Here is a 57,671-nt window from a genome sequence, read left to right as displayed (position 1 = left end):
GTTTGATCTTGTTCTGCAGCTGGATGATGCCGTACAGCAGCGCCTCGGCCGTCGGAGGACAGCCTGGCACATAGACATCGACCGGCACGATGCGGTCGCAGCCGCGAACTACAGAATAGGAATAATGGTAATACCCGCCGCCGTTGGCACAGGACCCCATGGAAATCACCCAGCGCGGCTCGGCCATCTGGTCGTAGACCTTGCGCAGCGCCGGCGCCATCTTGTTGCACAGCGTGCCGGCGACGATCATCAGGTCGGACTGGCGGGGGCTGGGTCTGAACACGACGCCGAAGCGGTCCAGGTCATAACGCGCCGCGCCGGCGTGCATCATTTCGACCGCACAACAGGCCAGACCGAAGGTCATCGGCCACAGCGAACCGGTTCGGGTATAGTTGATAAGTTTGTCGGCCGTCGTCGTGACGAAGCCTTTCTCCAGAATCCCTTCTACTCCCATTCCAGAGCTCCCTTCTTCCACATGTAGACGAAGCCGAGCGTCAGCACGGCCAGAAACTCGATCATCACGCCAAGACCATAAACGCCCAAGTCCTTCAGCACCACGGCCCAAGGAAACAGGAAGGCAATTTCCAGGTCGAACAGGATGAAGAGAATGGCAATCAGGTAATAGCGGACGTCAAACTTCATGCGGGCATCTTCGAAGGCCTCGAAGCCGCATTCGTATGGAGAAAGTTTCTCAGAGTCGGGACGATTTGGCGCCAGCAGCTTGCCCAGAAAGATAGGGCCCACGCCGACCAAAAGTCCGACAATGACAAACATCAGAATGGGAAAGTAGTTTTGCAGCATTTCCCGTACACCCCCAAAAAAAGAGGGGTCACCCCCCCTAGGCTCCAAATAAAACAGGCCACCGGAGTCCCGGTGGCCTGTTTTTGAATGGTGGTGCCGACAGTGAGACTCGAACTCACACAGCTTTCGCCACTACCCCCTCAAGATAGCGTGTCTACCAATTTCACCATGTCGGCACAGCAAAGCTATAAATTGTCACTCCGGGATTTTGGAAGCTGTGCCCGAAGCTTTGTTATTAGGCGCGCCTGCCGGGATTTGCGGCGCAACCTGTTCAATCTTTCCCGCCATGACGCCGAGATTATCCTTCCCACCCCCGGAAAGGAAAGCCAGCGCCATGGAGGCGGAGAAGAACACCACCGCAGCTACAGCGGTCGTTCTACTCAGAAAATTCGCGGAACCAGACGCGCCGAACAGACTGCCGGATGATCCGCTACCAAACGCCGCACCCATATCGGCACCCTTGCCGTGCTGCATCAGAACAAGGACGATGATACTCACTGCGGACAGGAGGTTTACAATCCAAATAAGCGTCTTGAGAAGTTCCATACTATATCATTTTTCCTGCGGCTTGGCAAATCACTCTGAATGAACGGGCGTCCAGAGAGGCCCCTCCGACCAATGCTCCGTCGACGTGTTTCGTCGCCAGAATGGACTCGGCGTTCTCTGCTTTGACACTGCCGCCGTAGAGGACGCGAATCTTAGCCGAGCCCCCGGCCTTTTGCAAGCACCAATTTTTGATGAATGCATGGATTTCGGCGATCTGCTCCAGAGTGGCAACCTTGCCGGTGCCTATGGCCCATACCGGCTCATAAGCGACGACGTATTCATCACCATGGTCGATGTCGGCCAGAAGCGCAAGCTGCCGGCGCACCACTTCCATATAATCGCCCGCCTCGCGCTGCTCCAGCGTCTCGCCGACGCACAATACCGGTACCAGGCCGGCGGCGATGGCATGGCGCATCTTCTTCAGCAGCGCCTCGTTGCTCTCGGCGAAATACTGGCGGCGTTCGGAATGGCCGACCAGCGCGTAGCGGCAGCCGGCATCCGCCAGCATCGCGGCGCTCACCTCGCCGGTGAAGGCGCCGTCGGCGTCGAAGCGGCTGACGTCCTGCGCCGACAGCGCGATGCCGCTGCCCTTCAGCTGCTCGGCCAGCTCAGCCAGATAGACCGCCGGCGCGGCGATGGCCACCCCCTCGCGATTGGTGTCCCGATCCGCCAGCAGCTCGGCCGCCAGCTGGCGGGCGCTGTCGCCGCGGGTGTTCATCTTCCAGTTGCCAATCACCAGCTTGCCGGACATCTGTCTCTCCACCGTATGTGTTGTTGCGACGGATTATACCCTGCCCACCGGACCGCACCAACGTCTTCAGGTCAAGCATTTACGACTTGTAATATTACTGCAAGATTTCAGCTATACGATGGCGGCAATCACAACAGCAGTCTCATTACATCGTTCGGGAGTTAAGCATGAAACAATCTGTACGTCTGGCAGCGGCTCTTGGTTCCGTGCTGATCGCAGGTTCGGTCTACGCAGCCGACATCACCGGCGCCGGCGCGACCTTTCCCTATCCGCTGTACGCCAAGTGGGCCGCCACCTACAAGGGCAACACCGGCAACAACATGAACTACCAGTCCATCGGTTCCGGCGGCGGCATCAAGCAGATCCAGTCCAAGACTGTCGATTTCGGCGCCTCCGACATGCCGCTGAAGCCCGAAGAGCTGGAAAAGTCCGGCCTGACCCAATTCCCGACCGTAATGGGCGGCGTGGTGCCGGTGTACAACATCCCGGGCATCGCCGCCGGCCAGATCAAGTTCACCGGCCCGCTGCTGGCCGACATCTACATGGGCAAGATCGCCAAGTGGAACGACGCCGCAATCGCCAAGCTGAATCCTGGCGTCAAGCTGCCTGACCAGCGCATTTCCGTGGTGCGCCGCTCCGACGGCTCCGGCACCACTTTCATCTTCACCAACTACCTGTCCAAGGTTTCGCCGGAATGGGCGAAGGACGTCGGCTCCAACACCGCCGTCAGCTGGAAGGGCAGCTCGGTCGGCGGCAAGGGCAACGAAGGCGTGGCCAACTACGTGTCGCGCATCAAGGGCTCGATCGGCTACGTCGAGTACGCCTACGCCAAGCAGAACAAGCTGAGCTACGGCCTGCTGCAGAACCAGGCCGGTGCCTTCGTCAAGCCGGAAGAAGCCTCGTTCAAGGCCGCCGCCGCCAACGCCGACTGGAAAAAGGCCCAGGGTTTCTACCTGCTGCTGACCAACCAGCCCGGCAAGCAGAGCTGGCCGATCGCCGGCGCCACCTTCATCCTGATGCACAAGAAGCAGGACAAGCCGGCTCAGGCCACCGAAGTGCTGAAGTACTTCGACTGGGCTTACAAGAACGGCGACAAGACCGCGCAGGAGTTGGACTACATCCCGATGCCGGACAACGTCAAGACCATCATTCGCTCCAGCTGGAAGCAGATCACCGACGGCAGCGGCAAGACTGTCTGGAACTGACAAGCTGAAGTTATACTGATCGTCACCCAGGCCGGGGAGAGTGAGCTCTCTCCGGCCTTGTGTCTGAACCATCAAGAATCGACACATGCAAAAACTGAGCAATGAGCAGCAGCTGACCTACCAGATGTTGCTGGACAAGCTGTTCCGCATCACCACCCGCTGCTTCGCCTTCCTGGTGCTGGCGCTGTTGGTGGCTATCCTCATTTCGCTGCTGATCGGCGCGATGCCCAGCATCAAGGGCTTCGGCTGGGGCTTCCTGTTCAATACCGACTGGGATCCCGTACAGAACAAATTCGGCGCGGTGGTGCCCATCTTCGGCACCCTGGCCACCTCCGTCATCGCCCTGCTGATCGGCGTGCCGGTCAGCTTCGGCATCGCGCTGTTCCTGACCGAACTGTGCCCCACCTGGTTGAAGCGCCCGCTGGGCATCGCCATCGAGCTGTTGGCCGGCATCCCGTCCATCATCTACGGCATGTGGGGCTTGTTCGTGTTCGCGCCCTTCTTCTCCGACCACATCCAGCCCTGGCTGATCGAAAATCTGGGCGATCTGCCGCTGCTGGGTTTCTTGTTTCAGGGCGCGCCGATGGGCATTGGCATGTTCACTGCCGGCCTGATCCTGGCCATCATGGTGATTCCCTTCATCGCCTCGGTGATGCGCGATGTGTTCGAGGTGGTGCCTGTGATGCTCAAGGAATCGGCCTATGGCCTGGGCTCCACCACCTGGGAGGTGGTGCGCTACATCGTGCTGCCCTACACCAAGACCGGCGTGGTCGGCGGCATCATGCTGGGCCTCGGCCGCGCGCTGGGCGAAACCATGGCGGTGACCTTCGTCATCGGCAACTCCACCCGTTTCACCACCAGCCTGTTCGAGCCGGGCAATTCCATCGCCTCGTCGCTGGCCAACGAGTTCGCCGAAGCCAACGGCGACCTATACATGGGCTCGCTGATCGAACTGGGCCTGATCCTGTTCTTCATCACCTTTGTCGTGCTGTCCTGCTCCAAGCTGTTGCTGCTGCGCCTGAAGAAGCAGGAAGGCCAGCCTTCCTGATATGAAAGACGCCTCCTCCATGAGCCAAAGTTCCATGAGCCAAGCCCTCCAGCGCGCGCCTGTCAGCCTGAAACAGGACAGTCTCACCTACCGCCGCCGCCGCGTGGTCAACCGCCTGACCATGGCCGGCTCGATGTTCACCATGGTGTTCGGCCTATTCTGGCTGTTCTGGATTCTGGCCACCCTGCTGCAATACGGCTTGTCCGGCATAGACTGGCGCGTGTTCACCGAAAGCACCCCGCCGCCGGGCAGCACCGGCGGCCTGGCCAACGCCATCTACGGCAGCCTGGTGATGACCGGCTTCGGCACGCTGTTCGGCACGCCGATCGGCATCCTGGCCGGCATCTACCTGGCCGAATACGGCCAGCGCGGCTGGCTGGCGCCGGCCACCCGCTTCATCAACGACATCCTGCTGTCGGCGCCGTCCATCGTGATCGGCCTGTTCGTCTACGAAGTGTACGTGGTGTCGGTAGGGCATTTCTCCGGCTGGGCCGGCTCGGTGGCGCTGGCCATCCTGGTGATCCCGGTGGTGGTGCGTACCACCGAGAACATGCTGCGCCTGGTGCCCAACAGCCTGCGCGAGGCGGCCATCGCGCTGGGCGCGCCGCAATGGAAGGTGATTCTCACCGTCACGCTGCGCTCGGCCAAGGCCGGCGTGCTGACCGGCATCCTGCTGGCGGTGGCGCGCATCTCCGGCGAAACCGCGCCGCTGCTGTTCACCGCGCTGAACAACCAGTTCTTCAACAGCAATATGAACCAGCCGATGGCCAACCTGCCGATCGTGATCTTCCAGTTCGCCATGAGCCCCTACGAGGACTGGCACAAACTGGCGTGGGCGGGTTCGCTGCTGATCACCTTCAGCGTGCTGACCCTGAACATCGTCGCCCGCTGGATGGGCGGCAGCAAAAATCAATCGAATTAAGGCATGACAACCATGGCTAGCCCCTCTACCAAGCTCGAGGTCCGCAACCTCAATTTCTTCTACGGCAACTTCCACGCGCTGAAAAACATCCAGCTGGAAATCGCCCCGCACAAGGTCACCGCCTTCATCGGCCCGTCCGGCTGCGGCAAGTCCACGCTGCTGCGCACCTTCAACCGCATGTACGAGCTCTACCCCGGCCTGCGCGCCGAGGGCGACATCATGCTGGACGGCCAGAACATCCTGGCGCGCGACATCGACGTCAACTTGCTGCGCGCCAAGGTGGGCATGGTGTTCCAGAAGCCCACCCCGTTTCCGATGTCGATCTACGACAACATCACCTTCGGCGTGAAGCTGTACGAGAAACTATCCAAGGGCGAGATGGAAGACCGAGTGGAATGGGCGCTGCGCAAGGCCGCGCTGTGGGACGAGGTGAAGGACAAGCTCAAGCAGTCCGGCCACTCGCTGTCCGGCGGCCAGCAACAGCGCTTGTGCATCGCCCGCGCGGTGGCCTCCAAGCCGGAAGTGCTGCTGCTGGACGAACCGACTTCGGCGCTGGACCCGATTTCCACCGCCCACATCGAAGAGCTGATTCATGAACTGAAGGAGGACTACACCATCGCCATCGTCACGCACAATATGCAGCAGGCGGCGCGGGTGTCCGACTTCACCGCCTATATGTATCTGGGCGAGCTGGTGGAGTTCGGCAAGACCGACACCATCTTCACCACCCCGCAGCAGAAGGCGACCGAAGACTACATCACCGGCAAGTTCGGCTGACCCCTTCCCGCCGCCGCGGCTGGCGCGCATGACAAATATCGATGCCGCCAGCCGCGCACCATATATCAAAGCCAGCACGCGATGCCGATGACATGATGAAAAATCATGGACTTAACTGGCTTGCCCGCCGATGCTGTCAAGCTGATTTTGCCGTTTTCGCAGGCAAAACCACAGGGTTTATTTTTTTTTTATAAACACTTGACGCCATTGGCCTGGAACCCAACAATCCCGCCTTTACGATTATCGCAGACTCGCCATGCTGGACCTGTTCTCCGGGCTCGACACCCATGTAGCCATCACTTTGATGCTTTCGCTGGGCTTCGTGCTCGCATTTGAGTTCATCAACGGTTTTCACGATACCGCCAACGCCGTCGCCACCGTCATCTACACCCAGTCGATGAAGCCGCGCCTTGCCGTGTTCTATTCCGGCATCTGCAACTTCCTCGGCGTGATGAGCGGCGGACTGGCCGTGGCCTACGCCATCGTCCACCTGCTGCCGGTTGACTTGCTGATCTCGGTCAACACCACCCGCGGCATGTCGATGGTGTTCGCGCTGTTGGCCGCCGCCATCATCTGGAACCTGGGCACCTGGTATCTGGGCCTGCCGGCATCCAGCAGCCACACGCTGATCGGCGCCATCCTGGGCGTCGGCGTGGCCAACAGCCTGATCAACCACACTTCGCTGTCCCATGGCATCAACTGGGGCAAGGCGGTGGATGTCGGCGCCTCGCTGCTGGTTTCGCCGGTGGTCGGCGCGGTGGTCGCGGGCCTGATCGTCATCCTGCTGCGACGCTTCCGTCCGCACAGCAATGTGCACAAGACGCCATACCAGCGCCAGCAGGTCGAAGGCCGCAAGCATCCGCCGTTCTGGACCCGCTTCATGCTGATCGTGTCGGCGATGGGCGTCAGCTTCGCCCACGGCTCCAACGACGGCCAGAAGGGCGTCGGCCTGATCATGCTGGTGCTGATCGGAATCGTGCCGGCGAAGTTCGTGCTGAACCTGGACAGCACGCCCTACCAGCTGGAGCGCACCCGCGACGCGGCGCAGCACCTGCAGCAGTTCTACCAGCGCCATGAGGCGGACCTGTCGCACATCATCGTCAAGTCCACCAGCACCAGCCAGTACGAGTGCCACCCGCAGCAGACCGTCGCCACCGCTCAGAAACTGCTGGCCCTGATGGGCGATGGCTCCGACTACCACCAGATCAGCGCTTCGCAGCGCTGGGACGTGCGCACCCAACTGTTGTGCCTGGACGACGCCGCCAAGAAGGCGTCCACCCTGCCCAACCTCACTTCCGACGACAGGCAGCTGCTGGACAATCTGCGCAAGGATCTGACCACCACCACCGAATACGCGCCGACCTGGGTGATCGTCGCCGTCGCCCTGTCGCTGGGCATCGGCACCATGATAGGCTGGAAGCGCGTAGTGAAGACCGTCGGCGAAGGCATAGGCAAGAAGGACATGACCTACGCCCAGGGCGTGGCGGCGCAGACCACCGCGGCCGTCTCCATCGGCCTGGCCAGCTGGTTCGGCTTCCCGGTGTCCACCACCCACGTGCTGTCCAGCGGCGTGGCCGGCACCATGGTGGCCGACAAGGCCGGCCTGCAGATGGGCACCGTGCGCTCGATCGCGCTGGCCTGGCTGTTCACCCTGCCCGCCTCGATGGCGCTGGCCGGCGGCCTGTACTACCTGTCGGCGCAGTGGTTCTGATACCTGCTGCCCGCAATGAAAAAAGCCACCGCTCGCGGTGGCTTTTTTCATGCTTGATCTGGGTCAAGGGAAAGGCTGGCTGCGCTTGAGCCTTTAATTCACACATTGCTAATATGTGCTGGCTTCATTAATGGTTTCTTTTGTTTGCAGCAATCCTCCCTCACCGCCGCGATTTCCCCCAATCGCGGCGGATTTTTTACGCTTTGAGAAACTGCTCCTTGCCGGCCAGCCAGCGCTCCAGGTGCGCGTCGGCCGCCTGCGGCCAGCGCTCCAGCAATTGCGGCGCCAAGTCCCGCGCCGCCTCCAGCAGCTGCTGGTCCTGCTCCAGGTCGGCGAAGCGCAGCATCGGCAAGCCGCTCTGGCGCGCGCCCAGGAATTCGCCCGGACCGCGGATCTGCAAATCCTGGCGGGCGATCTCGAAACCGTCGACATTCTCGTAGATCACCTTCAACCTGGCTTTGGCCAGATCGGACAGCGGGCTGTCGAACAGCAGCACGCATACGCTCCTGGCGCTGCCGCGCCCTACCCGGCCGCGCAACTGGTGCAGCTGGGCCAGGCCCATCCTCTCCGCGTGCTCGATCACCATCAGGCTGGCGTTGGGCACGTCCACCCCTACCTCTATCACCGTGGTGGCCACCAGCACGTCCAGCTCGCCACCGGCGAAAGCCGCCATCACCACCGCCTTTTCCGCCGCCTTCATCCTGCCGTGCACCAGGCCGATGCGGCGGCCTGGCAGGTCCTGCTGCAGCTGCTGGTGGCTATCCACCGCGGTCTGCAGTTGCAGGGCTTCAGATTCCTCGATCAACGGACACACCCAGTAGGCCTGCTGTCCCTCGGCACAGGTGCGCTCCACCAGGCCCACCACCTCGGGACGGCGCGGGTTGCCTATCAGCTTGGTGACGATAGGGGTGCGCCCGGGCGGCAGCTCGTCTATCACCGACACGTCCAGATCGGCGTAGAAGCTCATCGCCAGCGTGCGCGGGATGGGCGTGGCCGACATCATCAGCTGGTGCGGCTCCTCGCCCTTGCCTTGCAGCGCCAGCCGCTGGCCGACGCCGAAGCGGTGCTGCTCGTCGACGATCGCCAGCCCCAGCCTCTCGAAGCGCACATCGTCCTGGAACAGCGCATGGGTACCCACTGCCAGCCGGCAACGACCGGCGGCGATCTCCTCCAGCGCCTGCGCCTTGGCCTTTTTCCTCAGGCTGCCGGACAGCCAGGCCACGCCGATTCCCAGCGGCGCCAGCCAGCCGGACAATTTGAGATAATGCTGCTCGGCCAGGATTTCGGTCGGCGCCATCAGCGCCACCTGATAGCCCGCCTCGATGGCGGACAAGGCCGCTAGCGCGGCGACTATGGTCTTGCCGCTGCCCACATCGCCCTGCAGCAGCCGGTGCATCGGATGCGGCAGTGCCAGATCGGCGCGGATATCCTCCAGCACCCGGCGCTGCGCGGCGGTGAGCTGGAACGGCAGGTTCTGCAGCAGGCGGGCGCTCAGACTGCCATCGCCGACGATGCGCGGCGCGCTGCCCTGCCGGCGCGCGCGGTAGGCCAGCCGCATAGACAGCTGCTGCGCCAGCAGCTCGTCGAACTTCAGCCGCTGCCAGGCCGGCAGCCGCGGATCGGCCAATTGCTGCGCCGACCATTCCGGCGGCGGCTGGTGTAGCAGGCGGATCGCCTCGGCGAACGGCTGCAAGGCCAGCGGCTCCAGGAGCGGCGGTGGCAACACCTCGCCCAATTGCTGCAAACGCAGCTCGCCATGCACCAGCTTGCGCAGCATCGGCTGGGTCAGGCCGTTCACCGTGGGATAGACCGGGGTGAGGCTTTCCGCCAGCGGCGCGCCTTCGCGCACTTCGCGCGTTTTGGGGTGGACCATCTCGTCGCCCAGGAAACCGCGGCGGATTTCCCCCAGCGCGCGCACGCGGCTGCCTTCGGCGAACTGCTTGATCTGGCTGGGATAGAAATGGATGAAGCGCAGCAACAGCACGCCGCTGCCGTCCTCGATCTGCACCCGCAGCTGCTTGCGCGGCTTGAAGCTGACCTCGTGCGAGACGACGGCGCCCTCCACCAGCACCGGCTGGCCATAGGGCGCGTCGGCGATAGGATAAAGATGGGTTTCGTCCTCGTAGCGCAGCGGCAGGTGCAGCACCAGGTCGAAGCGGCGGCGTATGCCCAGCTTCTCCAGCTTTTTGGCCAGCGCAGCCGGCACCGTGGGCGGCTGGTTGGCAAGATCGGTCGGCGGAGTCATGAGGGCAGATTGTACTCAAGAATGCAAAAGGCGGAAGCGGCTTGACGCCGGCTTCCGCCCAGTCCGTTCAGACAGAGCGCTGCCGCTTACTGCTGACGTTCCCAAACCTGACTGCGGAAAAAGGGACCGATATAGCCGCGCACGCGCAGCTTCTTGCCGTCTTCCATCAGCTTGGCGCCGGAGGTGTAGATTTTGCCGGACTTGGGATCGAGGATCTGGCCGTCGCTCCACTCGTCGCCCTGCTTCTTCAGGCCCCACAGGATCTGCATGCCATTGACCGGCTTGCCCTTGTTGGCGCCGTCGCACTTGTCGCATACCGCTTCCGGATGCAGGTAGAGCTTGATCACCTTGCCGGTCAGCTCGCCGTTGGGGCCTTCGTTGATCTGCACCAGCGCCTTGGCCTGGTGGGTTTCGTCGTCTATGGTCTTCCACAGGCCGGCGGCGCTGCCAGCCAGAGCCAATTGGCTGGCCAGGCCCAGCGCGGTAGCCAGGCAAGCGGCTTTGGCGATTCGAATCATGATGTTTTCCTCGTTCATTTGTTATGAAACAACAGTTTGGAGCAGCGGCTCTAGGATGCCAACAGCAGGCCGCATCGTCAAGCCGCCGCGCCGTCACAATTTGAACTCGCCCCGCCCCATAGGCCATGTCCGGCCGCCCACCCGCACCTGCCCGGCGGCGTCGATATCCAGGTAAAGCCTGTTTGGCCGGTCTATCGCCTCCCCCTGCTCCAGTCGCCAGGACAAGGGCGCAAGGCCGTTCAGCACGCACCAGCCGCCCAGGTTGGCGCAGGCGCTGCCGGTGCCCGGGTCCTCGATCACCGCACCCTGCTGCTCAAAAAACAGCCGCACGGCGGCGACGCCGTCCTGCTGATGCCAGACGTAGGCGACGCTGCGTCCCGGGCGCAGGGTGGCGTGGCGGCGGAACAAGGCCGGATCGGGCTGCGCGCGCAATACCGCCTCGCGGCTGGCCAGGCCGATCAACAGTTGCTCGCTGCCGGCGTTCAGCCATTGCGGATCCTGCGCGATGTCGCTCGGCGACAGGCCCAGCATCACGGCCGCCTGTTCACGGCCACAATCCGCCGGCCGCGCAGTGGCGGCCGGCGCGCTCAGGCGGAACAGGCCGTCCCGATACAGGATGGGGATCAGGCCGGAACGGGTGCGCAGCGCGAAGCTGTCGCCGACCTCGCCGCGCGCGTGCAGCACCGCCGCGCTGCCCAGCGTGGGGTGGCCGGCGAACGGCAATTCATAATTTGGCGTGAAAATACGCAGGCTGGCCGCGGCTTCGCTATCGCCGGGGAGCAGGAACACGGTTTCCGACAGGTTGAACTGGCGGGCGATCAGTTGCATGTCCGCGTCGGACAGGCCGGCAGCATCCGGGAACACCGCCAGCGGATTGCCGCCGAAACGTTGTTCGGCAAATACATTGACAAGCTCGAAACGGTAAGTCGGCATCAATCGTCCTTATATAAATGGCATGCCCGATCCTGCATCTGATCCTCCACCTTGGCAAGTCTGAGCTTCAAGCGATCCAACTCCTTGACTGCCTGTCCCTGATACAGGCTTTGCCGCAGTGATGCCTGCTTGTCCGCCAGCCTCTGGCAATGTTGCCGTTCCACCAGCCATTTCTTGCGGCCCGCCTGCCGTTCGCGCTGCGCCGCCTTTTCCTCAGCCTGGCGCGCCTTGTCGCGCTTGCCGGCCCAATCTTGCAACTCTTTGCCATACTGCTGCCGCGACGCGCGCTGCCTCGCCTCCTGTTCGATCACACTCAATGACTGGCGCCCATCCATCTCCAGCCTGCTGCTGCCGACTGGGCATGGTTGCTGGCTATAGCTGGTCCGTCCGTCGCCATCGCGGCATTTGAAAATCTGCGCCTGGCAGACGGCGGCGGACAACAACAGACAAACCGGCAGTAAACCCTTCATTGCGCACTCCCCGTCGATTCATTTGCCGCAACATGCCAAATCCGGCCGGATCCGGCCACTGTCAACAAGATCACCGACTCGCGGCGCCCGCATGCCGCCCCCCCATACCCGCAAAAAAGCCCCGGGCGCAAACCCGGGGCTTTTTCATTCGATGCGGTTGAAACTTACAGCACCATCACCGCTTCGGCCTCCACCAGCACGCCCTTGGGCAAGCTGGCCACGCCGACGGCGGCCCGCGCCGGGTAAGGCTGGCTGAAGTACTGCGCCATGATTTCGTTGAAAGTGGCGAAGTTGGACAGGTCGGTCAGGTAGGCGTTGAGCTTGACGATCTGGTCCAGGCTGCCGCCGGCGGCTTCGCACACCGCTTTCATGTTCTTGAATACCTGGTGGGTTTCGGCAGCGAAGCCGCCTTCCACCACGGCCATGCTGGCCGGGTCCAGCGGGATCTGGCCGGACAGGTAAACGGTGTTGCCTGCCTTGACGGCCTGCGAGTAAGCGCCGATGGCGGCCGGAGCCTTGTCGGTGTGGATGATTTCCTTAGCCATTATTCATCTCCTTCTTTCAGGAACAGGGTGAGCAGATCGTTGAGAAAACGTTGGCCCTTCAACGTGGGCCGGATGATGGCCGCGTCGCGCAGCAGCAGGCCTTGCGCCTCGGCTTCGGCCAACTGGCGCTGGATCGACAGCAGCGGCAGGGCAGTGCGCTCCTGGAACAGCCGGCTCTCGAAGCCGCCGGTCAGGCGCAGCAGGTTCATCATGAATTCGAACGGCAGGTCGGCGCGGGCGACGCGCTGCTCGCTCTGCAGCGGCATGCCCTCCGCCACCGCGCGGATATAGGCCGCCGGCTGCTTGTGCCGCATCTGGCGCGCGATGCCCTGGTGGCTGCTGATCTTGCCGTGGGCCCCGGCGCCGATGCCGACGTAGTCGCCGAACTGCCAGTAGTTGAGGTTGTGGCGGCTGTGGCGGCCGGGCTTGGCGAAAGCCGAGGTTTCGTAGTGCTCGAAGCCGGCCACTGCCAGTCGCGACTCCAGCGCCTCCTGCATGTCGGCCGACGTCTCGTCGTCCGGCAGGTTCTTCGGCGTCTGCGCCGCGAACAGGGTATTGGGCTCTATCGTCAGGTGGTAGGCCGACAGGTGGGTAATGCCGTAGGACAGCGCGATATCGAGGTCGGACAGCGCCTCATCCAGTGTCTGGCCCGGCAGCGCGTACATCAGGTCCAGGTTGACGTTGTCAAAGTGGGTCAGCGCGATTTCCACCGCGCGCTTCGCCTCGTCGCCGTCATGAATGCGGCCCAGCGATTTGAGATGCCGGGGGTTGAAGCTTTGGATGCCGATGGACAAGCGGTTGATGCCGGCCTCGCGGTAGCCGCGGAAGCGGTCTATCTCGAAGGTGCCGGGATTGGCCTCCATCGTGATCTCGGCATCCGGATGCAGCTTCATCCGCGCGCGGACGCCGGCCAGCAATACATCCATCGCCTGCGGACTGAACAGGCTGGGCGTGCCGCCGCCCATGAAGATGCTGGTCAAGGGCCGGCCCCATACCGCCGGCAGGCTGAATTCCAGATCGCGCAACAACGTATCCACGTACGCCATCTCGTCGAAGCCGCTCTTGGGCTCGTGCGAGTTGAAGTCGCAGTACGGGCACTTGCGTATGCACCATGGGAAATGGATATACAGCGCCAGCGGCGGCAGTTCGCGCAGGCCGCCCTTCAGCGCCGACAGGTCCACCACGCTCATGCCAGCGCCTTCAGCTTGGCCAGCAGCGCCGCCAGCGCCTGGCCGCGGTGGCTGACGCGGTTCTTCTCCGCCGCGTCGAGCTCGGCCACGCTGCAGCCGTGGCTGGGCAGATGGAAATAGGGATCGTAGCCGAAGCCGCCGTCGCCGGCCGGCCGCTCGCTCACCTCGCCCAGCCAGATGCCGTCCGCCACCAATGGCTGCGGATCGTCGGCGTGGCGCACCAACACCAGCACGCAGTAATACCAGGCGCGGCGGTTGGCCTCGCCCTCGAGCTTCTCCACCAAGAGCGCGTTGTTGCGCGCGTCGGACTTCGGTTCGCCGGCGAAGCGGGCGGAAAACACCCCGGGCGCGCCGCCCAGCGCTTCCACGCAGATGCCGGAATCGTCGGCCAGCGCCGGCAGGCCGGTGAGGCGGCTGGCATGGCGCGCCTTCTCCAGCGCGTTCTCCAGGAAGGTGTGGTAGGGCTCCGGGCATTCCGGCACATCGAAATCGCGCTGCGGTCGCACCGTGATGCCAAGCTCGGCGAACAGCGCGCCGAACTCCTTCAGCTTGCCTGCATTGTTGCTGGCGAGAACCAGTTGATCGAACATTGTATTCATCTTTCCTGACTAGGCCGCCAGCTTAGCGGCTGACCTTCACTTCCGTCCACATCCGCGCCATCAAGCGGCGCTCCTGCGGCGTCAATTCGCGCAATACCGTCCACTTTTTCGCCTGTTCCGGGCTGGGATTGATCACTGGATGGCTTTTCAGGTCGGCGCGGAAGTAAGGGCTGGCCGTGGCCACCGGGTTGGTGGCGCCGTTGAGGTTGGTGAGCTGGGCGGCGTTTTTGCCGTCCAGCATGAAATTGATGAACTGGTGAGCCAGGTCCGGCCGCCTGGCGCCGGCCAGTATCGCCATTGTATCCACGCCCAGCTCGTTGCCTTCGCGCTGCGGCACATTGCCGATATGAAACGGCCGCCTGGCCAGGCGCGCGTCTTCGCCGGCCTGGAAGAATTCGCTGGAGTAGCCCAGCGCCACCCAGATATTGCCCACCGCCAGCTGTTTCAGGTAGCTGGCGTTGGAGAAGGCCGCCCAGTACGGCTTGGCCTTGCGGATCACGTCGCGCGCGGCGCGCATGTCGGCTTCGCTGGCCCGGTTCGGGTCTTTGCCCAGATAGAACAGCGCGGCGGCGAACACCTCGCGCGAGCTGTCCAGCACCGTCACCTTGCCCTTGATCTTCCGCAGCGCCGCGGGATCGAAGATCACCGACCAGCTGCCGGGATCGACGCCCAGCTGCTTGAGCTTTTCCACGTTGTAGCCGACCGAGGTCAGCGTCAGCACGGTGGGAACGGTGTAGCGGTTGCCCGGATCATAGGCCTGCAAGCGGTAGGCCGGCGCGACGTTCTGCAGATTGGGAATCTTGCCGTGATCGAGAGCTTGCAGCAGCTTCTGTTTGGTCATCGCCTGGATCACGAAGCTGGACGGGAACACCATGTCGTAGCCCTTGGCGCCGGCGGCCAGCTTGGCCAGCATTTCCTCGTTGTCACCGTAGTAGTCCTGCACCACGCGGCAGCCGCAACGCTTCTCGAACTGGCGCACGATGTTGTCGGACAGCGAGCCGCTCCAATTGTAGATGTGCAGCACGTCATCGGGACCCGCCTGGGCCAGGCCGGACGACAGAGACAAAGCCAGCATCAACTTCTGCAATTTCTTCACTTGGGATTCACCTCCAGACAGTCATGCCGGGCATGACAACAAAGACAAAGGGCGGCCCGGGCCGCCCAAAACGGCCGCAGGACGCTCCGGCGGCTCGCGATGGCAACGCGGGCTAAGCGCGGCGGCCCTGCAGCGTCGCCTGCAGCGCCTGGCTAAGCAGGCCGGCGTCGGCGCCGTCCAGCAGCTTGGCGTCGGACAGCATGCGGCGCCAGTTGCGCGCGCCCGGCATGCCCTGGAACAGGCCCAGGATGTGGCGGGCGATGTGGCGCAGATGGCTGCCGTCGCCCAGGCGGGCGCTGACATAGGGCAGCATGGCATCCACCACCCGCTCGCGTTCCGGCGCCGCCGCCTGCTCGCCGTAGAACAGCGCGTCCCAATCGGCCATCAGCCACGGGTTGTGATAGGCCTCGCGCCCCACCATCACCCCGTCGACGTGCTTCAGATGCTCGGCGATTTCGGCATTGGTCTTCACTCCGCCGTTGAGCAGGATTTCCAGCTCCGGCCGCTCACGCTTCAGCCGGTAGACGTAGTCGTACTTCAAGGGCGGGATTTCGCGGTTTTCCTTGGGGCTGAGGCCCTTCAGGATGGCGTTGCGGGCATGGACGATGAAGGTGCGGCAACCGGCGTCGGCCACCACATCGACGAATTCGCGCAAGTAGTCGTAATGCTCGACCTGGTCGATGCCGATGCGGTGCTTGACGGTGACGTCGATGTCCACCGCGTCGCGCATCGCCTTGACGCAGTCCGCCACCAATTGCGGCTCGGCCATCAGGCAGGCGCCGAAAGCGCCTTTCTGCACTCTTTCAGACGGGCAGCCGACGTTGAGGTTCACTTCGTCGTAGCCCCATTGCTGCGCCAGGCGCGCGCAGCGCGCCAGCTCGGCCGGCTCGCTGCCGCCCAGTTGCAGCGCGACCGGGTGCTCGGCGTCGTCGAAGCGCAGGTGGCGCGCCACGTCGCCGTGCAGCAGCGCGCCGGTGGTCACCATCTCGGTGTACAGCCAGGCGTTGCGAGTGATCTGGCGGGCGAAGTAGCGGTAGTGGCGGTCGGTCCAGTCCAGCATCGGCGCCACGCTCATGCGTCGGGACGGTCTATTCCCGTGAGATTCTTGACTGGCGCGGGTTTCAGCGCCATTTGGTGCAGTCTTGTTTACGTTCATTCCGGCTGATTTCCGCCTATTTCCGTCACGCCGGTGCTACACAAAGTGCGACTTTCAGGAGCTATGGCACCACTCGCTCTCATTGCGTAGTGCCTGCCTTCCCGTCTTCAAGGCGGCGTTGACTAAGCATTTGAATAAACGAAGAATTATCCCCCTTACCCCACGCCGGGGTCAAGTTTGGCAAGCAGACATCTGTCAATCATGCAGTGGCGGATCACCCCGCTTGCGGGACATCCGCTGTGGCGCGAAATATACAGGGAAAGCCGAGAGTGCCCCGGCAATGTCAACGCAGCGTAGATATCAGCCTACAGAGTCCAGCCCATTAATCTTCGGTCTCCACGAGGACACCGCAAAAATCTACGCATGTCCGTCGTCAGTAAAATCACACGGCCCTGAATCTTACAGAACTTAAGTCCGATAAGACCACGATTTATCCAGACCTCCCTATGCATTCATACTAGCATCTTTGAAAAATGGGTCATGCCCGTCAAGACGTTGACACTGTGCCTCGATCTCAGCTGGCCATCGAGGGATTTTGCTGAAATGCATGGCAATCATACGGCCTGGATAGAATATATAGTAAAAAAGAATGAATGCATTGAGATAGCTACCTAGAGAGGCAGCGATGCGCTCAAAACTGAATGCTAGCGTTTCTTTCTTGTCTTTGATCGGCAGGCAGCCGCTAATCACATCCGAGACGCTGGCAGGGCCTTCTTCCATGTAGCGGCGGATAAACTCCCAATACCCCTTCGCTCTCTCCCGTCCCCAGCTCCCCATTGCGCATGCCGGCAGCCCAAACGTTTCGCGCACTGTTACGCCATCCTCATCCAGAACATGGCCAACCATATCCCACATCCCGTAGGTGACGGGAATCTGGGTAAAAAATATTTTCTCCCACTTCGCACTCAGCACAGTGCCATCCTGACGAAAAACATGAACCATGCGTGTTTTGCGATTAAATCGGATGGGATAGTGGGTGTAGTTGATTTCTTTCTTTGTTACTCTCCAAGTGTACCACGCAAAAAGTATTAGTATTGGATTCACTATAAAGACATACCAACCCTCAGCATTTCCTGATGCTATCGCGGATAGGCCATAATAAAACCCAGTTAACAATCCGAACATAGTAAACGCAGCCTGAGTTATCCAGGCTGTAGTCAAGGCCCCCTTGTCAAAAAAATACTTATCAACCACCTCTAGCCAGTTAGAGTTAATCTCGATAACCGAAAGCTGATGATAAAGCTCAGTATTTAGGTTCTCTTTTTGCTTTAATTGACGATCGCGCTCATCAATCGAAAGTGGCCTACTAACTGCGTACGGAGTGGCCTGTCCAGTAAATTCCATATTATCCCGCCACGGCTAATTCTAATTGCTTTTGCTCTTCGTCTGGTGTTTTATACGTTCGCCCACCCCAATACCCATTTTCCAGCCAGGCTTGAACTTTATTGTCCTTGAATAGTTCAATCAGCAAAGCAACTCCAATCAGTGCAATAATGGCGACCCAGCCAATAAATGGAAATACACTAGCGAGTGCCATATATGCAACTATCACTCCCAGCCCCATTGACATTAGGTATAAAAAACCCATCCCAATCTTTCCCGACCTAAATGAGTTAAGCGCATTCTTCCCATCCCAAAATGCCATGATGGCTCCGCCAATGAATCCACCTAATCGTCCAAGGCCGCTAAGTAGACTTCCAAACTTACCCAAACCCTCGGCAAATTTTGGCACCCAGGTCGCGGATTTTTTCAGACCTTGTCCAGCCATATCGACGATGGTCCCAGCAAGTGCAGTTGTGCCTGCACGCAAACGCCAGCCAGCCTCTTTTGCCTCGTGGCTCATCGCACCTTGTTCATCTTGTCCCAGCTTGTCCAAAGCGGCCCACTGCCAAATGGCTGCCAGCAGTCCGCCGGCGAAAGGTATCGCTCCCTTGGCGCTGGAGAGTGCCGCGCGCCACTCGCCCATGACGATATTATCCAGCTGAGCCGAAGTATGGATACTGCCTGCCAGCCATTTAGCCTGCTGTGAAGGGGTCAGACCGTTGGGCATCCCTCTGACTTGCTTGGGATCGAGCAAGAGAGTAAACATCTTCTTTTCGGTTCCTTCCAACGGCACGCCGGCTGCTTGCAGATTGCGCAGCTGTGCGCTGACAGCGCGTTCCATCTCGCGCGGATTCATCGCCTTGCCGCTTTGCTTGACCAATTCCTTGATCAGCCGAGTACGGAAAGCTTTTTTACTACCGGTGACTTCAATCTGCACAAAAAACTTACGGCTGTGCATTGCCATTGCGGTCCAGAGCGGCCGCGCCACTTTGTTGGATATGCCATCGAACAGTTTGATCAAGGGCGCGCTGATTGTCAGCAGATAGGCATTCAGGCTGGTATCGCCGTGCGCAATTTTCTCGGCCACGCCGCCCTGGAAGCCGATGTAGGCGTCTGCGGGGAAGATGCGCGGATCAATGCTTTGTGCCCCGACGGCCTTTTTAACTTGGTCTTTCAGCGATTTTTGATTGAGCACAGCGGCGTTAAGCAGGAAGTTTTCCGGTTCAAAGCTGCCTGATAGCAATTGCGAAAGGTAGTCCAGGCAAAGCTTCTTGTCTTGCGCGCCGGAAACGACCAGATTGGCTGCCCGCGTGTAGGCCTCTCCGCTATCCAGATCGTCTTCATCATAATTGCACTGGAAGGATTGTTTGATGTCCTGACAAGCTAGCCAACCAAGATAAGCCTTGGCCAGCGGCTGGATGGTGTTCTGATCGAACTTTTGGCTTTCCGCTTCAAACTTCTCCTGCCAGGCCTGCATAGCGGGCTCGTTGAACTTGGCCCGGTATTTGTCCCAGGCCAGCTTTTGGGCACACTTGGCTTCGGCTGGCGTGACGGTACGCAGGGCATCGTACTGGGCATCTCTGCGCTTTCTGGCGCTGGATGAGAACAGCACAGAGAGGTCGGGCTGCGAGAGGTAGTCATTGGATAGTTCTTCTGCCGCCTGATGCTCGGCTTCCAGCGCCTGATCTTCCACAGCCGTCTTGATCTGGCTGATGGCCATGCTGGCCATCAGCGGGTGCTTGTTTTCCTTCTTGTTGGCGAAAGCGCTAGCGTGATGAATCATCAGGGCGGAAAGCTCCGCGGCGATGCCGACCGGATCGCTCAGCACGACGATGAAGCCTTTGCCGGGGGCGAGTTTTTCTGCCTCCGCAATCAGCCGCTCGGCGCGGCCTTTTCTGCTGGCGAGCGGGATGGGAGAGAAGCCCACTACCTTGTCCAGAGCCGCTTTATCCAGCGCATATTCCGCGATTTTGCTGCCTGCATCCTTGATGGGCAGGCGATGCTTGGCATCGACACTGGCGCTGTATGCTTTGACGTCTACGCAGCGCATGTGTTTCTTGCGATAGTCTGCGCTGTCATGACGCTTGCGCACGGCTTCCGTCCATTGGCCGTCCGAAAACGCCAGCCAGACCTTGGTGGCGCGCTTGGCATCGGGGATGGTGATGCAACTGGCGATGGCGCGGTGCCCTTCATCCGTACAACTGAACGGTTTTTTCGGTAGAACCAGCGGCTGCCCCTTGGCTTGGGTGCTGGTCTTGAAGAAATAGCCATCCTCGGTGACAAAATAGTCATCCCAGCGTTTGCGTGCCTCATCGTAAACATAGAGGTAGCCACTGCGGAGCGTTCTCAGCGTGTATTGACTGCTCGCATCGGGCAGCGCCACCATGGGTTTGTTGGCTACCGCCGGCGCGTTGGCATTCGGAAGGGCAACCGCATACCGGGCCGGGAAAATCGGTACGCCGCGCTTATCGCAGTATTCGCAACTGGGGTTGGTGCTCATGTTTTCTCGTTTGGGTATGCGTTATTCAATAGCGGAAGCTTGGATTACGGCCCACTGCTCGTCTGTGAGCAGCGCAAGGCAATCCACCACCGTGCTGTCTTCACGCTCTTCCGGGCTTTGCGCCATCCAGCCGGCGATCTCGCGCTGGATCAACGGGTGTGAATCAAACGGATCACCGTAACGAATGCCGTAACAGGCAAAGGCCACTTGGTCCTCAAGCCGGCCCAGTTGGTACAAGTGTTGCCCCCGTTGAACCAGGCTATCCACTCGCGCCGCGCGGCTGATGGCGCTTTCCCAGTCCAGGCAGTCAGTTTGCGCGAATGCGCGATTCACTGCGCCGATTCTCAACAGCCGCTCCCAATCGATGGCTGGCGCGGTAGGTTGGGCTGAGTTGAACGCGGGGGGCGTCATCAAGGCCCAGCGGCCATACAGATTGCTTGCCCATAGGTTGACCGGACCATACAAACCGATCATGGCCGGGGCATTGAGTACGCGCGGCAGTTGCGACCAGACTCTGCCGTCAAAAATTCTCAGCCAGGATTTCTGCCCTTGATGGACCAACACCTGGGCCTGACATAGATGGCGAGCCATTGCGACCGGGGCAACGGCTGCCGACAGGAGCGCGCTGAGCGGCGCTGGTTCATCGTCTTGCTGGGCGTTTTCCAGTTGGGTGAACAAGGCGCTTCGGTCATCGGGCTTGAGCGCCGATAGATTCAACAAGGAAGGCATCAGCCCTTCGTTGTCTTCGAAGCCCCTGGGCGTAAGCAAGATCCACGGCCAGTCATCAGGCAGTTCGACCCTTTGCTCTGCAGAGGCAATGGCAAAATTGAATGGACCCAATTGGCCTTGAGTCAGAAATGCGCCAGACAGCGGTTGCCAGTTTTGTTGATGCATTGCGCTCTCCCCTAGACCTTACGCTGCCGGGACAACGGCGTCGCCGCCAGCGGCTGCCGCTCGGGCACGCATCTCGCACATTTTGACTTTCAGCTCGGGCATCGGGGCGTTCAGGCTGGCAGGGCCGGACAAGTCATGGCTTGCGCCTTTCACGCTGACTGTGCCCGGCGCATGCACCTCGATATTGCCATCGGCAATCCGGAAATAGGCGCCGCCGGCCGTCAGCAGGATTTCCTTCTGGGCCTTGACCTCAATCCGATCTTTGCAGGAGGTGATAGTCACATCCTTGTCCGCCGTGATTTCTATCGCATCGCTCTGCGCCTGAACCTGCACTTTGCCCTTGGCAGCAATCAGCTTCACTGCCACCTTGTCTTTCACCCCGGCCACGAACAGGCTGATGTGCTGGCCGACATTGTGCAGCCAGCGTCGTCCCGTGCTGTGGTTGGCATCGCGCTGAGCGACCAAGTTGAGATTAGTGCCGGCTGAGACGGTTTGGCTTTGCTCGGTGACGCTGGCGATGCCGGCCGGGCCGGACAGAATGAGTAGCGACTGTTGGCCGGCTTGTTCCTTGGCGGTTTTGCCGTCTTTGTCGGTGTTGCTGCCGGCTTCCCAAGCCTTGAGGGCATCCAGATGATGCATCAGATGACCATCAGGCTGCTTGCTGCCTTTGGCGTTGTGGCTGATCTCTTCAGGACCCGTTTCCATTGTGTCGGCGAGCTGGCCGGTAGCGGTTTCCGCCAGCGCCTGACTCAGCGCGACGGCGGACTGCAACTGGCTTTGCGCATGCTCGCGCGCCAGCTGTTTGCCGCCGGCGCCGTTCTGCGCTTCGGTCGACAAGAGCAGACCATGCGCGGCGCGGATGGCGCCGTGCTGGTCGGTGCGCAATTCGAAGCCTTCGCCGCGCGGCTGGGCCTTGCCGTTGCTGCGCGGGTGGGTGAGGAAGCCTTGGTTCAGCTGGGTCTTGCCGGATTCGGAGCTGAGTTTGGCGCGCACTTCGCCGGGTGTGTCGTCAAACAGCAGCTCGTTGTAGCCACCGCCCTGGTGTTCTTTCGATTTAATGCCGGACAGCTTTTTGTTGGCGGGGAGCGCGCCAGCACCGCTGAAGTCGGGCGTCGGGTGGCTGCCGTTGTAGAACACGCCGGTCACCAGCGGGCGGTCGATGTCGCCTTCGATGAAGTCGACCAGCACTTCCTGGCCGATGCGCGGGATGAACTGGTGGCCGAAACCAGCCCCGGCGCTAGGCATGGCTACGCGCAGCCAGCAGCTGGATTTGTCGTCGAGGTTGGCGCCGAAGGTTGTATGCTCCTCTGGCCGTTGCCAGTGGAATTGCACCTTGATGCGGCCCTGGCCGTCGGTGTAGATCTCGTCAGCGGCTTGGTCCGTCGGTTCTGCCGAGCCGACCACGGTGGCGGTCTGCACGCCGCGCGATTTGGGCTTGGCCAGCGCGGTGCCGGCATAGGCCGGGGTCAACGGAATGCCGCGGCGCTGAGTCTGCAGGGCGGTGGTGAACGGGGCGGCGTCGGTTTGGGCGCCGACGTGCTGGGCCAGATCCTTCGGCAGGTTGTTGCGCACCTGGAAGCGCTGGCCGGTGACCACGAATTCGCGGTGTTGCGGGCTATCAGTTTCATGTGCCGGATGGTCGTCCAGGTGGAACCATTGGCCCGGCTGCAGGCCGCGCACGGTGCCGCTAGCGCTGAAGGACTTGGCCTGCTGATCATGCGCCTGCTGGCGCAGCTGGGCGTAGCGGCCCAGCTGTTCATCGTCGCCGGCGTAATACAGGCCCGGCGCGTCGTATTGGGTCAGGCTGCTCTGCAGCGACTGGCCGGCCTGGCCTTGTTCGATGCGGCTGCCGTCTTCGCTGTGCTGGGTGGAGACGGGCTTGTAGTCGTAGCTGGCCAGCGCCACGCTGCTGGGCACGATCTGACGGGCGGCTTGCCATTCGGTCAGGCCGTCTTCGTCTTCGGTGGCGTCGGCGCGGTGGAAGCGCACGCGGCTCAAGGGAGCGGCCGGCAGGCTGTGCGGGTCATCGAACACCGCCAGCTGCACCTGCGGGCCATCGTCGTCTTGATGGAGGAAGCGCCAGGCGTAGCCTTCCTCGTGCATCAGGCGCACGATGAACTCGTAATCGCTCTCGCGGTATTGCAGGCAATAGCTGCGCGGCTGGGCTGGCTGTACCTGGATGGACAAGGTCTGCACGCGAGCGAAGGCCGGGTTGCTCTGCTGATGTTCGCTCAGGATCTGCTGGATGATGTCCGGCACCGTCAGGTCCTGGAACACGCGCGAAGTGCGACGGTGACGCAGCAGCGCGAACGGCGGCTCGATGGTCAGCTCGTACTTGGCGAAGCCGCCATCGGCGCCGGCCAGTCTAGCCTCGCTCACCACGCCGCAACGGATGGATTCGCCGCCCACCGCATCCTCGATGCCGATGCGCGCCGGCTGGCCCAGCAGCGACTTCAGTTCGATATGAGTATCCGACGACAGGCAAGTCAGCGTGTAGCGGTAAGGTTGGGACAGACCCTCTTCGGCCTGCAGGCTAAGCGGCAGCAGCTGCTCGGCGGCGATCTGCCCGGTACCCAGCTGCAAAGTCAATACCCGTCGATCTTGGCCAAAGGCGGAGGCGAAACTGGCCAGCAGTGCGTTCAAATCCATCCGATTCCCAAATAAAAATACCCTCCAAAGAGGGTATGTCATTGAACTAAAAGGGGATAAGGATTTTATGATGCCCTGCAAGCATCAACAAGCTGGTCTCGTCAGAAAGTCGACAAACCTACACTAAAGTACAGGTGAAAACTCATTTAATGTCACTTCCTTGAAAGAGAACATGCTGCACCTGCCTACCTGCCAGGACAGGCCAAAGTAGCGTACTCAAGCGTACCGGAAGCTGGCGCCAACCGTTGAAGCATACCAGTGTTACCATCCAAGCCATGCCTAACCCATGAGCAGGTCCTACTATGTACGACGAAAATGACTTGATTGAATCCCCGTTGCAACAGCAATACACCGTCGAGGGCAAGACCGTAGAAGTGTGTATTTACCGCTTGCCTGACACGGGATGGACGCTCGAAATTGTGGATGAGTACAACAATTCCATCGTCTTCGACGGCGAGTTTGAGTCCGACCAAAAAGCATTCGATCTTTTCCTGAAAGAAGTGGAACAGGAAGGAATCGAATCGATGATAGGCCCACGACCGGGCGCATCATTGCACTAACACAGCATCTGTATCCGATGGCGAACGACTGCATTGGGCGATAACGCGTTTCATTGCGCAACAAGCATGATAATCCGGAATGACAAAGCCGCCTTGGTGTCCCAGGCGGCTTTGTCATTCGGTGCATTCGACAGTGCTACAGCGCAAAAACAACAACGCCAATCAATTGAAATTTATTGGATTTTACGACCAGTAGCGCCGATCCAGCATAGGCGTCACGCTCATGCGCCGGGACGGTCTATTCCCGTGAGATTCTTGACTGGCGCGGGTTTCAGCGCCATTTTGTGCAGTCTTGTTTACGTTCATTCCGGCTGATTTCCGCCTATTTCCGTCCCGCCGGTGCTACACCAAGTGCGACTTTCAGGAGCTATGGCACCATTCGCTCTCATTGTGTAGCGCCTGCTTTTTACCCCCAAGGCGGCGTTGACTAAGCATTTGAATAAACGAAGAATTATCCCCCTTACACCGCGCGGGGGTCAAGTTTGGCAAGCAGACGGCTTTGTTGCATAACCCTGCCGCCAGCTGCGGTATGCTAAGTCAATGAACACCGCAGCACCCCAGAGCAAGAAGCCCAAGCAACGCTACGCAACCACCAACTGGCATGAGTACGACGCGGCCCTGACCGCACGCGGATCGCTGCTGGTCTGGCTCGATAAAGACATGCAATGGCTGACCCTCCCTGCCAACCGGCAACAACGGCCGATCAGCCACATACACCGACGCTGCCATCCAGTTCTGTCTCAGCATTAAATGCCTGTTCAATCTGCCGTTGCGGCAGGCTCTGGGTATGGTGCAAAGTCTGCTGCAATTAGCTGGGCTCGACTGGCTGGTGCCGGATCACTCCACCGCATGCCGTCGCCAGCGCACCTTGCAGGTCCGGATCGGCTATCGCCGCAGCTAAGGGTCCGCTGCATCTGCTGATCGATAGCACCGGCATCCCGTTTCTCGGCGAAGGCGAGTGGGAAACGCAAAAAGCACGGTGCCGAATATCGTCGTCAGTGGCGCAAGGCACACCTGGGCATTGACGCCGAAACATTGGAAATCCGAGCTATCGAGGTGACTGGCAAGGGTGTGGGAGACGCATCGATACTGCCGGAGTTGTGAATGCAGCTGGCGGATGAGCCCGTTGCCACGGCGACGCTGGATGGCGCTTATGACACTCAGGGTTGTTGCGCAGCGCTGTTTGGCCTAGGAATCATGCCGGTGATCCCGCCGCGCAAAAACGCCAAGCCGTGGAAGTCGAAAATCACTGGCAGCGAGGTGGGCAATGCAGCGATCGCGGCATGCAAGCGCTTGGGATGTCGAATCTGGAAACGCTGGAGCGGATATCACCGCCGCAGTCTGGCGGAAACGAAGATGCACTGTTTCACGCGACTGGGTAGCCGAGTGATGGCGCGCACCTTTGATCGACAGGTGACGGAACTTCAAGTGCGTGCGGCGCTATTGAACCGCTTTACCGCCCTGGGCTGCCCGAAGACCGTGGCCGTGGCAGCGATGGGCTAAAGAAAGGGAAGGCTCGCTCTTAGCTGGGGTTATGCAACAAAGCCACTGCTGGGTGAAAGGGTGACAGCCCGGCGCTTCGATGGCCAAGTGGCAGAGCTGCAAGTGCGTGCCGCCATCTTGAACCGCTTCAGCATGCTGGGCCGTCCGCGCACGGTGGCTGTGGCATAAATCTGTTTGGGGAAAGGGGAAGCTCGCCCTGTCCAGGATTTATGCAACAGCGCCGTCAAACACCCGTCCTCTCCAATGAAGTGGCAGGTTCTGGATGCCCGTTTCGCTTGCCGTTCGACCGCAAGACACGGCGCATGGATAAATAGCAAGCATGAACAACGCCGCCATCCGACCAAGTCAGACTCAATGCCTGCGAGCCAGGAAAGCATCAGATTTTATTCTGTATGAATATTTTGTGCGGTGCAGTATTATTCAGCGGTTCTTCGGCCTACCTCGACAAACCCAAGAAAGCAGCAGCATGGCAACAGAATCTAGCGATGCACACCTAGCGGACGTTTTCGCGTGGACCATGTCCAAGGACTTCCCCAGCGGGCATCAGGTCGGCAAACACAGCCATTGCGAAGGACAATTGATTTTCGCCGCCACCGGCGTGATGGAATTGTCTACCAGTACCGGCCTGTGGCTGGTGCCGCCCCAGCGCGGCATCTGGATGCCGCCAAACGTGGAACACAGCATGCGGGCGCGCGGCCTAGTGTCTTTGCGCACATTGTATATCCAATCTGCCCACTATCTGGAGCAGTTGCCTCGCACGCCCAAAGCTGTCGCCATCTCGCCGCTTATGCGAGAGATCATCATCCGCCTGATGCGCACCCGCAGCATTCTGCATTCCAATCAGCGGGAGGAGCGTTTGCTGGATTTACTGCTCAGCGAGATCGAATGGTCTACGGAGGCGGCCCTGCCTTTGCCGCCGCTAAACGACCACCGCTTGCAACGCATATGTTCGACGATACTGAACAATCCGGGCGACCGCCGCAACCTGAATGAATGGGCCGAGTTAGTGGGCGCATCCAGCCGTACCCTGGCGCGGCTGTTCCAACAAGAGCTGGGCGTGTCCTATCTATACTGGCGCCAACAAGTCTGCGCGATATCCGCTTTGCCGCGGCTGAGCGCCGGCGAACCGATCACCCTGATCGCGTCCGATATGGGTTATGACACTCCGAGCGCATTCTCCTCGATGTTCCGCCGCATCATGAATAGGGCTCCCAGCCAGTATTTCTCCTGAGCGGTACCGCCAACTCTCCGCTGCCAAAGCATTTCCTCGTCATCGCGGCAGAGCCCCTGCGCGCTCTGCCTACCGCGCCGCCGACTCCCATCCTGTCTTATTTGAAGCAATGATTGTCTGCTTTCAAGAAGCACGGTGCAAACTATTCGAATATGATATATGAATAAATAAACTTTTTATGCTAGGCCTAATACATGTCTAACGCTATGTATAATCACAAGAAGTACTGGCTGCTCATCTTGGCGGCAACCTTCTTGTTCGGCTCAACGTTCCCCTCTTCCAAAATCGTGCTCTCGGAAATGCCGCCGCTATGGGCCGCCGTATTCCGCTTTCTTGCCGCCTCCGCCGGCATCATCCCCATCCTGCTATGGCAGCGCATCCGCTACCGGCATACCTTTGTCCGCCATCGCCCCTGGGGCGTTCTGGCTCTGATCGGCTTGCTGCAGACGGCCGGCTCAATGGGCTTTCTCAATCTTGGCCTGAGAATCACCACACCGGCCAAAGCCGCCATTCTAATGGCGTGCACACCGCTGATCGTGGCCCTGATGTCCCGGCTGGTATTGAAAGAAAAAATCCACCCGCTGGCAGCCGTCGGTCTGATCATTGCTTTTTTCGGCGTAGCCATGTGCATCGGACTCAACAAACTGGACGGCTTTGGCGCCGGCGACGCGCTGGTATTGTGCGGCGCGGCCTGCTGGGCGGCCTCCACCTTGGTGATCAAGCGCAGCCGCATCGCCGTTAACGTCTGGGTGCTGACTTACTGGCAAATGCTGGTGGGCTCCGCCTGCCTGGCGCTATTGGCTTACGCCAGCGGCGAAGCCCTGGCCTTCCCTCATACCGACAAGACACTCATGGCTTTCCTGTGGCTGGCGCTGCCTGCCACTACCGGAGCCATGGCCTTGTGGTTCATGGCCTTGGAGCTGGGCGGCGCGGTGCGCACCAGCGGTTTCCTGTTTCTATCGCCATTATTCGCCACGCTAATTTCCTTTGCCGCTTTCGGTTATTCACTGTCGCTGCACGAACTGGCGGGCGGGGTGCTGATCGGCATCGGGATTTATCTGGTGTCCAAGCGCCCGGACTCCGCGGGACAGCCACGAGCGGTCCCCGCCCACAACAAGACCTGACCCCTCGCTCATAACCATTCCCCTATTTTTTAACCGAGCTTTCCCACCATGCAAAAACTCATCATCATCGCCGCCATCAATGGCGGCATCACCAGCCGGCAAAAAAATCCGGCGGTGCCGTTCTCGCCGGAGGAAATCGCCCAGGCGGCTTACGACTGCTGGAACGCCGGCGCATCGGTAGCTCACATCCACGCCCGCAATCCGGACGGCACACCCAGCTATGACGCGGAAATCTACGGCGAGATCGTCCACCGCATCCGCGAGCGCTGCGACATCCTGATCAATCTGAGCACTTCCGGCCTGAATCTGCCGCCGCACCTGGAGAAGAAAGAGGCCTGGAATCATCTGCAATTCCGTCCAGACATCGCCTCCTTCAACTGCGGCTCGGTCAACCATGGCAGCAAACCCTTTATCAATCCGCCAGAACTGGCCCGGGCGCTGGCGCTGGATATCCGCGAATACCACGCCAAGCCGGAAATCGAGGTCTACCACCAGGGCATCATCGGCGAGGCGCTGAAATTGCAAGAAGATGGCTATTTGACTGGTCCGCTGTGCTTCAGCTTCGCAATGGGCATACAAGGCGGCGCGGCCGCCACTTGCAAGAACCTGTTGCATTTCGTGGAGAGCATCCCCCAGGACAGCGTGTGGTCGGCGCTAGGCATCGGCAAACACCAACTGGCGATCAATCTCCACACCATGCTGCTGGGCGGCCATGTGCGCACCGGCCTGGAAGACAACGTTTATTACCGCTATGGCGAACTGGCCCGCGACAACGCTCAGTTGGTGGAACGCTTGGCGCGGCTGGCCGGAGAAGTCGGCCGCGACGTCGCCTCTCCTGCTGAAGCCAAACAGATCTTGGGCATCCGGTAATACCTCATCATCAAGGACTGACTTCCATGAACGCAACCGCTCAAACCCCGCATAAAGAGCACGACCTGGAAATCTACGGCGCGCCGCTGAACCAGGCCAAGCTTGCCGTAGTGCTGCTGCATGGCCGCCGCCAGAGCGCCCAGGAGGCCTACAAGAACGGTGAGGCCATCGGCTTGGCCGATGTCGCCTACATCCTGCCGATCGCCAAGGGCTTAACCTGGTATCCCCACAGCTTCATGGCGCCGCTGGACAGCAATCAGCCTTCGCTGGACCAGGCGCTGGACTGCGTCAGCGCCACCATCGAGGAGTTGCGCAGCTACGGCTTCGCCGACCGCCAGATCGTACTGATGGGCTTTTCCCAGGGCGCCTGCTTGGCGACCGAGTACATCTACCGCCGCCCGGCCTCGTTTGGCGGACTGATAGCCTTCTCCGGCGGTCTGTTCGGCCCCGAGGGCGTGGAGTGGGGAACGCCACCCGACAACTGGATTTCCCGGCGTTCTTCGGCACCAGCGATTGCGACAGCTGGATGCCGCTGGAGCGCATCGAGCACACCGCACAAGCCTTCCGCCGCGCCGGCGCCGAGGTGGATTTCCGCGTGTATCCGGGCATGCCGCACCATGTTTGCGCCGACGAGATTGACGCCGCTCGCGGCTTGCTGTCCACCCTGTTGCAACCGCAAGTCAGCCTGAGCTGAAAGGAAACCATGATGACCGACGCTTTCATCTGCGACGCTGTGCGCACTCCCATTGGCCGCTTTGGCGGCGCGTTGTCCGGAGTGCGCGCCGACGATCTGGCGGCGATCCCGCTGCGCGCCCTGCTCGAACGCAACCCGGGGCTAGACCCGGCGGCGATCGACGAGGTGATCCTGGGCTGCGCCAACCAAGCCGGCGAGGACAACCGCAATGTGGCCCGCATGAGTTTGCTGCTGGCAGGTTATCCGGAAACGGTCCCGGGCCTGACCGTCAACCGCCTGTGCGCGTCCGGCCTGGACGCGGTGGCGCTGGCGGCGCGCGGCATCAAATCCGGCGAAGCCGAATTGTTGATCGCAGGCGGCGTGGAATCGATGTCGCGCGCGCCGTTCGTAATGCCGAAGTCGGAAAAGGCCTTCGGCCGCGACATGCAGATTTACGACACTACCATCGGCTGGCGCTTTGTCAACCCGGCCATGGAGAGCCGGTATGGCGTGGACACCATGCCGGCCACCGCGGAGAATGTGGCGCGCGATTTCAATGTCAGCCGCCAGGATCAGGACGCCTTCGCGCTGCGCAGCCAACAGCGTTATTTCGCGGCGCTGGAAACCGGATTCTTCGCAAGCGAAGTCATTCCGGTACCGATTCCGCGCCGCAAGCAGGACCCACTGATCGTGGACCGCGACGAGCACCCGCGCCAAACCTCGCTGGAAGAGCTGACTAAGCTAAAAGCGCTATTCGGCCCCGACTCCAGCATCACCGCCGGCAATGCTTCCGGCGTCAATGACGGAGCGGCGGCGATGATCATCGCCTCGGCCACAGCGGCACAACGCCATGGCCTGCGTCCGCGCGCGCGGGTGGTGGCATCCGCCAGCTCCGGCATCGCGCCGCGCATCATGGGCGCAGGTCCGATCGAGGCCAGCCTCAAGGCGCTGCGCAAAGCCGGGCTGCGCATCGAAGACATCGATGTCATTGAGCTGAACGAGGCCTTTGCCGCCCAGGCATTGGCGGTCACACGAGCGCTAGGGCTTCAGGATGATTGCGCAAGAGTGAACCCGAATGGCGGCGCCATCGCGCTGGGCCATCCTCTGGGGATGAGCGGCAGCCGACTGGCGCTGACCGCGACCGCCCAACTGCAAGCCACCGGCGGACGCTATGCCCTATGCACCATGTGCGTGGGCGTGGGTCAAGGCCTGGCCATCGTGCTGGAGCGCGTTTGACCCCATAGGCCTACGGCGTTGGCGGCGGCAAGCCGCCAACGCCGTAAACGCCGTAAACGGCACGCAACAGGACATCCACGCAAACGAGCGCATTCAAACAAATCGTCGCCGGCTCCGGCACCGAATAGTAGGAATGGATCAAGCGCGGAAGCGCACACACGCCGCCCCAACGGCATTGCTTGCTGCGCAGGCGCAGGCCTTGCCAAAGGACTCACAGCAAGGCTGCCGCGGAACGCGCCGCCATATTCCGAGCCCGCGCCGCCTCCTGTCAGATTGAGCATCGCAAAGCCGGACAGGCGGTCACTCAACCGCGTCTCGCCGTAAGCCATCGCGTTGCGGCTGCGATCGTCCAGATTGAAGGTCCACTCCAGCCGCCAGTAACGGTTCAGCTCCTGTGGATTGCTCTGCAGGCTGGCCCACAGGTAATGGCGGTTGCGCAGCGATGCCTGGCCGTCCGACGGCAATGGCACCCAGCCCGTCGGACGGCCGCTGCCATTGAACAGATATTCGGCGGACAACACCTGCCCGCTTTCCCGGGTATAGCTGGCTCCGGCCAACCAGCGAGAGCCGGCCTGCGGCGCGGCGACGCCCTGCGTGGAAGGCGGTGTCTGGCCGCGCTGGCTGGAGGCCTCTGCATACAACAGCCAGGCATCGTCAGGCGTGTACTGGGCGAAACAGCCCCAGAACGGCCCCAGGCCCTGGCTGCGCGGCTGGCTGACAATCAAGCTGAACAAGGTGCTGTCGCCCTGGCGATCCCGCTTGAACAACATGGTTTGCAATTGCCGCGGCGGGGCCAGCGTGCGGGTATCGGAAACATAGGCGGAAGTCAGCCGCCAGGCTCCCTGGCTGTGGGTCCAGCGCGCCAGGTCTATGCCCGGCGTATCCGCCAACGGATTGGTCTTGCCGCTATCGAAGTAGAACGGGTTGCTGGGCGAACGGAAAGTGGCCGGTCCCCAGCTGAAGCGCTCCCGCCCCGCCAACCACTGCTCGCCGCCGCTGGCATAGCTCAGATAGCCCTGATTGAGGCCAAGCTGGCCGTCGTTGCCGCAGCCGGAGCAGTCCAGCTGCGCTTTCCACGCCGGCGTCGCCGCCGGCCTCGACCTCGGCCAGCCGCAGGCTCGCGCGGCAATGAGGGCATCGCAATATCTCAAGCAACTTGGGCTTCATGGCTTCCATCCTGCATTCTGTCAGACAACTTCAAATTGGCGGCCACCGAGCTTCCCGCCGTTCCATAGCGGGAGTCCAGCGCGTATCCGGTAGACAAGCGCAACGTGCGTTCGATGTCGGGCAGCACGATGCCTGCTGCGGCCAGTTCGCGCTGGGTGGCTGCGCAATCGAAATCCCGCTCCGAGTCGAGATAGGGCCGGTAGGTGCGCTGCAGCAGCTTGAGCGGGCTGAGGTGGTAGCGCTGCAATTCGGCCAGCGTCGCCAGCGCCTCCAATTCGCCGTGACGATACCGCCGCGGCTGACGGACTCCGCCGCCGCGCTCGGCCAGCACCTGGTACATCAAACCGAAAATGCGCTCGAAACTCAGACTCTGCGACAGGCCCGCAGTCAAGTGATAGACGCGGCCGGCCGCCTCGGGACGCTCGCTCAGATGCAGCATCGCGTCGCACACGTAACCGGTGGGCACCAGATCAGGCCGGCGCCAGGATCAGCCAACAGCACCGGCATCCGGTCGCGCTCCGCCAGCTTGAGGAATTCGTAGTAGCCGAAGAACTTGCGAATACGGCCGCTCCGAGATTCGCCGATGATCTGGCTTGGCCGGTAAATCGTCAGCGCAATCTCATCCATCGCCGCCGCAGCCATCTCCTCGCCCTCCAGCTTGGACTGCTCGTAGGCATTCCAGAACGCCTGGCCGCAGTTGCGCTCGGACTCGGTCAACCACCCCTGCCGCCAGCCGGCGACATAGGCGGTGGACACGTAGTTGGGCCGGAAGCCCGGCTTGCCGCGCCAGGCACAGGCGCGGCAGAAGGCGAGCACCTCTCGGGAGCTATCCACATTGGCGGCGCGCGACTCGGCCAGCGGCAGAGCGAAATCGACGCTGGCCGCCAGATGGAGCACTTGGTAGACTTCGCCGGCCAACTGCCGCCAGAGCTCCGGCTCCAAACCGAAACGCGGCAGACTGACGTCGCCGCGCAGAGCCTGGGCAGCAACTCCCCGCCCAGGCTGCGCCAGGCAACGGATTGAATGCCCGCACCCGGCCTGGAAACGAAATATGGCGCGGGCCGATGAAGGCGCCGCGCCATGCGAATCCGCCGTACGCCGCCAATAGCCGGGCGGCGGGGACTTTACTCGGTCTTGACGTCCAGCAGCTCCTGCAGCTGGCTGAGGGTGCCGCTATCCTTCACCACATGCTGCAGCCACTCCTCCAGGCTCATCTCGGCCCAGCGCGCGGCCCGTTCCGCCAGCAGCGACACCGGGCTGTGCGGCTCGTTGTGGCGGAAGTAGCGCGCCACTTCGCCCAGCATGCGCACCGCTTCCTCGCGGCTGCGGATCTGGCCGTTGAACGTGCTGGCGGGGGCGGCGCTGTACGCCGGGCTGGGGGCGGCTTGGCTCACGGTGCGGCTTTCCTCTGCGGGCTGCGGCTGCGGGGCGGCGGCCGGCTTGTTGACGGCAAACTGCTGGCGGTAGCGCAGCACCAGGTCCTGGCAGGCGTAGATGGCGTTACGAATATCGGCCAGGCTGGGGGCGGCGGCGCCGAAGCGCTGGTCCGCCAGCGCGTCCAGCGCCTCATAGGCGGTCAGCGCGCTCACCAGCTCCTCGGCCTTGGCCTGGAACCAGCCGTGGCCGGACTGGGCAGCGGCTTTCTCGAACGCTTCGCCGCTGAGCTTGCCTTCGGCGATGGCGGCCTCACGGGCCGCGCTGTCCTTCAAGCCCAGGTTCTCCACCTCGCGCGACTGCTGCCACTGGTTCCAGCTGTAAGCACCGAACTCCGGCTTGATCAGCGGGACATTGCGCAGCGCGCCGCCCAGCTGCTGGTTCAGCCATTCCAGCTTGGCCACCCGCTCGTCCAGATCGTGCGGGTCAAGCTCCGGGAAGCCGTTTTCCCAATACTGCCCCAGCCAGCCATTGACCAGCGCCAAGCCGCGCGCCAGGCCGGCCACGCCGTTGACCTGCACCTGGGCCTCGGCATACCAGGCCAACAGTTGCAGGTCCTTGCTCTTGTTCTGCAGCGCGTCCTCGCACAGCCGCACCACCTGCGGCCATTCCGCCGTTTTCAGCGCCTGTTCCCAGTCGCCCTGCGACAGCGACGGGTCGTCGCTGCGACGCGCCTCGCGGATCTGGTCGAAGATGGCGGAATAGGCCAGGTCTTCGCCGGCCGGAGCGTGGACGCTTACCGGCTGCAACAGATGTTCGATATTGTATTCCATGATTCTGTCTTCGTTTCCGGGGCCATGCCCCAATACAGGGAGCTAAGCCTTGCCGACTTGCGGCAGGGTGGAAATCAGGGTGGCGCCGCAGCTGACCTTGTGGCCGTCCAGCGCCACCGCCTTGCCGCCCACCAGCCAGCCGCCGTCGCCTTCGACGATGGTGCAGTTGACGTGGCCGTCCTTGGGACAGGTGACAGAGTCGCCGATGCAGGCCACCTGCTTGCCGAACAGCGTGGTGCAGGACGCGGCGCTCACCACCTTGCCGCCATGGTCGGTGGGGTCGCCCAAACGGATTGCCGCCTTCATGCCGTGCTCTCCTCTGCAGGCGGCCTGGCCAGCGCCAGCGACACCTGATCGTGATGGAACTGGGTGATGACGGCCGGCGCCTGCAGCCGCGCGCTGTGGCTCACCGCGGTGGCGGCCAGCAGCATGGACGTAGCCGCGCCGGCATCGCCCCATTCGCGCACCACATTGCTGGCCTCGTCTATCGGGTGCAATTCGACCTCATGCCGCGACAAAGCGGTGGCGATGGCCGCCAGCCGCACGCCGCCGACGTCGATCTGGCCGCTGTTGTGGCACAGCCAAGCCAGGCCGGCCGCCTGCCGCGTGTCCGGCTTGGCCTCTTCCGGGCTGAACGGATAATCCAGCAGCGCGGCGTTGACCAGCGCGTTGTCCAGCACCGGCTGCAGCTGGCGCGCCAGTTGCAGCGCCTTGTCCTGCGCCAAGCTTGCCGAACTGGACTGCGCCATCACCGCCAGCAGCGGCAGCTGCGCCAGGCTGGCCTGGCGGCTGGCCGGCACCGCGCCCCAGCCGGCGGCCGGACCGGAGAACTCCTTCTCCCAGTAGGGCTGATAGGGATCGGCGCCCTCTTCCGCCAGCATCGCCTGCGGAACCGGCAGACCGTCGCGCAGGAACAGCATCGCCACCACCGCCATGCCGGGCTCGCCGTGCCAGCGGCGGTGCGCCTGCAGCGCCGGGTCCGACGCTCCCCAATCCTCGTCGTCATCCTGCTGCGCCAGCGGCGCGTCGGCGGCCACCACCACCACGCCCGGCAATTCCGGGTCTTGCTGCAGCGCCTGCAGCACGCGGTCGGCGATCGGCCCGCTGCCCGGCAGAAAGCGGCAATCGCCGGACACGTGGCAATCCGCGCCCAGGGCCTCGGCCGCCGCGGCCTGTTTGAGCGCCTTGGCCCGCGTCAACTGCTCCACGCCGGACACCAGCGGCATCGTCTCCAGATACAGCGGCAACCAGGCCCCGCCCGGCGCCTCGGCGTACAAGCTGGACAACATCTCCGCCAGATAGGGTTCCAGCGCGTCCAGCGCCTCGCCCGGCTTCACGTCGTCCGCACCCAGCGCCTGCCAGTAGCTGCCGTCGGCGGTCTCGGCCAACCAGGCCGGTTCGTCTTTGGCCGGCAGCGCCGCCGCCCACAGCCAGCGGCAGCCGACCGCGCGCTGTCGCTCCGCCAGCGCGGCCATATGCTGCGCGCGCGCGGCCTCGCGCTGGCCGTCGCGCTCGCTCTGCGCCAGCGCCTCCTGCCGCTGCGCTTCGGCCTGGGCCCGTTTTTCCTTCAGATGCGCCCACAGCTTGATGCCGACGCTCAACAGCATCGGCGGCCCCAGGTGCAGCAACAAAATCGCGGACGGGCTGATGCGTTGCCAGCTCACCGGCAGCACCAGCCACAGCAGGCCCCACCAGCCTATGGTGAGGCCGCCGAACAGGCCCAACATTCTCCACATGTGGATAACTCCTTAGCTCAGTCGCACTTTCACCTGCTCGCCCTTAAGCGAGACGGCGATCTTCTTCACCGGCCGGCCAGCGGCCATCCGCGACAGCAGGTCGCTGGAAATCTGCGCCAACAACGTGCGGGTGAGGATGGCGTCGGCATTGCGCGCGCCGCTGTCCACATCCAGGCAGCGCGCCGCCATCTGCTCGGCCAGTTCCTCCGGGAACTCAACCTGCGCGCCGTGGTTGTCGGCGATGCGCCGGCGGATCTTGTCCAGTTTGAGGCCGACGATGGCGCGCAGCACCTCGTCGCTGATCGGGAAATAGGGCACGATGGTCAGGCGGCCCAGGAAAGCCGGCTTGAAGGTCTTCTGCAATGTCGGCCGCAGGATTTCCACCAGGTCTTCCGCGGTCGGGTCGCGGTTGACGTCCTCCACCGTCACCCCATGCTCGCAGGCGCGCATCACCAGGTCGGTGCCGGCGTTCGAGGTCAGCAGGATGATGGTGTTCTTGAAATCCACCTCGCGGCCTTCGCTGTCTTCCAGCACGCCCTTGTCGAACACCTGGAAGAACAGCTCCAGCACATCCGGATGCGCTTTCTCCACCTCATCCAGCAACACCACCGAGTAGGGCTTGCGCCGCACCGCCTCGGTCAGCACGCCGCCCTCGCCGTAGCCGACATAGCCCGGCGGCGAGCCTTTCAGGCCGGACACGCTGTGCGCTTCCTGATACTCAGACATATTGATGGTGATCAGATTGCGCTCGCCGCCATACAGCGACTCGGCCAGCGCCAGCGCGGTTTCGGTCTTGCCGACGCCGGACGGGCCCACCAGCAGGAACACGCCCTTGGGCTTGCCCGGGTCCTCCAGGCCGGCCTTGGCGATCTGCACCCGCTCGGCGATCTGCTCCAGCGCGTGGTCCTGGCCGATGACGCGCTCGCCCAACAGCTGCGCCAGCTTCCGCACCTGCTCCAGCTCGTTGCTGACCATGCGGCCCAGCGGAATGCCGGTCCAGCCGGAAATCACGTCGGCGATCACGCTTTCGTCCACGCATTCAAACGCCAGCGGCTGCGCCTTTTGCAGCTCGCGCAGCGCCTTGCGCTTGGCCTGCAGCGGGCTGATCTTCTTGCCCTTGGTCGACTTGGCCTCGTCCTTTTGCGCCTTCAGTCCGTCGATTTCGGCCACCAGCTTCCGCTGCGCCTCCCAAGCCTCATGCAGCTGTTCCAGGTCGGCCTGCAGCTCCTTGCGCTGGGCGTCCAGCTCGGCGATACGCTCGGCGTGGCCCTCCTCGCGCTTGAGCGCCGCCACTTCGCGGTCGATGTTGGCGATCAGCACCGACACGTCCTCTATCGGTCCGGGCTTGCCGGCGCGCGACAACGCCACCCGGGCGCAGGCGGTGTCCAGCACACTGATGGCCTTGTCCGGCAACTGGCGACCGGCAATGTAGCGGCTGGACAGGTGCACGGCGGCGGCCACCGCCTCGTTGAGGATTTCCACCTGGTGGTGGTCGGCCATCGCGTGGGTGAGGCCGCGCACCATCTGCACCGCGATCTCCGGTGCCGGCTCCTCCACCTTCACCACCTGGAAGCGACGCGCCAGCGCGGCGTCCTTCTCGAAATACTTCTTGTATTCCGCCCAGGTGGTGGCGGCGATGGTGCGCAGCTCGCCGCGCGCCAGCGCCGGCTTGAGCAGGTTGGCGGCGTCATTCTGGCCGGCTGCGCCGCCGGCGCCGATCAGGGTGTGCGCCTCGTCGATGAACAGGATGATGGGCGCCGGGCTGGCCTTCACCTCGTCTATCACCTGGCGCAGGCGGTTTTCGAACTCGCCCTTGACGCTGGCGCCCGCCTGCAGCAAACCCAGATCCAGCGTGCGCAGCGTAACGCCGGCCAGCACCGGCGGCACCTCGCCCAGCACGATCTTGCGCGCCAGGCCTTCCACCACCGCGGTCTTGCCGACCCCGGGCTCGCCGGTGAGGATGGGGTTGTTCTGCCGGCGGCGCATCAGGATGTCTATCATCTGGCGGATTTCGACGTCGCGGCCCAGGATGGGGTCGATTTTGCCGGCGCGCGCCTGGGCGGTGAGATCTATTGTGTACTTGTCCAGCCCCGGGCTGCCGCGGCGCAACTGCGGCGCCTGGGCCTCCGCCTCGGCGTCGTCATCCTGCGCTTCAGCAGCCTGGGCATTGGCCGCCGCCTCACCGCCGTGCTTGCGTAGCGCGACGTAGGCGCCCTGCAGCCTGCCGGCGTCCTGGCGCGCCAGCGCGGCCGAGCCGGACTGCAGCGCGCCGCGCAAGGCGTCGTCGCTCCACAGCGCCAGCAGCAGGTCCAGCGTGGACACCTGGTCCTGGCCGTATTCGGCGCTGGCCGACAGCCAGGCCTTTTCCAGCCACTTGGGCAGCCAGGCCGACAGCACCGGGTTGCGGGTGTTGCCGCTGCGGAAGGCGTCCAGCGCGGCGTCCAGCTCGCGCTCCACCCGCGGCAGGTCGGCGTCCAGAGCCTGCAGCGCGGCCAGCGCGGCGTTGTTGTCCTGGCCGAACATCGCCAGCAGCACATGCTCGATCTCGATCTCGAAATGGGTGCGGGCCAGCGCGCGGCTGGCGGCCTGCTCGATGGCCTGGCGCGCGGTGGGCGTCAACCGGTCTATCAGGGATTTCAGCGATACGGACATATGCTTCCAATACTAAAAATTAAGGGGATTCTTTGAATGCTTCGTCGTTTGCCGCCGGCGCCGGCAACTGCTGGGCCAGCCAGGCGCGCACCTCGGCGCAGCCGCCCTCGTCCAGGTCCGCCAGCATGGCTTCATGCCAATCCAGCAACTGCTTGTCGTCCAGGCACTGCCGCAACAAGGGCCAGCTGTTTTCCAGGAACACATGGAAAAACGGCACGCCGCGCTGGTGCAGGAACATGTCGTCGGTGATCTTCAGCTGGCGGTACAGCTCGCGCAGCCAGGCCAAATACGGCAGCGTTTCCCGCGCATGGCCGGCCTGGGCCAACGCGGAAATGAAATTGACGTAGGCCGACGCGCAGGGCACCTCGCGGCTGGCATGGTTCAGTTGGTCGAACTTCATCAGCCACGTCTTGCCGCGCGCCACGTCTCCCGCCATCACCGAACTGGTGGCCAGCTGCAGCGCGTTGTGGGCGCCAGGCTCCAGTTCGAACAACTTGTGCCTGCAGGAAAACGCCGTCGCCCACTGGCCCTGGCGGCTGCGCCAGCCGCAAGGCCTGCTGCCATTGCTCCTGCTGCAAAGCGGCCACCGCGGCCTGCAGCTCAGGCGGCGTATCCGGTTTTTCCACTCGCAGGGCAGGCGCGGGTTTGCGCCCCAGCAAGCGCGACAAAATGCTCATTGCGTGCCTTTCCACTCAGTTCAACAGGGTGTAGCGCATATCGTCGGGGTGGCGCTCCGGCATGCCCAGCCAGCCGTCTCCGCCCAGGCGCAGCGAGGCGGCGCCCAATACCGCCGGCGCCACGTCGCGCTTGTCCAGCACCAGGCACACCTCCACCGCCAGCGCGTGGCCCAGCGCGAACTGCATCAGCGCGCGCAGCGCCTGGGCGCCGTCGGCGTGCGGCTGCAGCGCGTCGAACTCGGCGCGCCTGAGCGGCCCCAGCCGCAGCTTGAGCTTGGTCTGCCTGTCCCAGATGCGCTCGCCGGCAAATGCGGAAAAACCCAGCTCGCAGCCGTCCAGGCCCAGCTGGCTCTGCTCCGCCTGCGGCACCGCCAGCCATTGGCCGACAAACTGCTCCAGGCAGGCCTCGACGCCGAAAAAGCCTTCCACCAGCGTCGTCAACGCCTGCGCCGACATCGGCTTCTGGCTGAGCAGGCCGGCGAAGTAGACGAACATGCGCTCGTCCAGCCGCGCGCCCGGCCCCATCTGCTGGCGCAGCTGCGACAAGCCCACTCCGCCCAGGTCCAGCAAGTTGCGGGTGAAGCCGTCGCGCTCGCCGGCCTCCACGTTCACCCAGCTGCGGTACTTGCACCAGGCCTCGTAGAACAGCGCGCCGGCGCGGTGGCTGAACAGGTCGAAAAAAGCGTGCATGGTGCTGTCGCGGTGGCGCAGCTTGCGTTCCAGCAACAGCTCGGTGTACGCGGTGGGCAGCGCGCCGCTCGGGCCGGTCAGGCCGAGGAAGCTGATGGTCATCTCGTCCGGGCCGCCGCCGTCCTCTTCCGCCGGCCGATACTGGGTCAGCTCGCTGGCGGGAAACGACAACGACGCCAGCGTGCGGAAACGCAGCGTGTCCGGCAGCCGGCTGCGGCGGACGCCGGGACGCTTGCGCGCGGCCAGGCCCAGCAGGCGCACCGCCTGGAAGAAGCCGAACTGGCTGGCGTCGCGCGCCAGCTCCTGCCTCAGATCACGAGGGCTTCGCCGGCTCGGGCTGGCCATACCACCTCCTCGTTCTGCTGCACGGTTTCCACCCGCAAGCGGGTGAAGCTGTTTGGCGCGCAGTACAGCGCGAAGAAACGCTCCAGGATGGAAGCGAACAGATACACGCTGCCGCCGACATAATAATCCGCGTCCAGTTTCAGGCGGATTTCGCTACCGCGCACAAAGCCGGCGAAATCGCGCCCGCTGACGCGTGTCACTGCCGCCTCGCTGTGGATGCCCGCTATGCCCTGGATCTGCCGCACGTTCACAGGCGAGGCGGTGAGATTGTACAAGGCCAGCATTTCCTGCAAGGCGCCCACGCCGGAATCGACGATGGACATATAGTTGAGCGACAGATGCGAAATCAGCCGCCACTGCACCGCGCGCCCCAGCGGGCTGCGCTGGCTGGCGGACGGCTTGCGCAGCAACCGCACCCGCTTCACCACCGAATGCCCCGGCAAGGAAAAATCGGTGCGCTGCGCGGCCTGGCTGCCGCCAAACGGAATCTGCTCCGGCAAATCGCGGTTGCTGCAAAGCAGGTCCAGGCTCAGCACCTCGGCCGCCGGCCGCACCATATTGAACTGCAGGTCCACCAGGTGCAGCTCCAGGTCGGTGCCCTTGTCGCCGGCGCGCGGCGAGCCTTCGCGGCTGGTGTGCCAGTAGAAGCGCGGCGCCTGCTGTTCGCCGCCGTGGCGGGTGGCATAGAACGGCGGCACTTCCTCGCTGCTCTCGCCGTCGCCGGATTTTTCCACCCGCACCACGCGGCGGATCTGGATGACCTCGTAGGCCTGCTGCTTGCGCGAATCCGCCAGCACCGCGTAGCCGGCCTTCTGGTGGCTGACGCGGATGGGTTCGGCGGGATGGTGGAACAGATTGACGATGGGCGCGCAACCCAGCTTCAAGTGATGCGCCTGCAACTGGCTTTGCAGGCGGTGATGGCGTTCGCTGTCCGGGTAGTCCGCCAGCACCAGCTGCAGCACCAGCTTCTCGCCCTGCAGCTGCGACGCCGCCTTGCCCAGCTCGGCAATGTCCAGGAACAGGAATTTTTCCGGGTAGCAGAAGTATTCGGTCAACAAGCGGTAGCCCATGAACGAGCGCTCATCGTACTCCAGCATGCCCTCGTCGCGGCCGAAACCCACCGGACGGATGGCAGAGGCCGGCAGCACCACATTCCTGGCCGGATCCTCGCTGCCGTCGCCTGCGCGGATGCGCAGCACCTTGGACAGCATCAGCTCGTACAACAGGTGCATCAGCGCCGGCTCGCCGTCCAGGAAGAAGCGCAAGGACTCCAGGCCGATGTCGCCGACCGCCAGGCCGCCGTGGGTGTGGAATTCCAGCGTCAACAAGGCCGCCGCATCCGGCGCCAGCTGGCGCAGATAGGGCGAGCCGCTGGTCAGCTCCAGCTTGGCGCTGTGCAGCGACAGCGGATACAGGTCGACCGGATAGGCGCTGCGGAACTTGCACACCACCCCGCCGATAGCCGGCGCATGCACTGGCTGGCCGCGCTCCACCCGATAGCGCTTGGCGATCTCCGGCCGCGCCGGATCGCACTCGAACTGCACGATGGTGGCCGACGGGATAGGCTGCAGATAATGCGGATACAGCACATCGAGGAAGCTCTCCGCCACCTCGGGATATTCGTCGTCCAGCTTCTTATGGATGCGGGACGCCAGCAGCGCGAACGATTCGATCAGCCGCTCGGTGTGAGGATCGGCGCACTGGTCGCCTTCCATCTGCAGCCGGCCGGCGATCTTGGGATAGCGACGCGCGAACTCGCCGGACAGCTCGCGCAGCTGGCCGAGTTCGCGTTCGTAGTAGGGGAGAAGAGATTCAAGCATCGTCTGGGCAAATATTATCAGTGGGTAGCGGCTAATACGCCGACAGCCAAGGGGAACATCACAATCCCGCCCAACACTAAGACACCATCAACAGCAAGCGTCACAGGGGTCAGCAATATGATCGCCCGTTTCAAACCTGGCGAGTGGTGCTCCGCCACGCGAATTGTATAGGGTTGATTAAACTTGCCGATACTTGCGGGCATCTCAAATCCTTTCGCAGAGTAACGCGTGCCATGGGCATGGTAAGTTTTTTTCCAACTGCCAGGGTAGTTATCGTATTGGAATTTTTCATCGAGCAGCGACTTGCGCTCTGTATCCGAGACTTCCCCCGTTAAAGTCAGATTGACATAGCCATCCACCTTGTTTTTGGTGGATACCGAAAAATAATCGAAAGATGCTTGCAATCTCGGCTTTAATGAAGATTTCAACAGCAATGGCAAATTGCCCAGATCATCCATTACATAGTGATAATCCTTGCCCAGCACCACCAAGTTTTTTCCATCGGCGGTAACAAAAAAGCCTTGCGCATTTTCATCGTAATAAACAATATTATCAGCCTGGCTCTGTTTGAACAAAGCCGGGGTGGCGCAAGCGCTGAGCGCTAAGGCCGGAAGCGCCATCATAAAATTACGTCGATTCATATCCACCTGTTATTTATTCTTCAACTCATGCAACCTGAGCATCAAATGCATTGAATCCGCGTCTGGTCAGCAAAACATTATCTGCCCCGGCATACACTTTGCGATAACGCAGATAACCGGCGCCTACGCTGAATGGCTCCTGCCCGCCTGTCACGCCCTTGGGAACCTGTTTGCGGCCAGATTCCACATATAACTTGACCCAACCTTTTTCCTCTTCCGATAAGGTATTTGGGTCCTGATGCGACATTTTCTCCAGCATGGCCAAAATTTCTGGCTCTTCCTTGCCGGTTAGCCGGAACCAGGCATAGGAATCATGCACGTAATACTGGAACAGACGGCTGGCGGCCGGTTTCAGCAATGAAGATTGCTCGCCCTTTTCCAGCTCCGGCCAAATGTCCTTGAACTCGGCCCAGTCTTTGACCACCTTGGGATCAAGCGTCGGCGGGTAGTAAGCCTTTCTGATCTTGCCAATCTGCTCCATCTCGCCACTGCTCCAACGCTTGTAATAGCTGAGATGTTCGGCCAGCCTGACGTTGCCGCCCAGCAAGTCGTTGACGTCCGTGTTGGACGCGTTTTGCAGATTGTCGAAATGCGCGCGCAAGGACGCATCGTCCTGCTTGTCCACCCAGCTCAAGCGCCAGGCGATGTAGGGCAAATACAAATCCTTCAGCAAGCTCTTGTACGCTTTTTCCGGCGCGGGCTTGCCGGCCTCGACGCCGAGCGTGGCGAGATAGGCGTTGAAGTCGGCTATCAATTTTGGGTCCACCTGCATGCGCAGTTGGGCGGCAGGTTTGGCCTTTTCCGCCTTCAGCGGCACGCCGGCCAGCCGCGCCTTGCGGTACATCACCGCCAAGGGAATCCGCGATAGCATGTCACTGCCTTTGTCGGACACGCCACGCCCCTGCTCCTTGGGCAGATAGCCGCCGCCCACATCCGAATGCACGCCGGGAAACATGATCTCTTCGCCGCCCGGGGGCGCGCCCGCACCCATTTCGATCGAGTCCAGCGGGAAGCTGCGGCGGATTTCATGTGCCGCCACAAGATGCACACAGGGCATGCCCATGGGCACCCGCAGCGAGGTCTCCGCGTCCGCCCATTCCGCATGGCCGTCGAACAACAGCGTGGACGAGGCCAGGCCCACCGATGCCACGGTATCGAAGATGCCCAAAAAGTCGAACTTCACCGGGAAGCCGCCCAGAGTCATCTGCCCCGGCTGGTCGGTCAATTCCGCATCCAGCTGGCACAGGCGCTGCATCCAGTTGCTGAAGCAGCGCGCCTTGGTGGCGCCGCGCGAAAAGCCGAATGCGGACAGATGGATATTCCCCACCTCGCCCTTGGACATATTGGCCGGCTTCTCGCCCGGCGCATGCATGAAATCCTTGATCGAGCCGTGCAGCAGCTTCAGTTGCGCGCGCAGCAGATCGTAGGTGCTCTGCTTGCCCTGCTCCATTTCGCGCGCGGTCAGCCAGCGCTCTTTCTTCAAGTGCCAGCCGGTAATCACCAGTTGTTTGCTCAGTGCAGCGATCTTGCCCTTGTCCAGCAGCTCCTGCCCGACAAAATAGCGGTTGAGATTATTGATCGCCTGCATCAAGGCCCAGACGATGCGCTCATGGCCAAACAAGGCGGAGGCGGCGCCAAAGGTGGCATCCATGCCCTTTCCGCTGTCATTGACTTGCGGAAACGGCGTGCCTACGCCCGGAATATACACTTTGAAGAAGTGCGGATAATCTTCATTCCCGTCCAAAGGCAGTTCTTCTTTGACCACCCCCGGCACAGCCTGACCTGGGTAAGTATCGTACAAGCGCGCCACATTGGAAAACCCCTCGTTTTCGGTGCACAGGTTATAGTTATTGCGTGTGCCATCGAAGAAAAAACCGAAAAACAGATTGAAATCGCAGCTGGCGTTTGGATTACCTACTGGGGGAAGTTCCCTCTGCTCATATTTTCTTATTGCCGCCCGATCCAAACTATCAAAAAAAACTTCATATTGACTCGGATCATGGCTTGTGATTGGTATATTACCACAGAGCTTCGTCACGGCCGCCCTCCCAATCTATTGATTTGATCCTGAACAGAATCAATGGCATCTTGGTATTTTTCCCGATTCGCACTATCTTTCTTAATCTGCGCTTGGAAATCAGCAAGATCTTTAGTCAAAAGTCTCATTTCCTGATCCCATAATTGGCGACGGTACTCCAGAGAAGGCTTCGGCCAGCCCTTGATCGCACCCGGCCAATTTGCATTCGTGGGGTCGTAACGGCTGACCACCAACGCCACCTTGTCGTCCGGCAGCAATTGCACCCACACCGTGCCGACATCGCTGGCCTCATAACGTGGCACATCCACAGTGCGTAGCTGCAATGGAATTCTCTCCTTATCCCATTCCGCAGCGGTCTTAGCCTTGGTTTCATCCTTGGTCTGGACTATCAATTGCATGCCTGGCTGCCATTTGGCCGGCAGATTGACGCAGCACATGATGCCGCCCGCACCGTATGGGCCAATCATTTCCGCCGCTTCCGCCTGCTTGGGCGTTTGCGGCTGCGCCACCGCCACCCAGTCGTAGCCCTTGCCGCTGTAATTCACCACCGTCATCGACGCGCCCAACTGGCCACCCATACCGGCGCAAGCGCTCAGCGCCGTGCAACACAACAGTAGCCAGACCATTCTTTTCATCACGATACCCACCTGAGTCTCCTGTTTTTCAAATCTAGCCTGCTGCCTCCGCGATCATTGACTTGCGGAAACGGCGTGCCTACACCCGGAATATACACTCTGAAAAAGTGGGGATAATCCTCATTCCCGTCCAGAGGCAGTGCTTCTTTGACCACCCCGGCACAGCCTTACCTGGGTAAGTGTCGTACAAGCGCGCCACATTGGAAAACCCCTCGTTTTCGGTGCAGAGGTTATAGTTATTGCGCGTGCCGTCGAAGAAAAAACCGAAAAACAGATTAAAATCGCAGCTGGCGTTTGGGTTACCTACTGGGGGAAGTTCCCGCTTTTCGAACTGCCTTAACTTTGGAATATCTTTTACTGGATCAAAAAATTTCGCGGCATTTGTAGGATCCGACCACGAAGTATCATATAAGCTTGCTAGCGCTGTCATTTCAATGCCCTCTCAAGCTTATCAATATTTATCTTAATATCATTTATTGTTTCTTGCATAGCAGGCCTATCCTTATTATTCACCTTCGGATCCTGTATAGCCTGCTGCATAACTTTTAATAATTCTGTTTCTCTTTTCAAATCTTCTGCCCAGATTTTCCTTTTATACTCTAAAGAAGGCTTCGGCCAGCCCTTGATCGCACCCGGCCAATTCGCATTCGATGGATCGTAACGGCTGACCACCAACGCCACCTTGTCGTCCGGCAGCAATTGCACCCATACCGTGCCGACATCGCTGGCCTCATAACGTGGCACATCCACAGTGCGTAGCTGTAATGGAATTCTCTCCTTATCCCATTCCGCAGCGGTCTTAGCCTTGGTTTCATCCTTGGTCTGGACTATCAATTGCATGCCCGGCTGCCATTGGGCTGGCAGGTTGACGCAGCACATGATGCCGCCCGCGCCGTATGGGCCAATCATTTCCGCCGCTTCCGCCTGCTTGGGCGTTTGCGGCTGCGCCACCGCCACCCAGTCGTAGCCCTTGCCGCTGTAATTCACCACCGTCATCGACGTGCCCAGCTGGCCGCCCATGCCGGCGCAGGCGCTAAGCATTAGGCAAGCCAGCGAGGGAACCATCCAGCGGCAACACCTCGCTTGCGTCAGGCTCATTGGTCTGCCGGCACACGCTCCAGCGCCAGATCCATGCCCGGCATTACCAGCAAGTAATCCGTGCGCATCACGTGGCTGCGCCCATTGGCGCTTTGCAGTTCGGTGCCCTTGGCGATATGGAACAGCGCGATCCGGTCGCCCACCAGTGCGGTGGAGCGGATGGCCGGCGCATCAGCATCTGGCGTCCAGCCCAGCCACTGCGCCAGGTATTTGCCATCCTTTTGCAGCTCCGCCTTTTGCGGCTCTCCGCTGCCCATCAGGCCTTTAACATTCAACCAATAACCGCCATCGCGCTTTTCCACGGTCACCAAGCGCGCCGGCTTGCCGTCATCGCCATAAATCTGCTGCATCTCGCCCGAGGGCTGCAACACATAATCCCCAACAAACTCATCCGCCATGGCAGACAGCGGCAGCAACGCCAACACCAAAGCCAAACACTTGCCGATTCGACCCAACATGCCCTATCCCCTCAAATTGAACGCTGCGGGATCCCGCAACGCATCCAGACAACATTGATAACGTTCATCCGGCGCATCCACGCCATTCTTGTCGGCCTGCGACAAGGCTTGCTCGACAGCAGGATGGCAATCCGCCAGCACCTCAGGCCGTATCGCGCGATGGAATTGCATGTGATACAACGTTTCATCCGCCTCCCCTGCGCGAATCAATGCCAGGGTTTGCTCGGCATTCAATACCGCCTTCTCTGCCAGAGGCAGCGCCTCTCGCGGCATGGCCAAGGTTTCCCAAGCGCCGAAACGCGTGGGAACGACACACAAGACCGCCGGGCCAAAAAACTGACCGCGCTGTTCATCATCCAGCACGCCCACGATGTCTACCAGGCGGCGGGTATCTGGAAAACGCAGGTTGAAATGCTGGTCATCCGCCTTCACCACACACCACGGCAGCAAACGCGCCGCCAACTCGGGCAAGCTTTCCGGGGTGCGCCACACGCTGACCATAGGCATGCCATCACACTGCATCAGAAAACGCTGTATCTGCGCGTACCGCAGTTCTTCCCACTGCACCAATAACGGCGACGCGGACATCAACTGTTCATCGCCATCATCGCTTTGGGTAAACACGCTGAGCCATGGCATGCCGCTAAGACGAATATGTTTGAGCAAGCCAGGATTGAGCGCGCCATCAAACAGCAAATATTGCTGCAAGTTCTCGCTTAACGACGCGTCTTGCTGCAACAGGGTTGCCAGCGCCTCGGTATCAAAAGAATGGATCAGCTTCATCATTGCACCTTGCTGAATGCGGAACCGGCTTTGGCGCTACGCAACAGGCACTCCAAACAGATATCCTTGGGAAACTGCGGTAAGGGAGGACTCATGCTCGCCGGCCCGCTCCAATCATGGCTGGCCCCCTTGAAGCTGACGGTGCCCGGCGCGTGCAGCTCGATCTTGCCGTCCTTGATGCGCACATAAGCGCCGCCGCTGGTCAGCAGGATTTCCTTCTTGGCGTTGAAGTGGATTTTCTGTTTGACCGAGGTGATGGCGACATCCTGATCCGCCGTGATCTCCATCGCGTCGCTCTGCGCCTGGATCTGCACCTTGCCCTTGGCCGCGATCAGCTTCAGCGCCACCTTGTCTTTCACCCCGGCCACGAACAGGCTGATGTGCTGGCCGACGTTGTGCAGCCAGCGTCGCCCCGTCGTGTGGTTGGCATCGCGCTGGGCGACGAGGTTCAGGTTGCTGCCGGCGAATAGCGTCTGGCTTTGCTCGGTCAGGGAGGCGATGCCGGCCGGGCCGGACAGCACCAGCAGCGGCTGTCGGCCGGCTTGCTCTTTCGCCGTTTTGCCGTCTTTGTCGGTATTGCTGCCGGCTTCCCAGGCCTTCAGCGCGTCGACGTGGTGTTGCAGGTGGCCGTCCGGCTTTTTGCCGGTTTTGGCGTTGTCCGGGCCGATTTCGTCGGGGCCGGTTTCCATCGTATCCGCCAGCTGGCCAGTGGCGGTTTCGGCCAGCGCCTGGCTGAGGGAGAGGGCGGCGTCGAGCTGGCTCTGGGCGTGCTCGCGCGCCAGCTGTTTGCCCCCAGCGCCGTTCTGCGCTTCGGTGGACAGCAGCAGGCCGTGCGCGGCGCGGATGGCGCCGTGCTGGTCGGTTCTGAGCTCGAAGCCTTCGCCGCGCGGCGTCGCCTTGCCGTTGCTGCGCGGCTGGGTCAGGAAGCCCTGGTTCAGTTGGGTCTTGCCGGATTCGGAACTGAGTTTGGCGCGCACTTCGCCGGGGGTATCGTCGAACAGCAGCTCGTTGTAGCCGCCGCCCTGGTGTTCTTTGCTCTTGATGCCGGACAGCGTCTTGTTGGCGGGGAGCGAGCCGGCGCCGCTGAAGTCGGGCGTCGGGTGGCTGCCGTTGTACAGCACGCCGGTGATCACCGGCCGGTCGATGTCGCCTTCGATGAAGTCGACCAGCACTTCCTGACCAATGCGCGGGATGAACTGGTGGCCCCAGCCGGCGCCGGCGCTGGGCATGGCGACGCGCAGCCAGCATGACGACTTGTCGTCGAGTCCGGCGCCGATGGTCGGGTGTTCGTCCGGCCGCTGCCAGTGGAACTGCACCTTGATGCGGCCCTGTTGGTCGGTGTGGACGTCTTCGCCCGGCGGACCGACCACGGTGGCGGTCTGCACGCCCAGGCTGGTCGGCTTGGCCTGCGCGGTGTGGGCGTAGGCCGGGGTCAGCGGAATGCCTCGGCGCTGGGCCTGGAGCGTGGTGGCGAACGGCGCGGCCTGGGCGCCGGCGGTCACGGCGGCGTCGCTCTCCAGCCCCAGGGCCAGCAGCCCGGGCGCGGACTGGTTCAACTGGCGGGTGAGGTCGGCCGGCAGGTTGTTCTGGGCGCGCAAGGTCTGGCCGGTGACCACGAATTCGCGCTGTTCGGCACTGTCGGCCTGGTGCGCCGGGTGGTCGTCGAGGCGGAACCACTGGCCGGCGGTCAGGCCGCGGACCGAGCCTGTGCCTTCGAATTGTTTGGCCTGCAGATCGTGCGCCTGCTGGCGCAGCTGGGCGTAGCGGGACAGCTGGTCGGCGTCGCCGGCGTAATACAGGCCCTGGGCGTCGTAGTCCTGCAGGCTGGATTGCAGCGCGCCGCCGCCCTGGCCCTGGTCGATCTGGCTGCTGTCGCCGGTGTGCCGGGTGGACACCGGCTGGTAGTCGAAGCTGGCCAGCGCCACCTGGCCGGGCACAATCTGGCGGCTGCTGTTCCAGCCGGTGAGGCCGTCCTCCTCTTCGGTGGCGTCACTGCGGTGGAAGCGCACGCGTTCGAGCGGGGCGGGCGGCAGGCTGTAGGCGTCGTCGAACACCACCAGCTTGACCTGGGGACTGTCGCCGTCGATATGCTCGAAGCGCCAGGCGTAGCCTTCCTCGTGCAGCAGGCGGACGATGAAGTCGTAGTCGCTCTCGCGGTATTGCAGGCAGTAGCTGCGCGGCGACGCCGGGCCCGCCTGGATCTGCAGCGCCTGCCCCCGGGCGAAGGCGGGGTTGGCGGCCTGGTGTTCCCGCAGGATCTGCTGGACGATGTCCGGCACCGTCAGGTCCTGGAACACCCGCGAAGTGCGGCGGTGGCGCAGCAGCGCGAACGGCGGCTCCACCGTGAGGCCATACTTGGCGAAACCGCCGTCCGAGCCTAGCAGCCGCGCTTGCGAGACCACGCCGCAGCGCACCGTCTCCACGCCCTGGGCGTCGGCGATGCCGATGCGGGCCGGCTGGCCGAGCAGGGTCTTGAGTTCGATGGCGCCATCGGGCGACAGGCAGGTCAGGGTGAAGCGGTACGGTTTGGACACCCCTTCCTCGCCGTCCAGGCTTTGCGGCAGCAACTGCTCGGCCGCGATGTGGCCGTCGCCCAGGCCGAGGGTGAGCAGGCGGTGGTCCTGGCTGAAGGCGGAGGCGAAGCTGGCGAGGAGGTCCATGGATATTCTTGTTTGAATCGATAGTGATAAGGCTGAAAACTGCGGCCGCGCCGGCTATCGCTTGCCAGGCTGATGGGGCGATAACAGCGGTGCGGCTTCAATGCGGATCCGCCGCGATCAGTTGCTCACCAGCAGGCGCACGCCGTGCAGCGGACGCTCGGTGTCGAAGCGCACGGTGATCTTGCTGGACGGGATGTCTGCCATCAGCAGGTACTGTCTTACCGCGGCGGCGCGCGCCTGGGCGGCGGCCTTGGCATTGCCGATATCATTGCGGTAGCAGTGGCCGCGGATGATGATGGACTTGGCGGTTTTCAGATCGGGCAGCAGCAGATCCAATTGGGCTTCGCCCACCGGGGTCAGCTTGCCGTTCATCTTTTCGAACGGGATCAGCGTGGAGTCGGCGGCGTAGTTGGCGGCAGCGGCCTTGGCTATTTCGGACTTGGCCTGCTCGGCGGCGGCGGCAGCCTGTTTTTCGGCCTGTTGAGCCGCTGTGGGCACCGTCTGGCAAGCACTACACAGCACGGCGATAGCCACGGTAATCAACAAACGTTTCATAGCTACACTTCCCCAAGTGACAATAAAAGACTTAAAACCCGCCCAGGTCCGGGCGGGTTCACATTCCGCAGGCGGAATCAGGCGATAACTTTGTTCGCGGTCAGGTCCCAACCGGCGCTGACGTTGCCGCCACCGGCGCCGTCGGCGCGCTTCTGCTGGGTGTAGGTCCACTTGATCTTGCCGTAGCTGAAGCTCACCTTTTCCGACGGGAAGCCGGAATCGGTGGCGGAACCTTGCGGCTCAACCTTGGCGATCAGGACTTGCTCCATCTTGATCTCCATGTACTTCACCTTGTCGCCGCCGGCGCGGCACAGCTCGATGGTGATGTCCTTGATGTGCTTGCCAGTGCAGCAAGCCTCATAGATCTTTGGGCTGGCTTTGTCCAGGAAGTGGGTGATTTCGTACACCGCGTGGTTCACGCGCTCGGCGGTTGCGCCGCCGGCGGTGCTGGCCGAAGCCTGGGCCGGCTGTTCCAGCTTGTGTGCGAACGACTGGATTTCGATCCAGTCTTTGTGTTTGTCGTCGCCGCTCTCACCAGGAATGCCATCAATTTTCAGGAATGCATCAAAAGCCATTAGTACTTCTCCTTACGAAGGGTCGAAAAATGGGGGGATTTCACCCCCTAGCTAGCAAAGCGTCAGCCCGCCGGTTGCGGCAACTCGGCTACCAGACGCAATGAAATGGTCAGTTCATCCAGCTGGAAGTGCGGACGCAGGAAGGCGGCGGCGCGGTAGACCCCGGGCTTGCCCGGCACTTCCACCACGTCCACGCGCGCTTCGCGCAGCGGATACTTGGCCTTGGCCTCCTGGCTGGCGGAATCGTCCAGCAGCACGTACTGGGCCAGCCAGGTGTTCAGGTAGTCCTGCACGTTCTGGCGCGAGGCGAAACTGCCGATCTTGTCGCGCATGATGGACTTCATGTAATGCGCGATGCGGGATACCGCGAAGATGTAGGGCAGCTGGGTGGACAGGCGCGCGTTGGCGTTGGCCGAATCGGTGTTGTAGGTTTTGGCCTTCTGCACCGACTGGCCGCCGAAGAAGGCCGCGTAGTCGGTGTTCTTGCAGTGCACCAGCGAGATCAGACCCAGGTCGGACAGCAGCTTTTCGGTGCGGTCGGTGATCGCCACTTCGGTGGGGCACTTCAGCGCCACTTCGCCGTCGTCGGTCTTGAAGGTGTGGGCCGGCAGGCCTTCCACCAGACCGCCGCCCTCGACGCCGCGGATGGCCGCCAGCCAGCCGTACTGGGCGAAGGCGTCGGTCAGGCGCGCAGCGTAGGCGTAGGCGGCGTTGGTCCACAGGTATTTGTCGTGGTTGCTGCCGTCGACGTTTTCCTCGAAGTCGAAATCCTCCACCGGCACGTTGTCGCGGCCATAGGGCAGGCGGCCCAGCACGTGCGGCAGCACCAGGCCGACGTAGCGGGAGTCTTCCGACTCGCGGAACGACTTCCACTTGGCGTATTCGACGGTGTCGAAGATCTTGGCCAGATCGCGCGGCTTGCCGATGTCGGCGAAGGTCTCCAGGCCGAACAGGCCGGGCGCGGCGGCGGTGATCAGCGGCGCGTGGGCGGAGGCGGCCACGTGCGACAGCTCGTCCATCAGATAGAAGTCTTCCGGATGGCGGGTGAATTCGTAGTCGCCCACCAGCGCGGCGTAAGGCGCGCCGCCGAAGGTGCCGTACTCTTCCTCGTAGATCTTCTTGAACAGCGCGCTCTGGTCGAATTCGGCCGCGGCCTTGAAGTCCTTGACCAGATCCTTCTTGGACGCGTTGAGCACCTTGATCTTCAGCTGGGTGCTGGTTTCCGACTCCATCACCAGATACTTCAGGCCGCGCCAGGACGCTTCCAGCTTCTGGAAGTCGCCGTGGTGCATCACATTGTTCAGTTGGTCCGAGATCAGTTGGTCGATCTCGGCGATGCGGGCGTCGATGCTGGCGGACAGGTCGCGCGATACCGTCACGCTGCCTTTCAGCACCTGGTCCACCAGTTCGCCGATCAGATCGCGGGTGTGGCTTTTTTCGCTGTCGTTGGTGGCGATGCGGCTTTGCTCGATGATGCTGTCGAGCAGGCTGCCGCCCACCGCCGCAGCCGGGGCCGCCTGTTGTTGCAGTTCCGCGCTCACTGTTCGCCTCCTTCCTGCTTGCCGCTGCGCTCGCCGATCTGGCGCAGTTTTTCGGTGTCGCGCACCACTTCGTCCAGCAGCTCTTCCAGCTTGTCGTTGCCGGCCAGCTTGTTGCGCAGGTCGGCCAGACGGGTGCGCGCTTCCAGCAACTGGTTCAGCGGATCGATCTGGCGCACCACGTTCTGCGGTTCGAAATCGGCCAGACTTTCAAAATTCAGCTCCACCGACAGCTGGCTGCCGTCGTCCTTCAGCGCGTTGTCGACTTTCATCGCCAGTCGCGGCGCCATGCCTTTCAGCACTTCGTCGAAGTTGTCGCGGTCGATCTGGACGAATTTGCGCTCCTTCATCTTCGGCAGCGGCTCCTTGCTGTGGCCGGAGTAGTCGCCCAGCACGCCCAGCACGAAGGGCAGTTCCTTGGTTTCGATCGCGTCGCCAATCTCCACGTCGTAGGTGATCTGCACGCGCGGCGGACGTACCCTCGACAGTTTTTTCTGAGTGCTTTCTTTACCCATGGCTTTTCTCTAGATGTTCAAAAGGTTCAAAAATGACTACGCGATATTGCGCGAAAGACTGGTTAAAACAGTCCGCAGCTGTGCCAAAGACAGGCCCGGATCGTTCAGTTGCCGGCCCAGCACATAGGCCGCCTCGGCATAGGCCTGATGGCTGCGCCACGGCGCCTTGGCGTCGTTGATGTCAACGACGAACTTGGCGTCCAGCGGCGCGCCCCAGCATTGGCTGGCGATCTGCTCGTTCAGGCCGGCCGGCAGCAGCACCAGGAAATGGCCTTCCGGCCGGCGCAGGATCAGGCATTGCTCCTGCGCGTCGCCATTGTCGAAAGTGGCGGCGTGGTACAGCGCCAGCCAGGTGACGGCGGCCAGCACGTTCTCGCCCTCGACCGCCGGCAGCGGCAGGAAGTATGCCTGCACCGGCAGGCTGTCGCGGAACTTGCGCAGCAGGCGGTGGTGGAACACGAAAGCCAGTAGCACCGACTCCAGATCGCCGTCGCCCATTTCGCGCAGGCCGTTCGCCAACGCCGATGCCGGCGTCACTGCCAGGTGTTTTTCCAACAGCTGCTGCGCCAGGTCGATGTCGGCCGCCGACGAGGCGCCGAAGCGCAGCTGCTCCTCCAGAAACTGCTTGCAGGCCAGCATTTCCACCGAATTGTCGATGGCGTTGGCCAGTTGATCCTTCAAGCCGGTGAAGAACAGCTCATTGGCCAGCAGCAGGATGGCGGTCGGCGGCAGCGCGTTGTCTATCGCCACCAGCGACGCCGCCACCAGCGGATAGCTGCGACCGCCCTCGTCGCGGCTGGGCTGGATCACGCCCAGCGACAGCCAGTTCTGGTCGCGGCTTTGCAACACGAACGAAGTGGCCGGCATCGCCAGGTAGCGGCGGGTGGCACCCTCGTCGAACGCCATCCGCTGCAGGCTTTGCGCCAGCAACTGGTCCAGCTGCATGGCCGCCGGATGGGTGGCATTGACCCGCACGAAATCCGCCCGCCGCGGCAATTTGCCGAAAATGCAGAACTGCGGTGGCACCTCCAGGGTGCGCTTGAAATTGAACGCCATGCCGCTCATCTCCAATTACAACGTCACGCGTTCAGGCAACGTCAGTTTGTAAAGCCGGTTCAACTGCAGCGGATTGACGCCGCCCAGCATGCGGAAATTGAAACGTACCGTCTGCGCCTCGGCGCCGCTGCCCTTGGGCAGGGTCCAGCTCAACTGGGAGGAGCCGTCCGCACCGTCGCCGACCTTGGCGCTGGACAACAGGCGCATCAGGCCCATGCGGCCCTGCTGGTTGCCCACCACAGTGCTGGCGCCGGCGTAGTTCACCACCTGGATGCGCGCGCCTTCGCCGCCGCCGCTGCCTGGCCAGTTGAACGGCTGCCACGGCTGCGGACCGTTGCGGTAGCGCAGCTCCTGGCCGTCTATCGTCAGCACGGTTTCGGACAGGCCGGGCGTCGGCAGCGGCTGCAGTTCGAAGCGGCTGTTCTCGCCATCCTGCAGCTGGCTGCTGGCCAGCGCCATCAGCCGGCCGACGCCGTTGAGGAACTCCGGATTGAAGCGCACACCCTGGTTGCCCCAGGCGCGCGGCACCAGGGCGTCGCCCTTCTTCTGCACCAGGCCGTTCAGGTATTTGTTGACGAACTTGTCCAGCGTGCCGTCATTGGCCTTGACGAAGCGGTTGATGTCCGCCACCGAAGCGCTGCTGCTGGAGTCGCTGAACGGGTATTTGCCGGCCAACTGCTTCCACTGCGGCAGCACTTCATTGGCCCAGGCCTGGTTGATGTCCTGCGCCACCGGGCCCAGCAGTGCTGTGTACGACTGCGACAGCGGACGCACCAGCATCGGACGCACCATTTCGATGGTGTCGGCGCTGGCGCCGTTGAGCAGTGTGTTATCGACGTAGGACAGGGTGTCGCCCAGCTCGGAGCCGGAACCGTTCAACGTGGACTGCAGCGCGGCGCGCGCCTGCGGGCCTGGCTCGTCGGTGGTGGCGATGGCCGCCATCTTTACTTTCAGCTTGGCCAACTGGTCCAGGTAGCCGTTGATCGGCGGATTGTCGCCCTTCACCAGGGCGGCCACGCCGGCGAACTGCGCGCCCACTACGCCGAACTGCTTTTCGCTCTTGGCATCGGTGGCACCGTCGCCGCCCTTGAACAGCTCGGTGGTTTTCTCCAGCACCGAGCGCTTGGCGGTCTCCAGCGAGCGGTTCAGCTCGGACGGATTGTCCCAGGCGGTTTCCTGCGCGGCGCGCGCCAGGATCAGCCTGATCGGCGAATTCTGCTTGTCGGCCAAGCGGGTCATAGCGGAAGCGGACTGCGCCGGATTGGTGATGTCGCGCACCACCACACCTTGCAGGAACTTGTGCCAGGCGGCGATGTACTGGGAGCGGTACAGCGCCTCCAGCGCGGCGCGGTTCTTCTCCACGTCGCCATCCTTGCCCAGATTGTCCTGGGTGCTGGAAGCCAGCACCCAGTCGTCGCTGCGGATTTCGCCGCGGCTGGCCTCGTCGATGGCGCCGCGCACGTAGTTGTTCCACGCTTCGCGGGTATAGGCGCCCTCCACCATCTGGCTGCTGGCCATGATGTCCATGTCGCGGTTGTCCAGGATGCGGGCCACCGTCAACGGCGCGAAACGGGTATTGGCGCGCGCCTTGATCTCGCTGAACACGCGCTCCTGCGCCGACAGCCGCTTGAATGAGCCGCGCAGCACGTCGCGGGCATCGGCCACCACCTTGACGTCGTTGTCGATCAGCGGCAGGTCAGACTCCTTGATCTGGCTGACGTAGAATGCCACCAGCTTCTCAGCCTGGCCCATCACCTCGTTGACCGGATACTCGCCGCGCTGGCTTTCCAGCCACGGCCGCCAATAGCGCGGCAGCTGGTCGGCCAGCTGCGCCTCTTCCATCCGGCGCTGATCGTGCAGCATCAGGTAAGTTTTCAGCGCGTTGTAGCCGACATCCAGCTGCTGCGGGTTCTGCGGTTTGCCGGCGGATTCGCCGCCGATGGCCGGCGCAGAGGCGTCCAGCTTGGCGGTGGTGGCGCGCTGCGGCAGCTCCAGCGCGCTCAGATTGATGTTGGGCAGGCCGCCGTGCGGCTTGGGCCGCGACTTGTACTGTTTGATCGGCTTGGCTTCGGGTTTGGGTTCAGGCTTGGGCTGCGGCTTCGGCGGTTCGCTGACCGCAACCGGCTGCGGCGCGCCGGGCTTGAGCGAGGCCAGCGTGGTTTCCAGGTTTTTCTGCACCGGGCGCAGCATCACGTCCTTCAGGCCAGCGAAGTAGGCCTTGCGCAGATTGCGCTCCAGTTCGCCGCCCTGATACAGGCCCATGCCGATTTGCCACGGCTCGCCGTTGCGGCGGTAGTTCTGCAACTCCTCGAGGCGGCGCTGCAGGATCAACAGGCCGTTCAGGCGGTCGTACAACTGGCCGGATGCGGCCAGCTTCTGCGCCTGCGCGCGTTCGGTGTTGACCTGGGCGATCAGCTGCTGGTTGCCGACGAAGGACCAGGTCCACAGGCCAGCCACCGCAGCCAGGCTCGCTACGCCGGCTATCATGCCGGCTAGGCGCCAGCGGCTGCCGCTGGGCTTGGTCTGCTGGAAGATCAGGTGCTGGTCGGGGAACAGCACTTCGCGGAACAGGCCGCGCAGGAAGTAGCTGTACGAAGCCGGCGCCTGATGCTTGTCCAGCGAGCCGGCGGCCAGGTCGAACTGGCCCTGAACGCGGCCGGCCGGTGACGATGCCGGCACGCCTTCCTGCAAAGCGCTGGTGAAATAGAAGCCGCGCAGCAAGGGGCGGAATGGTAAGGGTCTCCTCGAA

At 62.3% G+C, this 57,671-nt stretch carries 51 protein-coding genes, 1 tRNA gene and 2 pseudogenes (1 of these 54 running past the window's edge); 13 read left to right on the top strand and 41 right to left on the bottom strand.

Annotated features, from left to right (window positions below; translation table 11 throughout):
* From BI344_RS08545 to tpiA, 5 genes are all read right to left on the bottom strand, one after another.
* Nucleotides 1-454, bottom strand: partial view of a NuoB/complex I 20 kDa subunit family protein gene (locus tag BI344_RS08545; protein WP_011134497.1) — the 5' portion only. Its footprint begins 23 nt before the window's first position; 454 of the gene's 477 nt are visible here — the first part of the coding sequence; its start codon is at nt 452-454; its stop codon lies off the left edge, out of view.
* Nucleotides 445-801, bottom strand: a complete 357-nt coding sequence (locus tag BI344_RS08540) for an NADH-quinone oxidoreductase subunit A (protein WP_071112541.1) — start codon at nt 799-801, stop codon at nt 445-447. The genes BI344_RS08545 and BI344_RS08540 overlap by 10 nt, the downstream gene beginning before the upstream one ends.
* 91 nt (nt 802-892) lie before the next feature.
* Nucleotides 893-977 (bottom strand) — tRNA-Leu (locus BI344_RS08535).
* Nucleotides 978-996: 19 nt separating this feature from the next.
* Nucleotides 997-1,347 (bottom strand): preprotein translocase subunit SecG, encoded by a 351-nt coding sequence (gene secG / locus BI344_RS08530; RefSeq protein WP_071112540.1) that lies wholly within the window; start codon nt 1,345-1,347, stop codon nt 997-999.
* Nucleotide 1,348: 1 nt separating this feature from the next.
* On the bottom strand, nt 1,349-2,098 hold the full coding sequence (tpiA, locus tag BI344_RS08525; protein WP_083338818.1) for a triose-phosphate isomerase: 750 nt from the start codon (nt 2,096-2,098) through the stop codon (nt 1,349-1,351).
* A gap of 167 nt (nt 2,099-2,265) precedes the next feature.
* Between tpiA and pstS the strand changes: the two genes are divergently transcribed.
* From pstS to BI344_RS08500, 5 genes are all read left to right on the top strand, one after another.
* Entirely contained in the window at nt 2,266-3,303 is a 1,038-nt protein-coding gene (pstS, locus tag BI344_RS08520) for a phosphate ABC transporter substrate-binding protein PstS (protein WP_071112539.1), read from the top strand.
* Nucleotides 3,304-3,388: 85 nt separating this feature from the next.
* On the top strand, nt 3,389-4,351 hold the full coding sequence (gene pstC, locus BI344_RS08515) for a phosphate ABC transporter permease subunit PstC (RefSeq protein WP_071112538.1): 963 nt from the start codon (nt 3,389-3,391) through the stop codon (nt 4,349-4,351).
* Between the two features lie 34 nt (nt 4,352-4,385).
* Nucleotides 4,386-5,273, top strand: coding sequence for a phosphate ABC transporter permease PstA (gene pstA / locus BI344_RS08510; RefSeq protein ID WP_071112946.1), 888 nt, complete (start codon nt 4,386-4,388; stop codon nt 5,271-5,273).
* 3 nt (nt 5,274-5,276) lie between these two features.
* Nucleotides 5,277-6,050 (top strand): phosphate ABC transporter ATP-binding protein PstB, encoded by a 774-nt coding sequence (gene pstB / locus BI344_RS08505; RefSeq protein ID WP_420837166.1) that lies wholly within the window; start codon nt 5,277-5,279, stop codon nt 6,048-6,050.
* Between the two features lie 256 nt (nt 6,051-6,306).
* Complete coding sequence (locus tag BI344_RS08500; RefSeq protein ID WP_071112536.1) at nt 6,307-7,761, top strand: inorganic phosphate transporter; 1,455 nt, start codon at nt 6,307-6,309, stop codon at nt 7,759-7,761.
* A 196-nt stretch (nt 7,762-7,957) separates the two neighbouring features.
* Here BI344_RS08500 and recG read toward each other — a convergent pair whose 3' ends face one another.
* The 13 genes from recG to BI344_RS08435 form a co-directional block, all read right to left on the bottom strand.
* A complete protein-coding gene (gene recG / locus BI344_RS08495) occupies nt 7,958-10,006 on the bottom strand; it encodes an ATP-dependent DNA helicase RecG (protein ID WP_071112535.1) in 2,049 nt (682 codons plus the stop codon).
* A gap of 86 nt (nt 10,007-10,092) precedes the next feature.
* On the bottom strand, nt 10,093-10,524 hold the full coding sequence (locus BI344_RS08490; protein ID WP_071112945.1) for a DUF2147 domain-containing protein: 432 nt from the start codon (nt 10,522-10,524) through the stop codon (nt 10,093-10,095).
* Between the two features lie 93 nt (nt 10,525-10,617).
* On the bottom strand, nt 10,618-11,457 hold the full coding sequence (locus BI344_RS08485) for a PhzF family phenazine biosynthesis protein (RefSeq protein ID WP_071112534.1): 840 nt from the start codon (nt 11,455-11,457) through the stop codon (nt 10,618-10,620).
* On the bottom strand, nt 11,457-11,927 hold the full coding sequence (locus tag BI344_RS08480; protein ID WP_071112533.1) for a DUF4124 domain-containing protein: 471 nt from the start codon (nt 11,925-11,927) through the stop codon (nt 11,457-11,459). Before BI344_RS08480 ends, BI344_RS08485 begins: the two co-directional genes overlap by 1 nt.
* Nucleotides 11,928-12,091: 164 nt before the next feature.
* On the bottom strand, nt 12,092-12,472 hold the full coding sequence (locus tag BI344_RS08475) for a RidA family protein (RefSeq protein WP_071112532.1): 381 nt from the start codon (nt 12,470-12,472) through the stop codon (nt 12,092-12,094).
* Nucleotides 12,472-13,662 (bottom strand): radical SAM family heme chaperone HemW, encoded by a 1,191-nt coding sequence (gene hemW / locus BI344_RS08470; RefSeq protein WP_071112531.1) that lies wholly within the window; start codon nt 13,660-13,662, stop codon nt 12,472-12,474. Before hemW ends, BI344_RS08475 begins: the two co-directional genes overlap by 1 nt.
* On the bottom strand, nt 13,659-14,252 hold the full coding sequence (rdgB, locus tag BI344_RS08465; protein ID WP_071112530.1) for an RdgB/HAM1 family non-canonical purine NTP pyrophosphatase: 594 nt from the start codon (nt 14,250-14,252) through the stop codon (nt 13,659-13,661). The genes hemW and rdgB overlap by 4 nt, the downstream gene beginning before the upstream one ends.
* Nucleotides 14,253-14,283: 31 nt before the next feature.
* Nucleotides 14,284-15,357, bottom strand: a complete 1,074-nt coding sequence (locus BI344_RS08460) for an ABC transporter substrate-binding protein (protein ID WP_083370134.1) — start codon at nt 15,355-15,357, stop codon at nt 14,284-14,286.
* Between the two features lie 112 nt (nt 15,358-15,469).
* Complete coding sequence (gene dusA / locus BI344_RS08455) at nt 15,470-16,513, bottom strand: tRNA dihydrouridine(20/20a) synthase DusA (RefSeq protein WP_083338815.1); 1,044 nt, start codon at nt 16,511-16,513, stop codon at nt 15,470-15,472.
* A gap of 444 nt (nt 16,514-16,957) precedes the next feature.
* Nucleotides 16,958-17,857, bottom strand: a complete 900-nt coding sequence (locus tag BI344_RS08450; protein ID WP_071112528.1) for a DUF6708 domain-containing protein — start codon at nt 17,855-17,857, stop codon at nt 16,958-16,960.
* A gap of 1 nt (nt 17,858) precedes the next feature.
* Complete coding sequence (locus BI344_RS08445; RefSeq protein ID WP_071112527.1) at nt 17,859-20,336, bottom strand: T6SS effector BTH_I2691 family protein; 2,478 nt, start codon at nt 20,334-20,336, stop codon at nt 17,859-17,861.
* A gap of 21 nt (nt 20,337-20,357) precedes the next feature.
* Nucleotides 20,358-21,230: a hypothetical protein gene (locus BI344_RS08440; protein ID WP_071112526.1), complete on the bottom strand. Its 873-nt coding sequence runs from the start codon at nt 21,228-21,230 to the stop codon at nt 20,358-20,360.
* 18 nt (nt 21,231-21,248) lie between these two features.
* The gene (locus BI344_RS08435) at nt 21,249-23,879 is read right to left on the bottom strand and encodes a type VI secretion system Vgr family protein (RefSeq protein WP_083370133.1); all 2,631 of its coding nucleotides are present in this window, start codon (nt 23,877-23,879) and stop codon (nt 21,249-21,251) included.
* 302 nt (nt 23,880-24,181) lie between these two features.
* Here BI344_RS08435 and BI344_RS08430 point away from each other — a divergent pair, with 302 nt between their 5' ends.
* The 8 genes and pseudogenes from BI344_RS08430 to pcaF all read left to right on the top strand — a co-directional run bounded on the left by BI344_RS08430 (nt 24,182) and on the right by pcaF (nt 31,076).
* Nucleotides 24,182-24,439 (top strand): hypothetical protein, encoded by a 258-nt coding sequence (locus BI344_RS08430; protein WP_071112525.1) that lies wholly within the window; start codon nt 24,182-24,184, stop codon nt 24,437-24,439.
* 540 nt (nt 24,440-24,979) lie between these two features.
* A pseudogene (locus BI344_RS08425) lies at nt 24,980-25,942 on the top strand (IS5 family transposase).
* 48 nt (nt 25,943-25,990) lie between these two features.
* Nucleotides 25,991-26,110, top strand: a pseudogene (locus tag BI344_RS23770) (IS5/IS1182 family transposase); the annotation flags it as partial.
* 151 nt (nt 26,111-26,261) lie between these two features.
* Nucleotides 26,262-27,173, top strand: a complete 912-nt coding sequence (locus tag BI344_RS08420; protein WP_204378030.1) for an AraC family transcriptional regulator — start codon at nt 26,262-26,264, stop codon at nt 27,171-27,173.
* Nucleotides 27,174-27,367: 194 nt separating this feature from the next.
* On the top strand, nt 27,368-28,297 hold the full coding sequence (locus tag BI344_RS08415; protein WP_071112523.1) for a DMT family transporter: 930 nt from the start codon (nt 27,368-27,370) through the stop codon (nt 28,295-28,297).
* Nucleotides 28,298-28,345: 48 nt separating this feature from the next.
* Entirely contained in the window at nt 28,346-29,167 is an 822-nt protein-coding gene (locus BI344_RS08410; protein ID WP_071112522.1) for a beta-keto acid cleavage family enzyme, read from the top strand.
* A 26-nt stretch (nt 29,168-29,193) separates the two neighbouring features.
* Nucleotides 29,194-29,856 (top strand): alpha/beta hydrolase, encoded by a 663-nt coding sequence (locus BI344_RS08405; protein WP_083370132.1) that lies wholly within the window; start codon nt 29,194-29,196, stop codon nt 29,854-29,856.
* Between the two features lie 17 nt (nt 29,857-29,873).
* Nucleotides 29,874-31,076, top strand: coding sequence for a 3-oxoadipyl-CoA thiolase (gene pcaF / locus BI344_RS08400; protein ID WP_071112521.1), 1,203 nt, complete (start codon nt 29,874-29,876; stop codon nt 31,074-31,076).
* Here pcaF and BI344_RS08395 read toward each other — a convergent pair.
* The 23 genes from BI344_RS08395 to BI344_RS08285 all read right to left on the bottom strand — a co-directional run.
* On the bottom strand, nt 31,043-32,227 hold the full coding sequence (locus BI344_RS08395; RefSeq protein ID WP_071112520.1) for a hypothetical protein: 1,185 nt from the start codon (nt 32,225-32,227) through the stop codon (nt 31,043-31,045). The two genes, pcaF and BI344_RS08395, sit on opposite strands and share 34 nt — an antisense overlap.
* On the bottom strand, nt 32,224-32,709 hold the full coding sequence (locus tag BI344_RS08390; protein WP_139166929.1) for a hypothetical protein: 486 nt from the start codon (nt 32,707-32,709) through the stop codon (nt 32,224-32,226). Before BI344_RS08390 ends, BI344_RS08395 begins: the two co-directional genes overlap by 4 nt.
* Complete coding sequence (locus tag BI344_RS08385; protein ID WP_071112518.1) at nt 32,670-33,185, bottom strand: SDR family oxidoreductase; 516 nt, start codon at nt 33,183-33,185, stop codon at nt 32,670-32,672. Before BI344_RS08385 ends, BI344_RS08390 begins: the two co-directional genes overlap by 40 nt.
* A gap of 182 nt (nt 33,186-33,367) precedes the next feature.
* Complete coding sequence (gene tssA, locus BI344_RS08380; protein ID WP_071112517.1) at nt 33,368-34,450, bottom strand: type VI secretion system protein TssA; 1,083 nt, start codon at nt 34,448-34,450, stop codon at nt 33,368-33,370.
* A 42-nt stretch (nt 34,451-34,492) separates the two neighbouring features.
* Nucleotides 34,493-34,756, bottom strand: a complete 264-nt coding sequence (locus BI344_RS08375) for a PAAR domain-containing protein (protein ID WP_071112516.1) — start codon at nt 34,754-34,756, stop codon at nt 34,493-34,495.
* Nucleotides 34,753-36,186, bottom strand: a complete 1,434-nt coding sequence (locus BI344_RS08370) for a hypothetical protein (protein WP_071112515.1) — start codon at nt 36,184-36,186, stop codon at nt 34,753-34,755. Before BI344_RS08370 ends, BI344_RS08375 begins: the two co-directional genes overlap by 4 nt.
* A gap of 12 nt (nt 36,187-36,198) precedes the next feature.
* Nucleotides 36,199-38,838, bottom strand: a complete 2,640-nt coding sequence (gene tssH, locus BI344_RS08365) for a type VI secretion system ATPase TssH (RefSeq protein ID WP_071112514.1) — start codon at nt 38,836-38,838, stop codon at nt 36,199-36,201.
* A 19-nt stretch (nt 38,839-38,857) separates the two neighbouring features.
* Nucleotides 38,858-39,331 carry a hypothetical protein gene (locus BI344_RS08360; protein WP_071112513.1) on the bottom strand — a complete coding sequence of 158 codons (474 nt, stop codon included), beginning with the start codon at nt 39,329-39,331 and terminating at the stop codon, nt 38,858-38,860.
* Between the two features lie 199 nt (nt 39,332-39,530).
* A complete protein-coding gene (tssG, locus tag BI344_RS08355) occupies nt 39,531-40,550 on the bottom strand; it encodes a type VI secretion system baseplate subunit TssG (protein ID WP_071112943.1) in 1,020 nt (339 codons plus the stop codon).
* Nucleotides 40,514-42,370, bottom strand: a complete 1,857-nt coding sequence (tssF, locus tag BI344_RS08350) for a type VI secretion system baseplate subunit TssF (RefSeq protein ID WP_071112512.1) — start codon at nt 42,368-42,370, stop codon at nt 40,514-40,516. The genes tssG and tssF overlap by 37 nt, the downstream gene beginning before the upstream one ends.
* A 17-nt stretch (nt 42,371-42,387) precedes the next feature.
* Entirely contained in the window at nt 42,388-43,011 is a 624-nt protein-coding gene (locus BI344_RS08345) for a YidX family protein (protein WP_139166928.1), read from the bottom strand.
* 25 nt (nt 43,012-43,036) lie between these two features.
* Nucleotides 43,037-45,049: a T6SS phospholipase effector Tle1-like catalytic domain-containing protein gene (locus BI344_RS08340; protein ID WP_241499289.1), complete on the bottom strand. Its 2,013-nt coding sequence runs from the start codon at nt 45,047-45,049 to the stop codon at nt 43,037-43,039.
* Complete coding sequence (locus tag BI344_RS08335; protein WP_139166927.1) at nt 45,046-45,696, bottom strand: DUF3304 domain-containing protein; 651 nt, start codon at nt 45,694-45,696, stop codon at nt 45,046-45,048. Before BI344_RS08335 ends, BI344_RS08340 begins: the two co-directional genes overlap by 4 nt.
* Nucleotides 45,697-46,110: 414 nt before the next feature.
* A complete protein-coding gene (locus BI344_RS08330; RefSeq protein WP_083370130.1) occupies nt 46,111-46,782 on the bottom strand; it encodes a DUF3304 domain-containing protein in 672 nt (223 codons plus the stop codon).
* Nucleotides 46,779-47,240 (bottom strand): hypothetical protein, encoded by a 462-nt coding sequence (locus BI344_RS08325; RefSeq protein WP_071112507.1) that lies wholly within the window; start codon nt 47,238-47,240, stop codon nt 46,779-46,781. The genes BI344_RS08330 and BI344_RS08325 overlap by 4 nt, the downstream gene beginning before the upstream one ends.
* Before the next feature lie 3 nt (nt 47,241-47,243).
* Nucleotides 47,244-48,026, bottom strand: a complete 783-nt coding sequence (locus BI344_RS08320) for a DUF4123 domain-containing protein (RefSeq protein WP_071112506.1) — start codon at nt 48,024-48,026, stop codon at nt 47,244-47,246.
* Entirely contained in the window at nt 48,023-50,683 is a 2,661-nt protein-coding gene (locus BI344_RS08315) for a type VI secretion system Vgr family protein (protein WP_071112505.1), read from the bottom strand. The genes BI344_RS08320 and BI344_RS08315 overlap by 4 nt, the downstream gene beginning before the upstream one ends.
* A 117-nt stretch (nt 50,684-50,800) precedes the next feature.
* Entirely contained in the window at nt 50,801-51,238 is a 438-nt protein-coding gene (locus BI344_RS08310) for an OmpA family protein (protein WP_083370129.1), read from the bottom strand.
* A gap of 77 nt (nt 51,239-51,315) precedes the next feature.
* On the bottom strand, nt 51,316-51,813 hold the full coding sequence (locus tag BI344_RS08305) for an Hcp family type VI secretion system effector (RefSeq protein ID WP_071112503.1): 498 nt from the start codon (nt 51,811-51,813) through the stop codon (nt 51,316-51,318).
* Nucleotides 51,814-51,875: 62 nt separating this feature from the next.
* Nucleotides 51,876-53,354 (bottom strand): type VI secretion system contractile sheath large subunit, encoded by a 1,479-nt coding sequence (gene tssC, locus BI344_RS08300; RefSeq protein ID WP_071112502.1) that lies wholly within the window; start codon nt 53,352-53,354, stop codon nt 51,876-51,878.
* Nucleotides 53,351-53,866, bottom strand: coding sequence for a type VI secretion system contractile sheath small subunit (gene tssB / locus BI344_RS08295; protein WP_071112501.1), 516 nt, complete (start codon nt 53,864-53,866; stop codon nt 53,351-53,353). Before tssB ends, tssC begins: the two co-directional genes overlap by 4 nt.
* Before the next feature lie 36 nt (nt 53,867-53,902).
* Nucleotides 53,903-54,922 (bottom strand): type VI secretion system-associated protein TagF, encoded by a 1,020-nt coding sequence (gene tagF, locus BI344_RS08290; RefSeq protein WP_071112500.1) that lies wholly within the window; start codon nt 54,920-54,922, stop codon nt 53,903-53,905.
* A gap of 15 nt (nt 54,923-54,937) precedes the next feature.
* Nucleotides 54,938-57,671, bottom strand: a 2,734-nt coding sequence (locus BI344_RS08285) for an ImcF-related family protein (protein WP_071112942.1), incomplete at its 5' end; no start/stop codon positions are given.

Origin of the sequence: Chromobacterium sphagni (assembly GCF_001855555.1) — a bacterium.
GTDB lineage: Bacteria > Pseudomonadota > Gammaproteobacteria > Burkholderiales > Chromobacteriaceae > Chromobacterium > Chromobacterium sphagni.
The sequence above is the reverse complement of the archived record's forward strand: the minus strand, read 5'-3'. Positions and strand labels throughout refer to the sequence as shown.

Coding starts and splice junctions, on each gene's coding strand:
- BI344_RS08540 (WP_071112541.1), bottom strand. CDS start 801: ATGCTGCAAAACTACTTTCCCATTCTGATGTTTGTCATTGTCGGACTT.
- secG (WP_071112540.1), bottom strand. CDS start 1,347: ATGGAACTTCTCAAGACGCTTATTTGGATTGTAAACCTCCTGTCCGCA.
- tpiA (WP_083338818.1), bottom strand. CDS start 2,098: ATGTCCGGCAAGCTGGTGATTGGCAACTGGAAGATGAACACCCGCGGC.
- pstS (WP_071112539.1), top strand. CDS start 2,266: ATGAAACAATCTGTACGTCTGGCAGCGGCTCTTGGTTCCGTGCTGATC.
- pstC (WP_071112538.1), top strand. CDS start 3,389: ATGCAAAAACTGAGCAATGAGCAGCAGCTGACCTACCAGATGTTGCTG.
- pstA (WP_071112946.1), top strand. CDS start 4,386: ATGAGCCAAGCCCTCCAGCGCGCGCCTGTCAGCCTGAAACAGGACAGT.
- pstB (WP_420837166.1), top strand. CDS start 5,277: ATGACAACCATGGCTAGCCCCTCTACCAAGCTCGAGGTCCGCAACCTC.
- BI344_RS08500 (WP_071112536.1), top strand. CDS start 6,307: ATGCTGGACCTGTTCTCCGGGCTCGACACCCATGTAGCCATCACTTTG.
- recG (WP_071112535.1), bottom strand. CDS start 10,006: ATGACTCCGCCGACCGATCTTGCCAACCAGCCGCCCACGGTGCCGGCT.
- BI344_RS08490 (WP_071112945.1), bottom strand. CDS start 10,524: ATGATTCGAATCGCCAAAGCCGCTTGCCTGGCTACCGCGCTGGGCCTG.
- BI344_RS08485 (WP_071112534.1), bottom strand. CDS start 11,457: ATGCCGACTTACCGTTTCGAGCTTGTCAATGTATTTGCCGAACAACGT.
- BI344_RS08480 (WP_071112533.1), bottom strand. CDS start 11,927: ATGAAGGGTTTACTGCCGGTTTGTCTGTTGTTGTCCGCCGCCGTCTGC.
- BI344_RS08475 (WP_071112532.1), bottom strand. CDS start 12,472: ATGGCTAAGGAAATCATCCACACCGACAAGGCTCCGGCCGCCATCGGC.
- hemW (WP_071112531.1), bottom strand. CDS start 13,662: ATGAGCGTGGTGGACCTGTCGGCGCTGAAGGGCGGCCTGCGCGAACTG.
- rdgB (WP_071112530.1), bottom strand. CDS start 14,252: ATGTTCGATCAACTGGTTCTCGCCAGCAACAATGCAGGCAAGCTGAAG.
- dusA (WP_083338815.1), bottom strand. CDS start 16,513: ATGAACGTAAACAAGACTGCACCAAATGGCGCTGAAACCCGCGCCAGT.
- BI344_RS08450 (WP_071112528.1), bottom strand. CDS start 17,857: ATGGAATTTACTGGACAGGCCACTCCGTACGCAGTTAGTAGGCCACTT.
- BI344_RS08445 (WP_071112527.1), bottom strand. CDS start 20,336: ATGAGCACCAACCCCAGTTGCGAATACTGCGATAAGCGCGGCGTACCG.
- BI344_RS08440 (WP_071112526.1), bottom strand. CDS start 21,230: ATGCATCAACAAAACTGGCAACCGCTGTCTGGCGCATTTCTGACTCAA.
- BI344_RS08435 (WP_083370133.1), bottom strand. CDS start 23,879: ATGGATTTGAACGCACTGCTGGCCAGTTTCGCCTCCGCCTTTGGCCAA.
- BI344_RS08430 (WP_071112525.1), top strand. CDS start 24,182: ATGTACGACGAAAATGACTTGATTGAATCCCCGTTGCAACAGCAATAC.
- BI344_RS08420 (WP_204378030.1), top strand. CDS start 26,262: ATGAACAACGCCGCCATCCGACCAAGTCAGACTCAATGCCTGCGAGCC.
- BI344_RS08415 (WP_071112523.1), top strand. CDS start 27,368: ATGTCTAACGCTATGTATAATCACAAGAAGTACTGGCTGCTCATCTTG.
- BI344_RS08410 (WP_071112522.1), top strand. CDS start 28,346: ATGCAAAAACTCATCATCATCGCCGCCATCAATGGCGGCATCACCAGC.
- BI344_RS08405 (WP_083370132.1), top strand. CDS start 29,194: ATGAACGCAACCGCTCAAACCCCGCATAAAGAGCACGACCTGGAAATC.
- pcaF (WP_071112521.1), top strand. CDS start 29,874: ATGACCGACGCTTTCATCTGCGACGCTGTGCGCACTCCCATTGGCCGC.
- tssA (WP_071112517.1), bottom strand. CDS start 34,450: ATGGAATACAATATCGAACATCTGTTGCAGCCGGTAAGCGTCCACGCT.
- BI344_RS08375 (WP_071112516.1), bottom strand. CDS start 34,756: ATGAAGGCGGCAATCCGTTTGGGCGACCCCACCGACCATGGCGGCAAG.
- BI344_RS08370 (WP_071112515.1), bottom strand. CDS start 36,186: ATGTGGAGAATGTTGGGCCTGTTCGGCGGCCTCACCATAGGCTGGTGG.
- tssH (WP_071112514.1), bottom strand. CDS start 38,838: ATGTCCGTATCGCTGAAATCCCTGATAGACCGGTTGACGCCCACCGCG.
- tssG (WP_071112943.1), bottom strand. CDS start 40,550: ATGGCCAGCCCGAGCCGGCGAAGCCCTCGTGATCTGAGGCAGGAGCTG.
- tssF (WP_071112512.1), bottom strand. CDS start 42,370: ATGCTTGAATCTCTTCTCCCCTACTACGAACGCGAACTCGGCCAGCTG.
- BI344_RS08345 (WP_139166928.1), bottom strand. CDS start 43,011: ATGAATCGACGTAATTTTATGATGGCGCTTCCGGCCTTAGCGCTCAGC.
- BI344_RS08330 (WP_083370130.1), bottom strand. CDS start 46,782: ATGAGCCTGACGCAAGCGAGGTGTTGCCGCTGGATGGTTCCCTCGCTG.
- BI344_RS08325 (WP_071112507.1), bottom strand. CDS start 47,240: ATGTTGGGTCGAATCGGCAAGTGTTTGGCTTTGGTGTTGGCGTTGCTG.
- BI344_RS08320 (WP_071112506.1), bottom strand. CDS start 48,026: ATGATGAAGCTGATCCATTCTTTTGATACCGAGGCGCTGGCAACCCTG.
- BI344_RS08315 (WP_071112505.1), bottom strand. CDS start 50,683: ATGGACCTCCTCGCCAGCTTCGCCTCCGCCTTCAGCCAGGACCACCGC.
- BI344_RS08310 (WP_083370129.1), bottom strand. CDS start 51,238: ATGAAACGTTTGTTGATTACCGTGGCTATCGCCGTGCTGTGTAGTGCT.
- BI344_RS08305 (WP_071112503.1), bottom strand. CDS start 51,813: ATGGCTTTTGATGCATTCCTGAAAATTGATGGCATTCCTGGTGAGAGC.
- tssB (WP_071112501.1), bottom strand. CDS start 53,866: ATGGGTAAAGAAAGCACTCAGAAAAAACTGTCGAGGGTACGTCCGCCG.
- tagF (WP_071112500.1), bottom strand. CDS start 54,922: ATGGCGTTCAATTTCAAGCGCACCCTGGAGGTGCCACCGCAGTTCTGC.